Annotated in this window: 51 protein-coding genes (1 of these 51 cut by a window edge); 25 read left to right on the forward strand and 26 right to left on the reverse strand. The window is 60.5% G+C overall.

Features of this window, described 5'->3' with window-relative positions:
- Nucleotides 1-414 precede the first annotated feature (414 nt).
- The 4 genes from ltrA to AC3IT6_RS02590 all read left to right on the forward strand — a co-directional run bounded on the left by ltrA (nt 415) and on the right by AC3IT6_RS02590 (nt 8964).
- Complete coding sequence (gene ltrA, locus AC3IT6_RS02575) at nt 415-1830, forward strand: group II intron reverse transcriptase/maturase (protein WP_489354187.1); 1416 nt, start codon at nt 415-417, stop codon at nt 1828-1830.
- Nucleotides 1831-2223: 393 nt separating this feature from the next.
- Nucleotides 2224-5499, forward strand: coding sequence for a transglutaminase family protein (locus tag AC3IT6_RS02580; RefSeq protein WP_489354188.1), 3276 nt, complete (start codon nt 2224-2226; stop codon nt 5497-5499).
- 88 nt (nt 5500-5587) lie between these two features.
- Nucleotides 5588-8074: a circularly permuted type 2 ATP-grasp protein gene (locus AC3IT6_RS02585; RefSeq protein WP_489354189.1), complete on the forward strand. Its 2487-nt coding sequence runs from the start codon at nt 5588-5590 to the stop codon at nt 8072-8074.
- The gene (locus AC3IT6_RS02590; protein WP_489354190.1) at nt 8074-8964 is read left to right on the forward strand and encodes a transglutaminase family protein; all 891 of its coding nucleotides are present in this window, start codon (nt 8074-8076) and stop codon (nt 8962-8964) included. Before AC3IT6_RS02585 ends, AC3IT6_RS02590 begins: the two co-directional genes overlap by 1 nt.
- 213 nt (nt 8965-9177) lie before the next feature.
- On the opposite strand, the gene AC3IT6_RS02595 is transcribed toward AC3IT6_RS02590, so the two are convergent.
- Nucleotides 9178-9357, reverse strand: a complete 180-nt coding sequence (locus AC3IT6_RS02595; RefSeq protein WP_007973286.1) for a hypothetical protein — start codon at nt 9355-9357, stop codon at nt 9178-9180.
- A gap of 68 nt (nt 9358-9425) precedes the next feature.
- A complete protein-coding gene (locus AC3IT6_RS02600) occupies nt 9426-10013 on the reverse strand; it encodes a cytokinin riboside 5'-monophosphate phosphoribohydrolase (RefSeq protein ID WP_057397746.1) in 588 nt (195 codons plus the stop codon).
- 344 nt (nt 10014-10357) lie between these two features.
- On the opposite strand from AC3IT6_RS02600, the gene azu reads away from it, so the two are divergent.
- The gene (azu, locus tag AC3IT6_RS02605; protein WP_015093240.1) at nt 10358-10804 is read left to right on the forward strand and encodes an azurin; all 447 of its coding nucleotides are present in this window, start codon (nt 10358-10360) and stop codon (nt 10802-10804) included.
- A gap of 200 nt (nt 10805-11004) precedes the next feature.
- Here the strand turns inward: azu and nadE are convergent, their stop codons facing one another.
- The 3 genes from nadE to AC3IT6_RS02620 form a co-directional block, all read right to left on the reverse strand.
- A complete protein-coding gene (nadE, locus tag AC3IT6_RS02610) occupies nt 11005-11832 on the reverse strand; it encodes an NAD(+) synthase (RefSeq protein WP_489354191.1) in 828 nt (275 codons plus the stop codon).
- Between the two features lie 4 nt (nt 11833-11836).
- Nucleotides 11837-13063: a nicotinate phosphoribosyltransferase gene (pncB, locus tag AC3IT6_RS02615; protein ID WP_489354192.1), complete on the reverse strand. Its 1227-nt coding sequence runs from the start codon at nt 13061-13063 to the stop codon at nt 11837-11839.
- 105 nt (nt 13064-13168) lie between these two features.
- A complete protein-coding gene (locus tag AC3IT6_RS02620; RefSeq protein ID WP_489354193.1) occupies nt 13169-14080 on the reverse strand; it encodes a LysR family transcriptional regulator in 912 nt (303 codons plus the stop codon).
- Nucleotides 14081-14254: 174 nt separating this feature from the next.
- Here AC3IT6_RS02620 and amaB point away from each other — a divergent pair, with 174 nt between their 5' ends.
- From amaB to AC3IT6_RS02670, 10 genes are all read left to right on the forward strand, one after another.
- Complete coding sequence (gene amaB / locus AC3IT6_RS02625; RefSeq protein WP_489354194.1) at nt 14255-15745, forward strand: L-piperidine-6-carboxylate dehydrogenase; 1491 nt, start codon at nt 14255-14257, stop codon at nt 15743-15745.
- Between the two features lie 156 nt (nt 15746-15901).
- Nucleotides 15902-17185, forward strand: coding sequence for an L-pipecolate oxidase (gene amaA, locus AC3IT6_RS02630; RefSeq protein WP_489354195.1), 1284 nt, complete (start codon nt 15902-15904; stop codon nt 17183-17185).
- 363 nt (nt 17186-17548) lie between these two features.
- Nucleotides 17549-18682, forward strand: coding sequence for an ABC transporter substrate-binding protein (locus AC3IT6_RS02635; protein WP_053153757.1), 1134 nt, complete (start codon nt 17549-17551; stop codon nt 18680-18682).
- A 239-nt stretch (nt 18683-18921) separates the two neighbouring features.
- Entirely contained in the window at nt 18922-19836 is a 915-nt protein-coding gene (locus AC3IT6_RS02640) for an ABC transporter permease subunit (protein ID WP_008048116.1), read from the forward strand.
- Between the two features lie 3 nt (nt 19837-19839).
- Nucleotides 19840-21123 carry a high-affinity branched-chain amino acid ABC transporter permease LivM gene (livM, locus tag AC3IT6_RS02645; RefSeq protein ID WP_458370582.1) on the forward strand — a complete coding sequence of 428 codons (1284 nt, stop codon included), beginning with the start codon at nt 19840-19842 and terminating at the stop codon, nt 21121-21123.
- A complete protein-coding gene (locus AC3IT6_RS02650) occupies nt 21120-21992 on the forward strand; it encodes an ABC transporter ATP-binding protein (RefSeq protein ID WP_095945441.1) in 873 nt (290 codons plus the stop codon). Before livM ends, AC3IT6_RS02650 begins: the two co-directional genes overlap by 4 nt.
- The gene (locus AC3IT6_RS02655) at nt 21989-22705 is read left to right on the forward strand and encodes an ABC transporter ATP-binding protein (RefSeq protein ID WP_007979701.1); all 717 of its coding nucleotides are present in this window, start codon (nt 21989-21991) and stop codon (nt 22703-22705) included. The genes AC3IT6_RS02650 and AC3IT6_RS02655 overlap by 4 nt, the downstream gene beginning before the upstream one ends.
- Before the next feature lie 297 nt (nt 22706-23002).
- Nucleotides 23003-23251 (forward strand): hypothetical protein, encoded by a 249-nt coding sequence (locus AC3IT6_RS02660; protein ID WP_489354196.1) that lies wholly within the window; start codon nt 23003-23005, stop codon nt 23249-23251.
- Nucleotides 23252-23548: 297 nt separating this feature from the next.
- A complete protein-coding gene (locus AC3IT6_RS02665; RefSeq protein ID WP_056725413.1) occupies nt 23549-24310 on the forward strand; it encodes an SDR family oxidoreductase in 762 nt (253 codons plus the stop codon).
- A 199-nt stretch (nt 24311-24509) separates the two neighbouring features.
- Nucleotides 24510-25415, forward strand: a complete 906-nt coding sequence (locus tag AC3IT6_RS02670; RefSeq protein ID WP_489354197.1) for a cation diffusion facilitator family transporter — start codon at nt 24510-24512, stop codon at nt 25413-25415.
- Between the two features lie 7 nt (nt 25416-25422).
- On the opposite strand, the gene AC3IT6_RS02675 is transcribed toward AC3IT6_RS02670, so the two are convergent.
- From AC3IT6_RS02675 to AC3IT6_RS02705, 7 genes are all read right to left on the reverse strand, one after another.
- A complete protein-coding gene (locus AC3IT6_RS02675) occupies nt 25423-26562 on the reverse strand; it encodes an AGE family epimerase/isomerase (RefSeq protein WP_489354198.1) in 1140 nt (379 codons plus the stop codon).
- Between the two features lie 201 nt (nt 26563-26763).
- Complete coding sequence (locus AC3IT6_RS02680) at nt 26764-27336, reverse strand: HupE/UreJ family protein (protein ID WP_489354199.1); 573 nt, start codon at nt 27334-27336, stop codon at nt 26764-26766.
- Nucleotides 27337-27365: 29 nt separating this feature from the next.
- Nucleotides 27366-27980: an urease accessory protein UreG gene (gene ureG / locus AC3IT6_RS02685; RefSeq protein ID WP_090452850.1), complete on the reverse strand. Its 615-nt coding sequence runs from the start codon at nt 27978-27980 to the stop codon at nt 27366-27368.
- Nucleotides 27981-28003: 23 nt separating this feature from the next.
- Nucleotides 28004-28678: an urease accessory protein UreF gene (locus AC3IT6_RS02690; protein ID WP_489354200.1), complete on the reverse strand. Its 675-nt coding sequence runs from the start codon at nt 28676-28678 to the stop codon at nt 28004-28006.
- Nucleotides 28675-29175, reverse strand: coding sequence for an urease accessory protein UreE (gene ureE / locus AC3IT6_RS02695; RefSeq protein ID WP_489354201.1), 501 nt, complete (start codon nt 29173-29175; stop codon nt 28675-28677). Before ureE ends, AC3IT6_RS02690 begins: the two co-directional genes overlap by 4 nt.
- A 303-nt stretch (nt 29176-29478) precedes the next feature.
- Nucleotides 29479-30111 (reverse strand): TetR family transcriptional regulator, encoded by a 633-nt coding sequence (locus AC3IT6_RS02700; protein WP_223447649.1) that lies wholly within the window; start codon nt 30109-30111, stop codon nt 29479-29481.
- A 173-nt stretch (nt 30112-30284) separates the two neighbouring features.
- On the reverse strand, nt 30285-30755 hold the full coding sequence (locus AC3IT6_RS02705; RefSeq protein ID WP_489354202.1) for a hypothetical protein: 471 nt from the start codon (nt 30753-30755) through the stop codon (nt 30285-30287).
- A 387-nt stretch (nt 30756-31142) separates the two neighbouring features.
- Here AC3IT6_RS02705 and AC3IT6_RS02710 point away from each other — a divergent pair, with 387 nt between their 5' ends.
- Complete coding sequence (locus AC3IT6_RS02710; RefSeq protein WP_489354203.1) at nt 31143-33218, forward strand: AsmA family protein; 2076 nt, start codon at nt 31143-31145, stop codon at nt 33216-33218.
- A 136-nt stretch (nt 33219-33354) separates the two neighbouring features.
- On the opposite strand, the gene AC3IT6_RS02715 is transcribed toward AC3IT6_RS02710, so the two are convergent.
- Nucleotides 33355-34269, reverse strand: a complete 915-nt coding sequence (locus tag AC3IT6_RS02715) for a LysR substrate-binding domain-containing protein (protein WP_489354204.1) — start codon at nt 34267-34269, stop codon at nt 33355-33357.
- Between the two features lie 110 nt (nt 34270-34379).
- On the opposite strand from AC3IT6_RS02715, the gene AC3IT6_RS02720 reads away from it, so the two are divergent.
- The 3 genes from AC3IT6_RS02720 (at nt 34380) to AC3IT6_RS02730 (ending at nt 36322) form a co-directional block, all read left to right on the forward strand.
- A complete protein-coding gene (locus AC3IT6_RS02720) occupies nt 34380-35018 on the forward strand; it encodes an FMN-dependent NADH-azoreductase (RefSeq protein WP_489354205.1) in 639 nt (212 codons plus the stop codon).
- Nucleotides 35019-35324, forward strand: coding sequence for a DMT family transporter (locus AC3IT6_RS02725; RefSeq protein WP_353741994.1), 306 nt, complete (start codon nt 35019-35021; stop codon nt 35322-35324).
- Nucleotides 35325-35431: 107 nt separating this feature from the next.
- Complete coding sequence (locus AC3IT6_RS02730) at nt 35432-36322, forward strand: lipase family alpha/beta hydrolase (protein ID WP_489354206.1); 891 nt, start codon at nt 35432-35434, stop codon at nt 36320-36322.
- Nucleotides 36323-36411: 89 nt separating this feature from the next.
- Here the strand turns inward: AC3IT6_RS02730 and AC3IT6_RS02735 are convergent, their stop codons facing one another.
- Nucleotides 36412-37299, reverse strand: coding sequence for a DMT family transporter (locus AC3IT6_RS02735; protein WP_489354207.1), 888 nt, complete (start codon nt 37297-37299; stop codon nt 36412-36414).
- Between the two features lie 97 nt (nt 37300-37396).
- Between AC3IT6_RS02735 and AC3IT6_RS02740 the strand changes: the two genes are divergently transcribed.
- The 3 genes from AC3IT6_RS02740 to AC3IT6_RS02750 all read left to right on the forward strand — a co-directional run bounded on the left by AC3IT6_RS02740 (nt 37397) and on the right by AC3IT6_RS02750 (nt 39852).
- A complete protein-coding gene (locus AC3IT6_RS02740; protein ID WP_489354208.1) occupies nt 37397-38191 on the forward strand; it encodes an AraC family transcriptional regulator in 795 nt (264 codons plus the stop codon).
- A gap of 64 nt (nt 38192-38255) precedes the next feature.
- Entirely contained in the window at nt 38256-38564 is a 309-nt protein-coding gene (locus AC3IT6_RS02745) for a PsiF family protein (RefSeq protein ID WP_489354209.1), read from the forward strand.
- A 274-nt stretch (nt 38565-38838) separates the two neighbouring features.
- Nucleotides 38839-39852 (forward strand): AI-2E family transporter, encoded by a 1014-nt coding sequence (locus AC3IT6_RS02750; RefSeq protein WP_150727843.1) that lies wholly within the window; start codon nt 38839-38841, stop codon nt 39850-39852.
- Nucleotides 39853-39977: 125 nt separating this feature from the next.
- On the opposite strand, the gene AC3IT6_RS02755 is transcribed toward AC3IT6_RS02750, so the two are convergent.
- A complete protein-coding gene (locus AC3IT6_RS02755; protein WP_489354210.1) occupies nt 39978-41252 on the reverse strand; it encodes an Hsp70 family protein in 1275 nt (424 codons plus the stop codon).
- Between the two features lie 296 nt (nt 41253-41548).
- Between AC3IT6_RS02755 and AC3IT6_RS02760 the strand changes: the two genes are divergently transcribed.
- On the forward strand, nt 41549-42496 hold the full coding sequence (locus AC3IT6_RS02760; RefSeq protein ID WP_489354211.1) for a DnaJ C-terminal domain-containing protein: 948 nt from the start codon (nt 41549-41551) through the stop codon (nt 42494-42496).
- Between the two features lie 27 nt (nt 42497-42523).
- The gene (locus AC3IT6_RS02765) at nt 42524-42829 is read left to right on the forward strand and encodes a chaperone modulator CbpM (RefSeq protein WP_095944237.1); all 306 of its coding nucleotides are present in this window, start codon (nt 42524-42526) and stop codon (nt 42827-42829) included.
- 124 nt (nt 42830-42953) lie between these two features.
- Here the strand turns inward: AC3IT6_RS02765 and AC3IT6_RS02770 are convergent, their stop codons facing one another.
- Nucleotides 42954-44081 carry a sensor histidine kinase gene (locus AC3IT6_RS02770; protein ID WP_489354212.1) on the reverse strand — a complete coding sequence of 376 codons (1128 nt, stop codon included), beginning with the start codon at nt 44079-44081 and terminating at the stop codon, nt 42954-42956.
- A gap of 246 nt (nt 44082-44327) precedes the next feature.
- Between AC3IT6_RS02770 and AC3IT6_RS02775 the strand changes: the two genes are divergently transcribed.
- Nucleotides 44328-49592 carry a dermonecrotic toxin domain-containing protein gene (locus AC3IT6_RS02775; protein ID WP_489354213.1) on the forward strand — a complete coding sequence of 1755 codons (5265 nt, stop codon included), beginning with the start codon at nt 44328-44330 and terminating at the stop codon, nt 49590-49592.
- A 60-nt stretch (nt 49593-49652) separates the two neighbouring features.
- Here AC3IT6_RS02775 and ureC read toward each other — a convergent pair whose 3' ends face one another.
- The 10 genes from ureC to urtB form a co-directional block, all read right to left on the reverse strand.
- Entirely contained in the window at nt 49653-51353 is a 1701-nt protein-coding gene (gene ureC / locus AC3IT6_RS02780; protein ID WP_489354214.1) for an urease subunit alpha, read from the reverse strand.
- Nucleotides 51354-51494: 141 nt separating this feature from the next.
- Complete coding sequence (locus AC3IT6_RS02785; RefSeq protein ID WP_489354215.1) at nt 51495-51800, reverse strand: urease subunit beta; 306 nt, start codon at nt 51798-51800, stop codon at nt 51495-51497.
- Nucleotides 51800-52333 (reverse strand): GNAT family N-acetyltransferase, encoded by a 534-nt coding sequence (locus AC3IT6_RS02790; protein WP_489354216.1) that lies wholly within the window; start codon nt 52331-52333, stop codon nt 51800-51802. The genes AC3IT6_RS02785 and AC3IT6_RS02790 overlap by 1 nt, the downstream gene beginning before the upstream one ends.
- A 6-nt stretch (nt 52334-52339) precedes the next feature.
- Complete coding sequence (locus tag AC3IT6_RS02795; protein ID WP_223447676.1) at nt 52340-52873, reverse strand: GNAT family N-acetyltransferase; 534 nt, start codon at nt 52871-52873, stop codon at nt 52340-52342.
- A 9-nt stretch (nt 52874-52882) separates the two neighbouring features.
- Nucleotides 52883-53185 (reverse strand): urease subunit gamma, encoded by a 303-nt coding sequence (locus AC3IT6_RS02800; RefSeq protein WP_223447678.1) that lies wholly within the window; start codon nt 53183-53185, stop codon nt 52883-52885.
- 171 nt (nt 53186-53356) lie between these two features.
- Nucleotides 53357-54196, reverse strand: a complete 840-nt coding sequence (locus tag AC3IT6_RS02805; RefSeq protein WP_489354217.1) for an urease accessory protein UreD — start codon at nt 54194-54196, stop codon at nt 53357-53359.
- 241 nt (nt 54197-54437) lie between these two features.
- Entirely contained in the window at nt 54438-55136 is a 699-nt protein-coding gene (gene urtE, locus AC3IT6_RS02810; protein WP_489354218.1) for an urea ABC transporter ATP-binding subunit UrtE, read from the reverse strand.
- 132 nt (nt 55137-55268) lie between these two features.
- Nucleotides 55269-56138 (reverse strand): urea ABC transporter ATP-binding protein UrtD, encoded by an 870-nt coding sequence (gene urtD, locus AC3IT6_RS02815; RefSeq protein WP_223447682.1) that lies wholly within the window; start codon nt 56136-56138, stop codon nt 55269-55271.
- Nucleotides 56135-57214: an urea ABC transporter permease subunit UrtC gene (urtC, locus tag AC3IT6_RS02820; protein WP_489354219.1), complete on the reverse strand. Its 1080-nt coding sequence runs from the start codon at nt 57212-57214 to the stop codon at nt 56135-56137. The genes urtD and urtC overlap by 4 nt, the downstream gene beginning before the upstream one ends.
- On the reverse strand, nt 57214-57671 hold the 3' end of the coding sequence (gene urtB / locus AC3IT6_RS02825) for an urea ABC transporter permease subunit UrtB (RefSeq protein ID WP_489354220.1). 1045 nt of this gene lie beyond the right edge of the window; only the last 458 of its 1503 coding nucleotides appear in the window; the start codon falls outside the window, past its right edge; the stop codon is at nt 57214-57216. The genes urtC and urtB overlap by 1 nt, the downstream gene beginning before the upstream one ends.

The raw sequence follows: 57671 nt of genomic DNA on the forward strand, positions 1-57671 counted from the left end.
GGCGCGTTGCGCGCAAGCGCAACCAGCTTGGCTGTGGTGGCCTCGCTGGTGACTTGGAGGTGAAAGTCCTCTACACACCCGGCAAGGGGAAGTGTTAGCCAGAGGCAAGGGTGTCGCGGGCGACTGCGAATCTGAAGGAAGCCCGAGGCAAAATGCTGGCCTGACGAACAGGAAGCGGATAGAGGCGGCGCAGCGGGGTGAGATGGCAATGCTCATCAAAGCCCAGTACTTGCACGGAACGCTGTGACGTAGATCCGACAGGCATAAGCAGGAAGGTCGCGCGAATTACCCTGGGAGATCTGCACGTTTGCCACTGTGCTACCGAGTGTCGTAAGGCTTCGGGACGAGCGTGCAGAAGTCAGCCGAGGCCGTAGTAAGTGGCGAATAACCCCGTCACCGAGGGCTGAACAGGTTGTGCCGCCAGTAGGCGTTAGAGTCTCGTTGAATGCTGAAACGCAGAATGTTCTCCAAGAGAAAACTGTTCCCCCGAGTCCCGGACGGTACCCGAGGATGACGGCTGACAGGGCGCAAGCATCGACGGCGTCTGTGACGTGGACGAACGCGGAGCCGGATACGCTGATGGAGCGGGTGCTTGCACCGGCCAACCTCAAGCGTGCGTATCAACGCGTGGTCAGCAACAAGGGCGCACAGGGTGCCGATGGCATGACGGTCGACCAGTTGGCGGACTACGTGAAGCAGTATTGGCCGATCCTCAAGGCTCGGTTGCTGGCCGGCGAGTACCACCCGCAAGGTGTACGCGCCGTCGAAATCCCCAAACTCAAAGGCGGAACGCGGCAACTGGGTATTCCCAATGTCGTGGATCGCCTGATCCAACAGGCTTTGCTGCAACAGCTCACGCTGATCTTCGATCCTTTGTTCTCGGATTACAGCTACGGCTTTCGTCCGGGCAGAAGCGCTCATCAAGCCATCGAAACCGCCCGCGCCCACGTAACAGCGGGACATCGCTGGTGCGTGGAACTTGATCTGGAGAAGTTCTTCGATCGAGTGAACCACGACGTGCTGATGGCTTACATGGCGCGTCAAATCGAAGACAAGCGAGTGCTCACACTGATCCGCCGTTACCTCGAAGCGGGAACGATGTCGGGCGGACTCGTCAGCCAACGACAGGAGGGTACGCCGCAAGGCGGCCCGCTTTCGCCGCTGCTGTCGAATATCTTGCTCAACGAACTTGACCGAGAGTTGGAACAGCGGGGCCATCGATTTGTACGCTATGCCGACGATGCGAACATCTATGTGCGTAGTCGTCGTGCCGGTGAGCGAGTGATGGCTAATGTTGAGCGCTTCTTGAATCAGCGTCTGAAACTGACGCTGAACCGGGAAAAGAGCCGAGTGGCACGGCCTTGGGCCTGCGACTATCTAGGTTACGGGATGAGCTGGCATCGACAGCCGAGGTTGAAAGTGGCGACGATGAGTCTGGGTCGCTTGCGCGACCGTCTCAGAGACCTGCTGCGCGGAGCACGGAGTTGCAAAATGGCAACGGTCATTGAACGCATAAACCCGGTGCTGCGTGGCTGGGCAGGTTACTTCAAGCTCAGTCAGAGCAAGCGTTCACTTGAGGATCTGGATGGTTGGGTGCGTCGTAAACTTCGCTGTGCCATCTGGCGCCAATGGAAGCAGCCCTTTACCAGGGCGCGCAATCTGATGCGTCTGGGGCTGAGCGAGGCGCGCGCCTGTAAGTCAGCGTCCAAAGGGCTGGGCCCATGGTGGAACTCTGGAGGATCACATATGAATCAGGCACTCCCGAAGAAGCTATGGGACAGCCTTGGGCTGATCTCAATATTGGATACGATAAACGGCTTAGTCGCATGACTTGAACCGCCGTATACGGAACCGTACGTACGGTGGTGTGAGAGGACGGCGGCTGTGAAGCCGCCTCCTACTCGATTCAGGGTTTAACCATTTGTGCTGGAGCTACTGGCCTCTTCGCGGGCAAGCCCGCTCCCACAGTGTTTTGAGGTGAATCACAAATTGTGTGAACACCAAAGATCTCTGTGGGAGCGGGCTTGCCCGCGAAGAGGCCGGAACTACCAACCAATTTTTGGTTGGTCGCCACATTTACGTGCACCTACGCCAAACCATTTTCCTGCATCGCCCGATTTTGGTGCTGTACTGCCTCAGGCAATCAAAGAAAGCGCCAGCACTGCTGGATGGCATAAGTCTTGCGCGCTTTCCCATACGCTTAAGGCTCGCAGGAGGCACGCCGTGTCGATTCATGTCGCATTGCACCACATCACACATTACCGCTATGACCGCGCTGTCGAGCTCGGCCCGCAGATCGTTCGCCTGCGTCCCGCAGCCCACAGCCGTACGCGGATTCTGTCCTATGCGCTGAAAGTCTCCCCCGAACAGCACTTCATCAACTGGCAGCAGGACCCTCAGGGCAATTACCTGGCGCGGCTGGTGTTCCCGGAAAAAACCGAGGAATTGCGAATCGAAGTCGATCTGCTGGCAGAAATGGCGATCTTCAATCCGTTCGACTTCTTCCTCGAACCCTACGCGGAAAAAATCCCCTTCGCCTATGCCGCGGATGAGCGCAAGGAGCTGGCGCCGTACCTGGAAACCCTGCCCCTGACGCCGAAGTTCAAGGCCTATCTGGACGCTATCGACCGCACACCGTTGCCCGCCGTGGACTTTCTCGTCGCGCTCAACCAGCGTTTGAGCGAAGACATCGACTACCTGATCCGCATGGAGCCCGGCGTACAAACACCTGAGCACACCCTCGACCAGGCCTCCGGTTCGTGCCGCGACTCCGCTTGGTTGCTGGTGCAACTGCTGCGCAACCTGGGGCTGGCGGCGCGTTTTGTGTCGGGCTACCTGATCCAGCTGACCGCCGACGTCAAAAGTCTCGACGGTCCGTCCGGTACCGAGGTGGATTTCACCGACCTGCATGCCTGGTGCGAGGTGTACCTGCCCGGCGCAGGCTGGATCGGCCTGGATGCGACCTCCGGACTGTTTGCCGGTGAAGGACACATTCCGTTGGCCTGTAGTCCCGATCCGTCCTCTGCGGCGCCGATCAGTGGCTTGGTTGAACCCTGCGAGTGCGAGTTCAGCCACGAAATGTCCGTGGAGCGGATTTGGGAGGCGCCACGGGTCACCAAGCCCTACACCGACGAACAGTGGCTGGCGATCCAGGCCCTGGGCCGGCAGATCGATGCCGACTTGCTGGAGGGCGATGTGCGCTTGACCATGGGTGGCGAGCCGACCTTTGTGTCCATCGATGACCCGGACGGCGCCGAGTGGAATACCGCGGCACTGGGGCCGGATAAACGACGGTTGTCCGCCGAACTGTTCCAGCGCATGCGCAAGCACTACGCGCCCCAGGGGCTGGTGCATTTCGGGCAGGGCAAGTGGTACCCCGGCGAGCAACTGCCGCGCTGGTCGCTCAATTGCTACTGGCGCCGTGACGGCGTGCCGATCTGGCACAACAGCGCGCTGATCGCCGACGAGCAGGAAGACTATGACGCCGACGGTGCGCTGGCCGGGCGTTTTCTGGCGAGTGTCGCCGAACGCCTGAAGATTCCGACACGCTTTGTGTTTGCGGCCTACGAAGACAATTTCTATTACCTCTGGCGCGAAGGGATGCTGCCGCAAAACGTCAGCGCCGAAGACTCGCGTCTGGAAGAGCCTTTGGAGCGTGAGCGTCTGCGCAAGGTCTTCAGTCAAGGCCTGGACAAGGTCATCGGCCAGGTCCTGCCGCTGGCGCGCACCGCCAAGGGTGATCAGTGGCAGAGCGGGCGCTGGTATCTGCGCGATGAGCACTGCCGCCTGGTGCCGGGAGACTCGCCGCTGGGTTATCGCTTGCCGCTGGGTTCGCAGCCTTGGGTGAAAGCGGCGGAATATCCGTTCATTCATCCGCAAGACCCGAATCAGGATTTCCCGCCGCTGCCCGACACCACGCAACTGCAAAGCCAAAGCGAGGCTGCCGAGGTACAAGAGCGCGCACCGAAGATCGACGAATCCGCCGACTGGCTGACCCGTACCGCCTTCTGTGCCGAAGCCCGGGAAGGCCGGTTGTACCTGTTCATGCCGCCGCTGGAGCGGGCCGAGGATTACCTCGAACTGGTCGCTGCCATCGAAGCCACCGCTGAAGAGTTGATGTGCCCGGTGTTGCTGGAGGGCTATGAGCCGCCGAGCGATCCACGCCTGAGCAACTTCCGTATCACCCCGGATCCCGGGGTGATTGAGGTCAACGTACAGCCGTCCGCGACCTGGGATGAATTGGTCGAGCGCACCGAATTCCTCTACGAAGAAGCGCGCCAGACCCGGCTGACCACCGAAAAATTCATGATCGACGGCCGGCATACCGGCACGGGCGGCGGTAACCATTTCGTGCTGGGTGGCGCGACACCGGGGGACTCGCCGTTTCTGCGTCGCCCGGATCTGCTGCGCAGCCTGATCAGCTACTGGCACAACCATCCGTCGCTGTCCTACCTGTTTTCCGGATTGTTCATCGGCCCGACGTCCCAAGCGCCCCGTGTCGATGAAGCACGCAACGATGCCTTGTACGAACTGGAAATCGCTTTCGCGCAGATGCCTGAACCGGGTGAGGAATGTCCGCCATGGCTGGTGGATCGACTGCTGCGCAATCTGCTGATCGATGTGACCGGCAACACCCACCGCGCCGAGTTCTGCATCGACAAGCTCTATTCGCCGGACGGTGCCACCGGGCGCCTCGGATTGCTGGAGCTGCGTGCATTCGAGATGCCGCCCCATGCGCGCATGAGCCTGGCGCAACAGCTGTTGCTGCGGGCGCTGGTCGCGCGGTTCTGGCGCGAGCCCTATGCACCGCCGAAACTGGCGCGCTGGGGCACGGAGCTGCACGATCGTTTCCTGTTGCCGCACTTTATCGAGCAAGACTTCGCCGATGTCATCGTCGACCTCAACGCCGCCGGTTATCCGGTGCGGGCCGAATGGTTCGCCGCGCATCTGGAGTTCCGTTTCCCCAAGGTTGGCGACTACGCCGTCAGTGGCATTGCGCTGGAGTTGCGCCAGGCGCTCGAGCCCTGGCACGTGCTGGGCGAAGAGGGCGCCATGGGCGGTACGGTGCGTTACGTGGATTCGTCGCTGGAGCGTTTGCAGGTCAAGCTCAGTGGCTTGCCACCACAGCGTTATCTGCTGACCTGCAACGGCATTCCGGTGCCATTGCAGCCCACCGGGCGTGTAGGTGAATTCGTCGCGGGCGTGAGATTTCGTGCCTGGCAACCGGCCAATTGTCTGCAACCGACCATCCCGGTCCACGCGCCGCTGGTGTTCGACCTGCTCGACACCTGGATGCAGCGTTCGCTGGGCGGTTGCCAGTATCACGTCGCCCATCCGGGCGGGCGCAACTACGACAGCTTGCCGGTGAACGCCAATGAAGCGGAGAGCCGGCGAATGGCGCGCTTCTTCCGCATCGGACACACGCCAGGGAAACTTCCTGTACCCAATCTGGAAATCAGCGACGAGCTGCCGATGACACTCGATTTGCGACGTTTCTAAACCGTCCGCGACGCTCGGATTTTTCGTATATCCGGGCGTCACGAGCCTGCGTTAGTCTGACCCTTCATTGCTGTCTGCCGAGTTTTCCATGCCTGACCTGCTAGACCGCTACCCGCTGACGGCGGGCACCTATCACGAACTGCTCGACGACGGTGGCGCCGTGCGCCCGCACTGGCGCCGGCTGTTCGAACAGTTGCAACGCAGCACGCCGGCACAACTGGTGCAGCGTCAGGCCCTGCTGACCCGGCAGATTCAGGAAAACGGCGTTACCTATAACGTCTATGCCGATCCCAAGGGCGCGGACCGGCCGTGGGAGCTGGACCTGCTGCCCCATGTCATCGCGGCTGATGAGTGGCAACAATTGTCGGCCGGCATCGCTCAGCGGGCGCGATTGCTCAATGCCGTGTTGGCTGACCTTTACGGTCCGCAACGGCTGATTGCCGAAGGTCTGCTGCCCGCCGAACTGGTGTTCGGTCACAACAACTTCCTTTGGCCCTGTCAGGGCATCAGCCCGCCTGACGGAGCCTTTCTGCATCTGTATGCCGTGGATCTGGCACGCACACCCGATGGCCGCTGGTGGGTGACGGCGGATCGCACCCAGGCTCCGTCGGGTGCCGGGTATGCGCTGGAAAACCGCACGATTGTGTCCCGGGCCTTTCCCGAGTTGTACCGCGATCTGAAAGTGCAGCACCTGGCCGGGTTCTTCCGCACCTTGCAGGAAACCCTGGCCCGTCAGGCCCCGAGTGACGGTGATGCGCCGTTGGTGGTGCTGTTGACACCGGGGCGTTTCAACGAAAGCTATTTTGAACATCTGTATCTCGCTCGCCAGCTCGGTTATCCGCTGGTGGAGGGCGGCGACCTGACAGTGCGCGACGCCACGGTTTACTTGAAAACCCTGAGTGGTCTGCGTCGGGTCCACGCGATCATGCGTCGGCTCGACGATGATTTCTGCGACCCGCTGGAGCTGCGTACTGACTCAGCCCTCGGCGTACCGGGCCTGCTGGAAGCCGTGCGGCAAGGGCGGGTGCTGGTGACCAACGCCCTCGGCAGCGGTGTGCTGGAATCGCCGGGCTTGTTGGGTTTTCTGCCGAGGATCAATCAATTCCTGTTTGGCGAAGAGCTGATCCTGCCGTCCATCGCGACTTGGTGGTGTGGCGAAGCGCCGGTTTTGGCCCAGGCCCTGGAGAAACTGCCGGAATTGCTGATCAAACCGGCGTTTCCGTCCCAGAGCTTTGCACCGGTATTTGGCCGCGATTTGAGTGAAAAACAGCGCCAGGAACTCGCCGAGCGCATGCAGGCACGGCCATACGCCTATGTCGCGCAAGAACTCGCGCAATTGTCCCAGGCGCCGATCTGGCAAGCCGAAGATGGTCAACTGCAACCCCGTGCGATCGGCATGCGCGTGTATGCGGTGGCCAGTCGTGAGGGTTACCGGGTCTTGCCTGGCGGCTTGACCCGGGTCGCCGCCCAAGCCGATGCCGAAGTGGTGTCGATGCAGCGCGGCGGCGCCAGCAAGGACACCTGGGTGCTGGGCGAGCGTGCGCCCAGCGGCGAACAATGGAAGGCCCAGCGCAACATAGGTGTGCATGACCTGGTGCGGCGCGATCCGTACCTGCCGTCGCGGGTGGTGGAAAACCTGTTCTGGTTCGGTCGTTACTGCGAACGTTGCGATGACAGTGCCCGTTTGCTGCGCATCATGCTGGCGCGCTATGTCGACGGCGACGACCCGCAAGCCCTGCAGGCCGCGGTGGACCTCGGTGAACGGCTGATGCTGCTGCCCGAGGAGGGCGAGTTGCCGGAGCGCCTGTTGGCGGCGTTGCTCGGCGATGACTGGCCGTTCAGTCTGCGTTCCAACCTGCAACGCTTGCAGTGGGCCGCTTCGCAGGTGCGCGGCAAGCTCTCGCGGGAAAACTGGCAGGCGCTGGTGGAGTTGCAGCGCGAAGCCATGGAGCTGGAAACCGAAGAGCCGGATTTCGGCGAGTTGCTGGATTTCCTCAACCGTCTGGTGATGTCCCTGGCGGCGTTGTCCGGCTTTGCCCTGGACGACATGACCCGGGACGAAGGCTGGCGTTTCCTGATGATTGGCCGGCGGATCGAGCGCCTGCAATTTCTCAGCGGCAGCCTGGCGGCGTTCCTGCGCGGCGCTGGGGCTTTCGACCAGGCCGGGCTGGAATGGCTGCTGGAACTGGGCAACAGCAGCATCACCTACCGTTCTCGATACCTGGCGGTGGCGCAGCTGATCCCGGTGCTCGACCTGCTATTGCTCGACGAGCAGAACCCTCACGCAGTGTTGTTCCAGTTGAAACTGGTGACCCGCACCCTCAAACGCCTCAACGATGACTTTGGCGTGCCGCGCGAAGCAGCGCTGCCACAATTGGTCGAGCGTCTGGCGCGATTCGATCTGGGCTGCCTGGAAAACCCGCTGTTCGGCGACGCGAGTGTTCGCGCCGCCATCGAGGGGCTGGCCGCGCTGCTGCAAGAGATCGCCGACGCCAGCGGGCAAGTTTCCGATCGCCTGGCGCTACGGCATTTCGCCCATGTCGACGATGTCAGCCAGCGCACGGTGTCCGTCTGATGAGTGCTCATTACCAGATTTTCCACGATACCCATTATCACTACGACAGCCCGGTGTCCCTGGCCCAGCAACTGGCGCATTTGTGGCCACGGCCTTGTGCCTGGCAGCGCTGCACCGACCGGCAATTGCAGATCAGCCCCGAGCCGACCTCGCGTCGCGATGAACTGGATGTATTCGGCAATCCGCTGACCCGGCTGGCGTTCGAGCGTCCCCACGATGAATTGCTGGTCAACGCCAGCCTGACCATTGAAGTGCTGCCCCGACCTGCGTTGGAATTCAATCTGTCACCAGCGTGGGAACAGACCCGTAGCGCGCTGACCTACAGCAGCCAACCGCTGTCGCCCGAGCTACTCGAAGCCTGCCGATACCGGTTTGAATCGCCGTATGTGCATTTGAAGAAAAACTTCGTCGAGTTCTCGCAAAGCTGTTTTCCGCCCGGTCGAGCGTTGTTGCTCGGCGTGCAGGCGCTGATGGAGAAAATCTTCAGCGAGTTCACCTTCGATGCCGAAGCGACCCAGGTGGCGACGCCGCTGGTGGAGGTGCTGGAGCGCCGACGCGGAGTCTGCCAGGACTTTGCCCACCTGATGCTCGCCTGCGTACGTTCCAGAGGGTTGGCGGCGCGGTACATCAGCGGCTACCTGCTGACCCAGCCACCGCCGGGTCAGCCACGGCTGATCGGCGCTGATGCGTCCCACGCCTGGGTCTCGGTGTTTTGCCCGGTGCTGGGGTGGGTGGATTTCGATCCGACCAACAATGTGCAACCGGCACTGGAGCACATCACCCTGGCCTGGGGCCGGGATTTTTCCGATGTGTCGCCGTTGCGGGGGGTGATTCTGGGCGGAGGCAATCACGACCCGGAAGTTCGGGTAACGGTGATGCCACTGGAGTAATGAAGATCAAATGTGGGAGCGGGCTTGCTCGCGAAGACGGAGTGTCAGGAACATCATTTTTGGATGTGAAACCGCTTTCGCGAGCAAGCCCGCTCCCACAGGGAATTACGGTGTTTTGGAGTCATTCGATTGGCCTGTGAGGGTCGGCAGCAAAGCTGCCAACCCTGGACACAGATCCTGTGGGCCTGATCAGATCAACCGGCCCGGAGGTTCTCAGGCGTCGGGCGCCGAGTCTTTCGGTGCATCAACATCGTCTTCTGCCGCCACTTCACCCTCAGGGTTCAGTGCCGCTTCTTCAGCTGTAGCTTTCTTGCGCTGAAGCTTTTCCTCTTTCTTCTGCTCCTTGGCCAAGTCTCTCTGACGTTTGGCGAAGGAATAATTAGGTTTGGCCATGGGCGATCCTCTGGGGTCGAAGGTGAGGTTGAGCGGCGCATATTCTGCCCTGTATCGGTGCCAAGCCGTTAGCTGGGTTTTTGCTCGGCCCATTTTGGCGCTATGGACGGTTGCCAGGCATCCAGAGCATCGAGCAGGGTTTGCGGCGATTCGCTCACTTGCAGCATGTCACGGTGCTGCCCGCGAACGAAGCCTTCGCCGACGATATGATCGAGAAAAGACGTCAATTTGCTGTAGAAACCGTTCACTTCCAGCAAACCCAGCGGTTTGCCGTGGTAGCCGAGCTGGCCCCAGGTCCAGACTTCGAACAGTTCTTCGAGGGTGCCAAGGCCGCCGGGCAGCGCGATAAAGGCATCGCTGAGTTCGGCCATCCGCGCCTTGCGCGCGTGCATGCCATCGACGACTTCCAGGCGAGTCAGGCCGCTGTGGCCGATTTCCTTGTCCTTGAGGCTTTGCGGGATGATACCGATCACTTCACCGCCGGCCGCCAGGGCCGCATCGGCGACGATGCCCATCAGGCCCACGGCGCCACCGCCATACACCAGGGTCAGCTTGCGCTCGGCCAACGCGCGGCCAAGGGCCACGGCTGCTTCGCGGTAAGCGGGGTTGGTGCCGGTGCTGGCACCACAAAATACACAAACGGATGTTAAAGACATGCCTTGCTCCATGGTCGATCAGGACCACAGAGTAAAGGCAGGCGCACGGCACTCCAAGGGCTAGACTTGTTGTTCCGGGGTTTCGTACGTACCGCTGGCGCCGCAAGCGTAGGCGGCCAGCAAACTGCACAACAGGCTGTTGATCGACATGACAGACGTTCCATTTGAAGGGGGACGGCCTGATGATAGGCCCGGGCCAGACACTTGGCCGGTAGATAATTTGCATCGGCGTCATAGCCCGAAAGTTGTATACAATTTTTGATTCAAGTCATATGAACTTGCGAAGTTTTCAGGCAGTCTTCTGTTCATTCGCGATTTCGTTAACCCTGCCTTGGAGATTCACCATGTTTGCCAAACTTGTTGCGGTATCCCTGTTGACACTGGCCAGCAGCCAATTGATGGCTGCAGAGTGCAAAGTCACCGTCGACTCCACCGACCAGATGTCTTTCGACACGAAGGCCATTGAAATCGACAAGAGCTGCAAGACGTTTACCGTGGAACTCAAGCACTCCGGCAGTTTGCCGAAGAACGTCATGGGCCATAACTGGGTGCTGAGTAAAGAAGCCGACATGCAGCCGATCGCTACCGACGGCCTGAGCGCCGGCATCGACAAGAACTACCTGAAAGAAGGCGATGCCCGCGTGATCGCCCACACCAAGATCATCGGCGCCAAGGAAACCGACTCGGTGACCTTCGATGTGTCCAAGCTCGCGGCCGGTGAAAAGTACGGTTTCTTCTGCTCGTTCCCGGGCCACATCTCGATGATGAAAGGCACCGTGACCCTGAAGTAATCAGGCGCACCGCGTCATCGTTCTTCGCGAGCAAGCCCGCTCCCACAAGGTTCTATGTCGGACACAATTTTTGTGAACACCTGAAACCCTGTGGGAGCGGGCTTGCCCGCGAAGAGGCCAGAAGTATCGACGCATATTTGGCCAAAGAAAAAGCCCGCTGAAGCTCAACACTTCAGCGGGCTTTTTCATTCAATCACCAATCACGGTGCAAACGGCATTACCCGCTTGTGATGGGTCTTGTTGTAGGTATCAACAATGATCTTGAACGCCTCTTCACGCACCGGGTCGCCGTGCAGGAAGGCATCGATCTCGGCGTAGGTCACGCCGTGGGACGCTTCGTCCGGCTTGCCCGGCGACAGGTCTTCGAGGTCGGCGGTCGGGACTTTCTCCACCAGCGACTCCGGCGCGCCGAAGCTGCGGGCGATGGCGCGGACCTGGTTTTTCACCAGGCCACTCAGTGGCGCCAGGTCGCAGGCGCCGTCACCGAACTTGGTGAAGAAACCCATCACCGCTTCCGCCGCGTGATCGGTGCCGATCACCAGGCCATGGGTCGCGCCGGCGATAGTGTACTGGGCGACCATGCGCATGCGCGCCTTGGTGTTGCCGAGCACGAAATCCACCGACACCGCATGTTTGCCTTCGAAAGCCGCCACTTCATTGGCCAGGGCTTTGACCGCCGGGCCGATGTTCACGGTGTGGCGCTCGTCCGGCTTGATGAAGTCCACCGAAGCCTGGGCGTCGTGCTCATCGAACTGGGTTTCGTAGGGCAGGCGCACGGCGATGAATTTGTAGGCGGCATCACCGCTGCGCTGGCGCAGTTCACGGACGGCCCGTTGGGCCAGCAGGCCGGCGGTCAGGGAGTCGACACCGCCACTGATGCCCAGTACCAGGGTCTTGAGCCCGGAGTTGACGAGGCAGTCCTGAATGAAGGTCGCCCGCCGGGCGACTTCGGCCTCAAGGGCGGCTTCGTCGGCGAATGGCGGCTGGACCTTGAGCTGTTCAGCAATCTCACGCTGTACGGCTTGCATGAATTCACTCCTTGCTTGATGTACTTGAAAGGGTGGCAGGAACCTGGAAAACGTGTCGCAAGTAAGCGACGAAATTCGGGTCTTTGCAGTGCGTCTTGCCTGGCTCGTCGGAGATCTTCGCCACCGGCTGGCCGTTGCAGGCGGCCATTTTAAGCACGATGCTCATCGGTTCGACACCCGGAATATCACAGGTCAGGTTGGTGCCGATGCCGAAGCTGACATTGATCCGACCGCGCAGCGCCCGGAATATTTCCAGGCACTTGGGCAATGTCAGGCTGTCGGAGAAGGTCAGTGTCTTGCTCATCGGGTCGATGCCGAGCTTGTGATAGTGGGCGATGGCTTTTTCCGCCCACAGCACCGGATCGCCTGAATCGTGGCGCAAACCGTCGAAAAGCTTGGCGAAAAACAGATCGAAATCGCCGAGGAAGGCATCCATGGTGATGCAGTCGGTCAGGGCAATCCCCAGCAGGCCACGGTATTCGCGGACCCAGCAATCGAGTGCGGCGATCTGGCTGTCGATCAGCCGCGGGCCGAGTTGCTGGTGCGCCATGATCCATTCGTGGGCCATGGTGCCCAGGGGTTTCATGTCCAGTTCCCGGGACAGGTGTACGTTGCTGGTGCCGACGAAGCGTCCGGGGAAGTCGTGCTTGAGCACATTCACCACTTCTTCCTGCACCCGATACGAGAAGCGACGGCGCGTGCCGAAATCGGCCACCTGCAATTCGGACAATTCATCACTGCTGGCGTTGGCGCTCAGCCAGTCGAACTTGCGGTAGAGCTGCTCACGGGCCTGCTCCAGAACGACTTCGCGGTAGCGATAGCGATTGCGCACCTCGCTGACCAGGGCCAGAAGCGGTACTTCGAACAGGATCACATGCAGCCAGGGGCCCCGCAGGCGGATAAACAGTTCACCGTTTTCGAGGCCGGTGTGGATGTAGCGCAGGTTAAAGCGGAACAAACCGAGAAAACGCAGGAAGTCCGGCTTCAGGAAGCTGATGCGTTCCAGAAAGCTCAACTGGTCGGCACTCAGGCTCAGTTCGGCCAGGCGCTCGATCTGGAAACGGATTTCCGCCAGGTACGGGCGCAAGTCCTCGCTGTTACGGCAACGAAACTCCCATTCGACTTCGACGTTCGGGTAGTTGTGCAGCACCGCCTGCATCATCGTCAGTTTGTAGAAGTCGGTGTCGAGCAGGTTCTGCACGATGCGATCGGCAAACACACTCTCGCTCATAACGGGGGTTCTCCACATTGAATAGAGCTAGTGGCGCATAACGGTGATGGGGATTGCCAGCAATTTTTTAGCCAGCAGCAGAACCTTGTGGGATTGTGCAGGGGCTTAATGTTGCACCGCCTCCGGGCTATCGATCTGCTCCAGCATCCACTTCACAAAGTCCCGCACCTTGGGCACTTCCGCCGAGTGTTCCGGGTAAGCAAGGTAATAGGCGTCGGTGCTGGGCATTGCATGCTGCCAGGGAATGACCAGCTTGCCGTCAGTCAGTTCCTCTTCCACCAGAAAGCGTGGCAGCAACGCCACGCCGCAACCGACCTGGGCGGCGCGGATGCACATATAAAAGGTTTCGAAGCGCGGGCCGTGGTAGCTGTGTTCGGTGTGGTAGCCCTGATGGTCGAACCAGTCATGCCAGGCCTGGGGGCGGGAAGCGTTTTGCAGCAAGACTAGGTCAGTCAGTTGCGTCGGATCGGTAAACGGTGTGTCCGGCAGGCTGCCCGGGGCGCACACTGGCACCAGCTCTTCGCCGAACAGCTTCAGGCATTCGGAGCCGGGCCGCGAGCCCTGGCCGAAGTAGAACGCCAGGTCGCTGCGACCTTGCAGCAGATCGTCGGCCTCCTGTTCGCTGCACAGGTCCAAGTGGATCGACGGGTGCCGCAGGCGCCAGCCTTTCAGGCGCGGCACCAGCCAGCGCGCACCGAAAGTCGGAGGCGTCGAGACGCGCAGGACTTCTGTTTCGCCACCGTAGGAACGCAGGTAATGGGTCGACATCTCGACCTGCGTGAGGATTTTTCGCACTTCAACCAGGTACAGGTCGCCGGCCGGCGTCATCTGCAGCCGGCGGCGCACCCGGCGAAACAGCAGGTGTTGCAACAGCTCTTCGAGTTGCGCAACCTGTTTGCTCACGGCGCTCTGGGTCAGGTTCAACTCTTCGGCGGCCCGGGTGAAGCTCAAGTGCCGGGTGACGGCCTCGAAGCACTGCAACGCAGCGATCGATGGCAAGTAGCGTTTATTCAGCATGGGCGGTCCTTGGTTCTTGTTTCTTATTGCCAGCAATGCACAGCATGAATAAACGGAATGATATCTCTCTTAATGGTCGTTTGTTGAGTAACCTCCGGGCAGCTAAAACTACAGGTCTGATCAGCCGTGAATTTCCGGCTGCACGTGTTCTGTCTTTTGCTTGAGGAGTGACCCATGGTTGCCGCATTGCTTGATCGTCTAGGTGTGAACCCGGCCCTGTACCAGAACGGCAAAGTGCCGGTGCATTCGCCGATCGATGGCAGCAGGATCGCCGCCGTGAACTGGGAAGGCGCTGCTGAAGTCGAGCAGCACATCAGTCGCGCAGATCATGCGTTCGAACTGTGGCGCAAGGTTCCGGCGCCGCGCCGTGGCGAGCTGGTGCGACAACTGGGCGATATCCTGCGTGAATACAAGGCTGACCTCGGCGAGCTGGTGTCCTGGGAAGCCGGCAAGATCACCCAGGAAGGCCTGGGTGAAGTTCAGGAAATGATCGACATCTGCGACTTCGCCGTCGGCCTGTCCCGTCAGCTGTACGGTTTGACCATCGCCTCCGAGCGTCCTGGCCATCACATGCGTGAAACCTGGCACCCGCTGGGCGTCGTCGGCGTGATCAGTGCGTTCAACTTCCCGGTCGCGGTCTGGGCCTGGAACGCCACCCTGGCGCTGGTCTGCGGCAACCCGGTGATCTGGAAGCCGTCGGAAAAGACCCCGCTGACCGCACTGGCTTGCCAGGCGCTGTTCGATCGTGTGCTGAAGAACTTCAGCGATGCGCCACCGCATCTGAGCCAGGTGATTATTGGCGGTCGCGATGCCGGCGAAGCCTTGGTCGATGATCCGCGTGTCGCGCTGGTCAGCGCTACCGGCAGCACCCGCATGGGCCGTGAAGTGGCGCCGAAAATCGCCGCCCGCTTCGCCCGCAGCATCCTGGAGCTGGGGGGCAACAACGCAATGATCCTCGGCCCAAGCGCCGACCTGGACATGGCCGTTCGCGCCATTCTGTTCAGCGCCGTCGGCACCGCCGGCCAGCGTTGCACCACTTTGCGCCGCCTGATCGCCCATGAATCGGTGAAAGAAGAAATCGTCACCCGCCTGAAAGCCGCGTACTCGAAAGTGCGTATCGGCCATCCGCTGGAAGGCAACCTGATCGGCCCGCTGATCGACAAGCAAAGCTTCGACAACATGCAGGACTCGCTGGAACAGGCCTTGAGCGAAGGCGGCCGGGTGTTTGGCGGTGAGCGTCAGTTGCAAGACAAGTTCCCGAATGCCTACTACGTGTCGCCGGCCATCGTCGAAATGCCGGAGCAGAGCGATGTGGTCTGCCACGAAACCTTCGCCCCGATCCTGTACGTGGTCGGTTACAGCGATTTCCAGGAAGCCCTGCGCCTGAACAACGCCGTGCCGCAAGGCCTGTCCTCGTGCATCTTCACCACCGACGTGCGTGAAGCCGAGCAGTTCATGTCGGCGGTGGGCAGCGACTGCGGCATTGCCAACGTCAACATCGGCCCGAGCGGCGCGGAAATCGGTGGCGCGTTTGGTGGCGAGAAAGAAACCGGCGGCGGTCGCGAGTCCGGCTCCGATGCGTGGCGCGGCTACATGCGCCGCCAGACCAACACCGTGAACTATTCGCTGGAGTTGCCGTTGGCGCAGGGTATTACGTTTGACTGAGTCTTGAGTCAAACAAGATCCCCTGTGGGAGCGGGCTTGCTCGCGAATGCAATCTGTCAGCCGACATTAATGGTGACTGACATACCGCTTTCGCGAGCAAGCCCGCTCCCACACTGATTTGTGTGGGTGGTTAGGTTTCATTTTCGGAGTCTGGCAATGCCGTTACGCGAAGAGTGTCTGTGGGAAAAACTGACGCCGCAGAGGCCGGACAATTCGGCCCTCAAGGGTGAGGTCTCGGTGGATGTCTGCGTCATCGGCGCCGGGTTTACCGGTTTGTCGGCGGCGGTGCATCTGCTGGAGCAAGGCAAGACCGTTTGTGTGCTGGAGGCTCACCGCGCCGGCCATGGTGGTTCGGGGCGCAACGTCGGGCTGGTCAATGCCGGGATGTGGATTCCCCCGGACGAGATCGAAGCCGGGTTCGGCGAGGCGGTCGGCAGCCAGCTCAACCGCATGCTGGGGGCGGCGCCATCGCTGGTGTTCAGCCTTGTGGACAAGTACAACATCGATTGCCAGTTGCGCCGCGAAGGCACGCTGCACATGGCGCACAACGCCCGCGGTGAAGCCGATCTGCGCAGTCGTGAAGAACAATGGAAACGTCGCGGTGCGCCGGTAGAGCTGCTCACCGGGCAAGCTTGTGAACAAGCCACCGGCACAAAAAAAATCGCCGCCGCGCTGCTCGATCGCCGCGCTGGCACGCTCAACCCGATGGCCTATACCACGGGGTTGGCCAAAGCGGCCATCGGCCTGGGTGGTCAATTATTCGATCACTCCCCGGTCACCCGACTTGAGCGTCAGGGCCAACGCTGGTCCGTGCAAACCGCCCAGGGCTCGGTCATGGCCGAGAAGGTGGTGATTGCCTCCAATGCCTACACCGAAGGCGACTGGACGGAACTGCGGCGCAATTTCTTCCCGGGTTATTACTATCAGGTGGCTTCGGTGCCGCTGACCGAAGAAGCCGCCCGGCAAATTCTGCCCGGTGGCCAAGGGTCCTGGGACACCCGGCAGGTGCTCAGTAGTATTCGTCGGGATAAAGACGGTCGCCTGCTGCTTGGCAGTCTGGGTAATGGCAATCAGAAACCGGCCTGGTTTCTCAAAGCCTGGGCCGACCGGGTGCAGCAACATTACTTCCCTTACCTGAAACCGGTGGAATGGGAGTGCACCTGGACCGGTTGCATCGCCTTTACCCCCGATCATTTGATGCGTCTATTCGAACCGGCGGCCGGTTTAGTGGCAGTCACCGGTTACAACGGCCGGGGCGTGACCACGGGAACGGTGGTCGGCAAGGCCTTTGCCGATTACCTGTGTAACGGAAATCCTCAAGCGCTACCGATTCCCTTTGCTCCCATGCAGCCACTGACCGGGGTGGGGTTGCGCAGCTGTCTGTATGAGGCGGGATTCTCGCTGTATCACGCAGGCCAGTGCCTGCGGATCGTGATCTGAAGGTTGATTTTTGCAGTGGGAAGCGGCGCTTTTTCGATCTGCAGCTAGCCTGTAGTGGTGCGGGTTGTAGCAGTCCCGCACCAGCAGTGTGCACTTCGGTGACGCACGTTGTTACAGGCTGGTTGCACGTCGTTTAAAGCTGCGGTTGCAATGATGGCGCAGGCGGGTTGCGCCTCAAAAAAATAATGGTTTCACCTTCCGCGGTTTAGACGGTTGCACGCCCAATGAAAATGGGACCGAAACAGTCGAAATAACAAGACAGCAGCGACTTTTTTCAGAATAAAAAACCGATGGCACGGCCCTTGCTCAGAGCATTCAGTGAAGTCGCAGTGCCAATTAAAAAAAACCATGGAGCACCACCTCATGTCCCAGACGTTTTACAAGAAAGGCTTTCTGGCCCTCGCAGTGGCAACTGCGCTGGGTGTTTCTGCGTTTGCTCAGGCTGACATCAAGATCGGCGTAGCGGGACCAATGACGGGCGCCAACGCGGCATTTGGCGAGCAGTACATGAAGGGTGCACAGGCAGCGGCCGATGCGGTCAACGCGGCGGGCGGGGTTAACGGGGAGAAAATCGTACTGGTCAAGGGCGATGACGCCTGCGAACCGAAACAGGCTGTGACGGTCGCCAAAGACCTGACCAACCAGAAAGTCGCCGGCGTGGTCGGTCACTTCTGCTCCTCGTCGACCATCCCGGCCTCCGAGATCTACGACGAAGCAGGCATCATTGCAATCACTCCAGGCTCCACCAACCCGGCTGTGACCGAGCGTGGCCTGAGCGCCATGTTCCGTATGTGCGGGCGTGACGACCAGCAAGGCATCGTGGCCGGCGACTACATCGTCGACGTGCTCAAGGGCAAGAAGGTTGTCGTGCTGCACGACAAGGACACCTACGGCCAGGGCCTGGCGGATGCCACCAAGGCTCAACTGGTCAAGCGCGGCGTAACGCCTGTGCTGTATGAAGGCCTGACCCGTGGCGAGAAAGACTTCAGCACCATCGTCACCAAGATCCGCGGCGCCGGCGCTGACGTCGTCTACTTTGGTGGTCTGCACCCGGAAGCCGGTCCTCTGGTGCGTCAACTGCGTGAACAAGGCCTGAAAGACGTCAAGTTCATGTCCGATGACGGCATCGTGACCGACGAACTGGTGACCACCGCTGGCGGTCCGCAATTCGTTGACGGCGTGCTGATGACCTTCGGTGCCGACCCACGCATGCTGCCAGACAGCAAGACCGTGGTAGACGCCTTCCGCAAGGCCGGTACCGAGCCTGAAGGCTACACCCTGTACGCCTACGCTTCGGTCCAGACCCTGGCAGCAGCCTTCAACGGCGCCAAGTCCAACAAGGGCGAAGAAGCGGCTGCATGGCTGAAGAAGAACCCGGTCAAGACCGTCATGGGCGAGAAGACCTGGGACAGCAAGGGCGACCTGAAAATCTCCGACTACGTGGTTTACCAGTGGGACAAGGATGGCAAGTACCACCAGCTGGAAAAACAGAAGTAAGGGCTGACTCAATCGGGTGAACCCCACGGGCCCCCTGTGGGAGCGAGGTTGCTCGCGATGACGGACTGGCAGGCGACAACTTTGTTGAATGTTCAACCGCTATCGCAGGCAAGCCAGCTCCCACAGGGGCCGTGGTGGCCTGCCTGATCGTGTCTGACATTGCTCCGACGTATATCTGTATTTTCCTTAGAAGAACCGCGCAGCCACATGTGCAGGTTCTCATTGCGTGAGATTGCGTTATGGATGGTATTTTCCTGCAGCAACTGGTCAACGGCCTGACCCTCGGGTCGGTCTATGGCCTGATCGCCATCGGCTACACAATGGTCTATGGCATCATCGGCATGATCAACTTCGCCCACGGCGAGGTTTACATGATTTCCGCTTACCTCGCGGCAATCAGTCTGGCTCTGCTGGCTTACTTCGGTATCGAATCCTTCCCGCTGCTGATGCTTGGCACACTGATCTTCACCATCGTCGTCACGGCGGTGTATGGCTGGGTCATCGAGCGCGTCGCCTACAAGCCCCTGCGCAACTCCACCCGACTCGCACCGTTGATCAGTGCGATCGGCATCTCCCTGATCCTGCAAAACTACGCACAGATCTCCCAGGGCGCGAAGCAACAAGGTGTTCCGACTTTGCTCTCGGGTGCCTGGCGCGTTGATATCGGTACCGGTTTCGTTCAGTTGACCTACACCAAGGTCTTCATTCTGGTCGCCGCGTTCGTCGGGATGGCTGCGCTGACCTACATCATCAAGTACACCAAGCTCGGCCGCATGTGCCGTGCAACCCAGCAAGACCGCAAGATGGCTTCGATCCTGGGGATCAACACCGATCGGGTGATTTCCTACGTATTCATCATCGGTGCTGCGATGGCGGCCCTGGCCGGCGTGCTGATCACCATGAACTACGGCACATTCGACTTCTATGCCGGCTTCATCATCGGGATCAAGGCGTTCACCGCCGCGGTACTTGGCGGGATTGGCTCACTGCCCGGCGCGATGCTCGGCGGAATCATTCTCGGGATTTCCGAGTCGCTGTTTTCCGGTCTGGTGAACTCGGACTACAAAGACGTTTTCAGCTTCTCGTTGCTGGTCCTCGTTCTGGTCTTTCGGCCTCAAGGCCTGCTCGGCCGTCCTCTTGTGTCGAAGGTGTAAGCGATGTCTTCAACCACTAAAAAAACCATTGATATCAAAAAAAGTCTGGTTGACGCGATTCTTGCCGGCCTCATTGCCCTGATCGTGTTCGGGCCGATTGTCGGCGTCGTTCTCGATGGCTATGGCTTCAACCTGGAAACCACCCGGGTGGCGTGGATCGTGGCGATCGTCATGGCCGGACGCTTTGCCCTGAGCATGTTCCTGCAGACATCCAAGGGCCTGAGAATCCTCGAAGGCTTTGAAACGACAGGCTCCGGGGTGCATGTACTGGCACCGGACTACAAGTCGCGGCTGCGCTGGATCATCCCGCTGATGATCGTCATCGCCGTGGTGCTGCCGTTTTTCTCCAACTCCTACCTGCTGGGCGTGGTCATTCTCGGGCTGATCTACGTGCTGCTGGGGCTGGGGCTGAACATCGTGGTCGGCCTGGCCGGCCTGCTCGACCTCGGTTACGTGGCGTTCTACGCCATCGGTGCCTACGGCCTGGCGCTCGGTTATCAATACCTTGGGCTGGGCTTCTGGACGGTGTTGCCGCTGGCGGCGATTACCGCCGGCCTTGCCGGTTGCATCCTCGGCTTCCCGGTGTTGCGCCTGCATGGCGACTACCTGGCGATCGTGACCCTGGGTTTCGGTGAAATCATCCGTCTGATCCTCAACAACTGGTTGTCGCTGACTGGCGGCCCGAACGGCATGGCAGCGCCGTTGCCAACCTTCTTCGGCATCGAGTTCGGAAAAAGGGCGAAAGAGGGCGGAGTGCCGTTCCATGAATTCTTCGGCATCGCCTACAACCCTGACGTGAAGTACTACTTCATCTACGTCGTGTTGTTCCTGGTGGTCCTGGCCGTGCTGCACATCAAGCATCGCCTGACCCGCATGCCGGTCGGCCGCGCCTGGGAAGCCCTGCGCGAAGACGAAATCGCCTGCCGCTCCATGGGCTTGAACCACGTACTGGTCAAGCTCTCGGCGTTCACCATCGGTGCCTCGACGGCCGGTCTGGCCGGGGTGTTTTTCGCCACCTACCAGGGCTTCGTCAACCCGACCTCGTTCACCTTCTTCGAATCGGCGCTGATCCTCGCCATCGTGGTACTGGGGGGCATGGGTTCGACCATAGGCGTCGTAATTGCAGCCTTCGTGCTGACCGTCGCCCCGGAACTGCTGCGTGGCTTCGCCGAATACCGCGTGCTGCTGTTCGGCATCCTGATGGTGTTGATGATGATCTGGCGCCCGCGCGGCCTGATTCGGATCAGCCGTACCGGTGTGACCCCGCGTAAAGGAGTAGCGCCATGAGCGAAGTCGTACTCAGTGTAGAAAAGCTGATGATGCACTTCGGCGGCATCAAGGCGTTGAGCGATGTCAGCCTGAAAGTGCACCGCAACTCGATCTTCGCCCTGATCGGTCCTAACGGCGCCGGCAAAACCACGGTGTTCAACTGCCTGACCGGGTTCTACAAAGCCTCCGGCGGCAAGATCGAACTCAACATCCGTGGGCAACAGACCAACGTCATCAAGTTGCTGGGTGAGTCGTTCAAGCCAACGGATTTCGTTTCGCCGAAATCCTTCGCCAGTCGGCTGTTCTACAAGGCGTTCGGCGGCACCCACCTGGTGAATCGTGCAGGCCTGGCGCGGACCTTCCAGAACATTCGCCTGTTCAAGGAAATGTCGGTGCTGGAAAACCTGCTGGTGGCCCAGCACATGTGGGTCAACCGCAGCATGCTTGCCGGCATCCTCAATACCAAGGGCTATCGCAAGGCCGAGAGCGATGCACTGGACCACGCGTTCTACTGGCTGGAAGTGGTGGACCTGGTGGACTGCGCCAACCGCCTGGCCGGTGAACTGTCCTACGGCCAGCAGCGCCGCCTGGAAATCGCCCGCGCCATGTGCACCCGTCCGCAGATCATCTGCCTCGACGAACCGGCCGCCGGCCTCAACCCTCAGGAAACCGAAGCGCTGAGCGCGATGATCCGGCTGCTGCGCGACGAGCACGATCTGACCGTGGTGCTGATCGAACACGACATGGGCATGGTTATGAGTATCTCCGACCACATCGTGGTGCTGGACCACGGCATCGTCATCGCCGAGGGTGGTCCCGACGACATCCGCAACGACCCGAAAGTGATTGCCGCGTATCTGGGCGCCGAAGAAGAGGAGGTGGTATGAGTAAACCCATCCTCGAACTCAAGGATCTGGACGTGTTTTACGGCCCGATCCAGGCCCTTAAAGGCGTCTCGCTGCACATTAACGAAGGGGAAACCGTCAGCCTGATCGGCTCCAACGGTGCCGGCAAGTCGACCCTGCTGATGTCGATTTTCGGCCAGCCAAGGGCGGCGGACGGGCAGATCCTTTATCAGGGCGTGGACATTACCCACAAGTCGTCCCACTACATCGCCTCCAACGGCATCGCGCAATCGCCGGAAGGGCGGCGGGTGTTCCCCGACATGACCGTCGAGGAGAACCTGCTGATGGGCACCATCCCTATCGGTGACAAGTACGCCAAGGAGGACATGCAGCGCATGTTCGAGCTGTTCCCGCGGCTCGAAGAGCGGCGTACCCAACGGGCGATGACCATGTCCGGCGGCGAGCAGCAAATGCTCGCCATCGCCCGGGCCCTGATGAGCCGGCCCAAGTTGTTGCTGCTCGATGAACCGAGCCTGGGCCTGGCGCCGATCGTGGTGAAGCAGATCTTTGCCACTCTGCGTGAACTGGCCAAGACCGGCATGACCATCTTCCTGGTGGAGCAGAACGCCAACCACGCCCTGCGGTTGTCGGACCGGGCGTATGTGATGGTCAACGGTGAAATCCGCATGACCGGCACCGGCAAGGAGTTGTTGGTCAACGAGGATGTGCGTAACGCCTATCTCGGCGGGCACTGAGTCTGCTTTGTTATGCACAAGCCCCGGCGCGCAATCGTCGGGGCTTTTTTACATCTCCAATCCACCGCAAATCCCCTGTGGGAGCGGGCTTGCTCGCGAATGCGGCGTCAAATTCAACATCATCAGGACAGATCCACCGCTTTCGCGAGCAAGCCCGCTCCCACAGGGGGGGCTCGATGCGCTTTAAAGAAATTGTGGAAAACAATATTCCCAAGCTCGCAAAGCGCGACATAAAGCCGCTGCAAATAGTTGTTTTGTCACGGTTTTGACTTGTCCCCGTTTGCTGTGGAACCGGCTGTGAATAACGTGGGAGTAGCTGACTGGAGGCCTTTTAAACCGTGGCTTGCAGAGGTGTGGTTGTTTTTTGATCAGGTGTTTTTGCGCAGCTTGCAGGTCGCTTTGTCAACCTTTTTGTTCGGGGCGCAAGTGCGTGAAATCGGCGTGGACAAGCCTGTGGATAAGTCTGTGATTAAACTCTGGAAAGACTCGGCTGAAGGCCGTGGTTACTGGCTTGGCGCCATCGTCGGTTTGACCCGTCAGTCATGAAAATGGCCAAGGGCTACACGGCAGGCGGTTGAGGGTCAAGCAAAAAAGTTTCAAAACCCCGCGCAAAGCCTTGTGGATAGCGGCTTGCAGCTTTTCCACTTGCCCCCAGAGACTGTGGACCGGCCTGTGGATAACGTGCGCGCACATGGCTGTAGGCCACGCTGGTCAAGGGCTTGCCGGGATTGAGCGTTTTTTGAACAGTTTGAACGGTGGTTGCCGCTGTGAACAAGGCCGGGCATGCTGCCTGCTGATTTTCTATTCCAATGGCTGGCGATCAGCCGAAGCAAGGAGAACACGATGTCCAACACCCTGTTTATTACCGGCGCGACCTCCGGTTTTGGTGAAGCCTGCGCCCGTCGTTTCGCCGAGGCCGGCTGGAAACTGGTGCTGACTGGCCGTCGTGAGGAGCGCCTCAATGCGTTGTGCGCCGAGCTGTCGAAGCAGACCGAAGTCCATGGCCTGGTGCTCGATGTGCGTGATCGCAAGGCCATGGAGGAGGCGATTGCCAATCTGCCGCCATCCTTTGCCAAACTGCGCGGGTTGATCAACAACGCCGGGCTGGCCCTGGGGGTTGATCCGGCGCCCAAGTGCGACCTGGACGACTGGGACACCATGGTCGATACCAACGTCAAGGGCCTGATGTACAGCACCCGTCTGCTGTTGCCGCGCCTGATCGCCCACGGTCGTGGTGCCGGTATCGTCAACCTGGGGTCCATCGCCGGCAACTACCCGTACCCGGGCAGCCACGTGTATGGCGCGACCAAGGCGTTCGTCAAACAGTTCTCCGTGAACCTGCGCTGCGACCTGCAAGGCACGGGCGTACGGGTCAGCAACATCGAGCCGGGCCTGTGCGAGAGCGAGTTCTCGCTGGTGCGTTTTGCCGGTGACCAGGAGCGCTACAACGCCACTTACGCCGGCGCCGAGCCGATTCAGCCGCAGGACATCGCCGAGACCATCTTCTGGGTGCTCAATGCGCCGGCGCATATCAATATCAACAGCCTGGAGCTGATGCCGGTCAGCCAGACCTGGGCCGGGTTTGCTATCGAGCGTAAGTCTTAAGACCGCGTAACGGCCATTCGCGGGCAAGCCCGCTCCCACAGAATTTTGTGTCGTCCACACAACTTGTGTGCACCTTGACCCACTGTGGGAGCGGGCTTGCTCGCGAAGGGGTCGGAACTGGCAGTGCAAGACATCAGCTAGACTCCTCACCCAATAACTCCGCCACACCCGGCGGTCTAGAGGTTTTAGAGGAGATCAAGTGAGTAATCGAGGCGAGCAGTCGCTGCTCAAACAATCGACCTTCCTGATGCTCGCCGTGACATTCGCCGGGATCATCACCGGTTTTGTTTCGGGCGCCCAATCCATCCTGTTCGATGGCTTCTTTTCGTTAATCGCGGCCTTCATCAAGGTCCTGATGCTGATCACCGCCAGGCTGATCGCCAAGGAAAGCAACCAGCGCTTCCAGTTCGGCTCCTGGCACCTGGAGCCCATGGTGCTGGTGATCGAAGGCTGTTTCATATTTCTGGTGGCCGTTTATGCGTTTCTCAACGGCGTGTTCGGCATCATCAATGGAGGCCGCGAGGTCGAGCTCGGGCTGGTGATCCTCTACGCGGCGGTGTTCACCGTCGTTGAGCTCATTTACTTCTTCTACGTCCGCCATCGCAATCGCACACTCAAGTCATCGCTGATCCAGTTCGACAACATCAGTTGGCTGGTGGACGCGATGCTGTCGGCGGGGCTGCTGGTGAGTTTCCTGATCGCGCTGCTGCTCAAGACTCAGGGTTACGACAAGTGGGCGGTGTATGTCGACCCGATGATCCTGATCCTGCTGGCCTTGGGCATGCTGCCCCCGGCGTTCAAAATCCTCAGCCCGGCACTGCGCGATGTATTGGGGATCGTTCCGGATCAATTGGACGACAAGGTGCGTCAGGTGATGGAGGTGGCGAAGGTCGAGCATGGTTTCGACGATTACGTTTCCTACGTGCAGAAACACGGCAGGGCCTGTTTTATCGAGATTCACATCGTATTGCCGAAGGATTACTGGCTGGACGGTGTGGGGCAACTGGACAGTTTGCGCGAGGAGATTTCCGCGAAGCTCGGTAAGCCGGATGCAGCGCGATGGCTGACCATCAGCTTTACCGGGGATCGCAAGTGGACTGAGTGATTGGAGTTCACCTTGTGGCGAGATATTGCGCCAACCCGCGATAACAGGTTGCCAGGTGATAAGGCGTGGTCGACGGCATGTCGCGCCGGCTGACTTCACCGTGCTCGTCACGGCACTCAAACCAACCTCCCTCGTGTAGCGAGCGTTGCTGCAACGCCTGCAATTGGCGCAGCACGACGGCCTCGCTGTCCCGCCGCAGCGTCAATGCGCGCAGGTACTCGGCCTGGGCCCAGATACGCTGCGTGGCGTCCCGGACGCCGTGATCCGCTGCGAAGTCGAGCATTGCCCGCACGGCGCCAGTCTGCTGATCGACGCCCACTTGCTCGGTAAAGGCGAAGGCCCGCTCCAGATCGGCATGCAGCGTCGAATCGCGCAACAGCGCCGAGGATTCCAGCAGGAAATACCACTCGAACTGGTGCCCCGGTTCAAACCAGTTATCCACAGATCCCAGCGGCTTTTCCATCAACACGCCGTGCTGCGGATCGATAAAGCGCGCGTGCATGGCTGTGCATAACTCGACGAGCGCCTGTTGCACGTCGAGGTCTTCACGCACCGACAGGGTGGCAAGGAATGCTTCGGCCAGGTGCATCAGCGGATTTTGCAAAGGGCCGCTGTCCAGCGATGCCCAGTCGCGCTCGAGCGTGGCTTCGTACAGACCGTCGTCCGTGGCGAAACGCTGGGCAATCACTTCCAGCGAGGCATTGAGCACCGACTCCACCAGCGGCTCGCGGACCTTGTTCCAGTAATGGGCGCAGGCGAACAGGATGAAGGCGTGGGTGTAGAGGTCCTTGCGCTGATCCAGCGGCGCACCTTGCGCATCGACGCTGTAGAACCAGCCGCCGTGCTCGGCATCGTGGAAGTGCCGCTGCAAGGAGCGGAACAACGCGGCGGCACGCTCTTCGGCGCCCGGCACCTGACCGATCAGGCTGGCAAACAGATACAACTGCCGCGCACAGGCCATGGCCCGGTAGCGTTGCGGTGGCAGCGGTTGGTGTCCGGCATCCAGCGCCTCATAGGGCAACGCCATGTCGGCGTTCCAGCCCGGCCCTTGCCAGAGCGGCACGATGACGTTCAGGAAGTGCTGTTGCACCGAGGCAAACAGGGCGGTCAGTTCAGGCTGGGAGGCGGAGCGGGAAACAGGCGGCATTGGCTGGCGTCGTCACGGCAGGGGCGATTGCGCGACATGTTAGCAGAGAGGTCGGCCTGAGCGATGCGGTGTCTGTCAGGTCGCCTTCGCGAGCAAGCCCGCTCCCACAGGAACCCGCGGTGTACATGCGATCGTAACCACACTACAAAAACCTGTGGGAGCGGGCTTGCCCGCGAAGAGGCCAATTCAGGCGCTAGAGAATCAACCCGCCAGTAACCACACTCCGGTCGCCGCCGAAGCCGCGCCCGCCAGTCGCACCAGCGGCGCTGCCGCTTGCGGCAACACCCGCACCAGCGCATAACCCGCCGCGTGCAACACCGCCGTCGCTGCGACAAAGCCTGTGGCGTAGGTCCAGGGACTCGACATGTCCGGCAGTTCCAGCCCATGTGCGACACCATGGAACAGCGCAAACAACGCCGTCGCACCCACCGCCATCATCAACGGTGGACGCACTGCCAAGGCAACCGCCAGCCCCAAGGCCAACACGGAAGCGGCAATCGCGCTCTCCAGTGCAGGCAGGTTCAATCCTTCAAAGCCCAACAGCCCGCCAATCAACATGGTGCCGACAAAGGCGCACGGCAGCGCCCAACGCGCAGCGCCTTGCTGCTGTGCCGCCCACAAACCGACCGCCAGCATCGCCAGCAAGTGATCGAGGCCGCCAAGCGGATGGCTGATACCGGCGATCAAGCCGTTGTCGCCATGCCCCGGATGGGCGAAGGCGAGGGTCGGGGCCAGCAGCAGGGCCAGGGCGCCGAGAATGCGTTTGAGTGTCATGGATAAGCTTCCTTGTTGATAAGTCGTGATCAGGCCGCGGTCAGCAAACCCTGGCGTTCGATGAAGGCGATGATCTCTTCCAGACCCAGGCCGGTTTTCTGATTGCTGAACACGAACGGCTTGCCGTTGCGCATGCGCTGGGTGTCGCTGTTCATCATCTCCAGCGAGGCACCGACCAGCGGCGCGAGGTCGATCTTGTTGATCACCAACAGGTCGGATTTACAGATCCCCGGCCCACCCTTGCGCGGCAGCTTGTCGCCGGCCGAGACGTCGATCACGTAGATCGTCAGGTCGGACAGTTCCGGGCTGAAGGTCGCCGAGAGGTTGTCGCCACCGGACTCCACGAGAATCAGGTCCAGCCCCGGAAAACGGCGATTGAGTTGATCCACGGCTTCAAGGTTGATCGAGGCGTCTTCGCGGATGGCCGTGTGCGGGCAGCCGCCGGTTTCCACGCCAATGATGCGTTCCGGCGCCAGGGCTTCGTTGCGCACCAGAAAGTCGGCGTCTTCGCGGGTGTAGATGTCGTTGGTCACCACGGCCAGGTTGTAGCGCTCGCGCAGGGCCAGGCACAGGGCCAGGGTCAGGGCGGTTTTGCCGGAGCCGACCGGGCCGCCGATGCCGACGCGCAGGGGTTGTGCGTTCATGTGATTCTCCAAAATAAAAGGCCCTAGGAACGGAACAGACGGCTGTACTGGCGCTCGTGGGCCATACACGCCAGGGACAGGCCGAAAGCGGCGCTGCCGTAATGATCGGGATCGATTCGGGTGGCGTTCTGTTGAGCTTGTTGAAGCAGCGGCAGCAGTTCGCTGGTCAGGCGTTGGGCAGCTTGCTGACCGAGGGGCAGGGTCTTCATCAGCACTGCCAACTGGTTTTCCAACCAGCTCCAGAGCCACGCGGCCAGGGCGTCCTGCGGGCTGATGTGCCAGGCGCGCGCGGCCAAGGCCCAACCCAGGGCCAGATGTGGCTCGCTGCGTTGTTCGAGGAAGGCACGGGCCGGCGCATCGAGTTCCGGCAAGCCATTGAGCAATTGCTGCAACGAGTAGCCCATCTGCCGGCTCTCCTGATGCAGTTCGCGGGTTTCGCGACTGGCGCGATGCTCATCGCAGCTCTGCAGCAATTCGTCCCAGTTTTCCTCGCTGGCGGCCACGCAATGGGCGAGCAACAGCGGCGCTTCGAAGCGTGCCAGATTCAAAAGCAACTGATCGCTGATCCAGCGCCGGGCGCTGTCGGGGTCGTGAACCCGACCGTTATCCACAGCCATTTCCAGCCCTTGGGAGTAGCTGTAGCCGCCAATCGGCAATTGCGGACTGGCCAGGCGCAACAGCGCCCAGGCCGGGTTCATGTGCGTACGCCGAACTGGTGCAGTTTCGGCGCGTAGTTGAAGTCTTCATCACCGTGGCGCGAGTGGTGATGGCCACCGCCGTAGGCGCCATGTTCCGGCTGGAACGGTGCTTCGATGTTCTCGGCATGGGCGCCGAGTTGTTCGAGCATGGCCTTGAGCACGTAATCGTCGAGCAGGCGCAACCAGCCGTTGCCGACTTGCAGGGCGACATGGCGGTTGCCCAGGTGATAGGCCGCGCGGGTCAGTTCAAAAGCATTGGCGCAAGTGACGTGCAGCAATTGTTCGGGGCGGGCGCAAACGCGGACGATTCGCCCGTCTTCGGCTTGCAGGCATTCGCCGTCATGCAACGGCGACTGGCCGCGCTGCAAAAACAACCCGACGTCTTCGCCTTCGGCACTGAAACAGCGCAAACGGCTTTTGCTGCGGGCTTCGAACGTCAGGTGCAGTTCGGCGGCCCAAACGGGTTGAGGGTCGATTCTGCGATGAATCACCAGCATCGGAAGGCTTCCAGCAATGGACAATGCTCAGGCTAGTGCAAGGGGCTTGCCAATCGACATGATGCGTAGGAAATGGCTGAAGGAGACGTGGGATTGGTATCGATGGAGTGAGTTTTTTGGTTGAAGTTGGTGCGTTGTTTTTGATTTGCGCACCAAGTTGAATCGGCGCGGTTCAATGTGGGAGCGGGCTTGCTCGCGAAAGCGGAGTGTCTGTCACATGAATGCTGAATGTGCCGGCGCCTTCGCGAGCAAGTCGAATCGTCGCACCGCCGCTCCCACAGGGATATGGGCTTGCTCAGGAGGTTACTCGGTGCTGCCAAGCCCTTGCCAATGCTTGAGGCCGATAAAGATAAACCGCAGTTGCTGGGTGATTTTCGCCTGGGGCGTCAGGTGCTCAGGCAAGGCGTCGGCTGGTGGGTCAATGATGTCTGGCAGGGTGGCGAACACGCTTTTGACGATCAGGTCCGCCATGACGCTCAGGCTGGCGATGTTCAGATGCTGCAGTTTCGGCATCAGTGACAAATCCGCGGCCAGGTCCGAGCTGATGTCTTCACGCAAACGGCCGATGGCTTGGCGCACCGGCAGCGAACCGCCGTATTGCTCGCGGGCGAGAAACAGGAACTGCGAACGGTTGGCGCTGACCACGTCGAGAAAGATCCGTACCGAGGCATCGATGATGCCGCCCATCACGAATTCGTTGTGTCGTACCAGGCGAATGGTTTCGCGGAATGTCTGGCCGACTTCGCTGACCAGCACCAGGCCCAACTCATCCATGTCGGCAAAATGGCGGTAGAAACCAGTCGGTACGATCCCGGCGGTTTTCGCGACTTCGCGCAGGCTCAGGCTGCCGAATCCTCGGCCGCCATCCATCAGGCGCCGGGCAGCGTCCATCAGGGCGTTACGGGTTTGTTGTTTCTGTTCGGCGCGGGGCAGCATCGCAAGGGCGTTTTCTGGACTGGGACGCGGCGCACTCTAGCAAATCGGCTTTGCCGGCGTCGAACGACTGTGGGGGGATCAAGCGGGGGAAGTGCGGCATCTATCAAGTGGACCGCTGAAAAGTCAAAAGCCCAATCCGGTGATTGGGCTTTTTTTCAAGGCAGCCATGAGGCTTAGCTCAGGTCGCTGTTGCGTTCGATTACACGGTCACCACCGCCTTCAGCGAGGGTTTGACCTTGTGGAGTGCGATCCGAACCGTCGGCGGCAAGGGTCTGGCCTTGTGGAGTACGGTCGGAACCATCAGCAGCCAGGGTCTGGCCTTGTGGAGTACGGTCGGAACCATCAGCAGCCAGGGTTTGGCCTTGTGGAGTACGATCCGAACCATCTGCGGCGAGGGTCTGGCCTTGTGGGGTGCGGTCCGAGCCATCCTGAGTGATCAGGCCTTTTTCTTTCAGGCGATCATTACCACCTTCGGCAAGGGTCTGGCCTTGTGGGGTACGGTCGGAGCCATCGGCGGCGATGGTCTGGCTGAACACCGAGTGGTTCTGTTTCACTTGTGGAGTGGCCTGGTCAGCCGCTGGCAGGGCAAAAGCAGTACTGGCCAGCATCGAGAGTGTAAGGCTAAGCAGTAGTTGGCGTTTCATGATTGTTTTGCTCCGTGGGGGTGCGAATAAGTGGGTACGAGAGCAATGCTACTCTCGATAAGTCGATATGAAAGTTCATAAACGCAATGGTAATAATCAACGGAATTGATTGTTTGCTGCGGAAGCTCTAGATCGGGCGTTTCCGGCGAGCAACCTTGCACTGAAGTGGGTATTTTCGACCCGCCTTTGACGTGCAAAAGTGCAGGTCCGGTAACGCCGGCAGACTGGCTGGTCAGTATTGGACTGGGCGGATTCGGCGAAATCGGTCTATCGATTAAACCTGCCGGTTTTTTATCAGTCGTAGATTTCATGGCGGGTCGCTTGCGGCTCACCGTTTCACATGTGCGTCGCAGTCGGGGCGCTCAGTCGTATCAGGAGCCCTGTGCAATGACGCGCACTCAAAAAACGTTGGTCTGGACCCTTTCCACTTTTCTTACCTTGTTGATGGTGCTGGTGCTGATCATCGTGTTCTTCGACTGGAACCGGATCAAACCGCCGCTCAACGCCAAAGTTTCCGAAGAGCTGCACCGCGCTTTCGCCATCAACGGCAATCTGTCGGTGGTCTGGCAGCCTGAGCCCGATGAAAGCGGCTGGCGCGCCTGGCTGCCGTGGCCCCACGTGGTGGCCGAAGACTTGAGCCTGGGCAATCCCGACTGGTCGAAACAACCGCAGATGGTCACCCTCAAGCGGGTGGAACTGCGTATTTCACCCCTGGCATTGCTGGCGCAGCGGGTGGTGATCCCGCGTATCGATCTCACCGAGCCCAATGCCCAACTGCAACGCCTGGCTGACGGGCGCGCCAACTGGGAGTTCAAATTCGATCCTAAGGACCCGAACGCCGAGCCTTCGAGCTGGGTGGTGGATATCGGCGCGATCGGCTTTGATAAGGGCCGCGTCACCCTCGACGACCAGAACCTGAAGACTCAACTCGACGTGCTGATCGATCCATTGGGCAAACCGGTTCCTTTCAGCGATATCGTCGGCGACAAAGCGGCGAAAGCCGCGCAGGAAAAGGGCTCTTCCCCCCAGGATTATGCGTTCGCGCTCAAGGTCAACGGCCAGTACCAAGGCCAGAAACTCGCGGGCCAGGGCAAGATTGGCGGGCTGTTGGCGCTGCAGGATGCGGCACGGCCGTTTCCGCTCCAGGCACAGGTGAAAATTGCCGATACAAGCGTTGAACTGGCCGGCACCCTGACCGATCCGCTGAATCTCGGCGCCTTGGACCTGCGCCTGAAATTGGCCGGCACCAGCCTGGGCAATCTCTACCCGCTGACCGGCGTGATCCTGCCGGACACGCCACCCTATGCCACCGACGGCCACCTGGTCGCGAAGTTGCACGAGGCGGATGGCGCGGTGTTCCGCTATGAAGAGTTCAACGGCAAGATCGGCGAAAGCGACATCCACGGCAATCTGACTTACGTGGCCAGCCAGCCACGGCCAAAACTCAGCGGCTCGCTGTTGTCCAATCAATTGCTGTTCGCTGACCTGGCACCGCTGATTGGTGCCGACTCCAACGCCGAACAGAAGGCCCGGGGCGGTGACAGCAAACAACCGGCGGACAAAGTGCTGCCGGTCGAAGAGTTCAAGACCGATCGCTGGCGCGATATGGACGCCGATGTCGAGTTCACCGGCAAGCGCATCGTGCACAGCGAAAAACTGCCGTTCAACGACCTCTATACCCATCTGGTGCTCACCGATGGCGTGCTCAGCCTCGAGCCGCTGCGTTTCGGCGTGGCCGGCGGCAAGCTGGATGCGCAGATTCGCCTGAACGGCCACACCGATCCACTGGAGGGCCATGCCAGACTCACTGCGCGAGGCTTCAAGCTCAAGCAGTTGTTCCCCGGCTTTGAACCGATGAAAACCAGTTTCGGCGAACTCAATGGCGATGCTGATATCAGCGGGCGCGGCAATTCGGTGGCCAAACTGCTGGGCAGCGCCAATGGCAATCTGAAAATGCTGATCAACGATGGCGCCATCAGTCGCGAATTGATGGAACTGGCAGGCCTGAACGTCGGCAACTACGTGGTTGGCAAGATCTTTGGCGACAAGGAAGTGAAGATCAACTGCGCCGCCGCCGACTTCGGCATCCAGTCCGGCCTGGCGAGTACCCGCCTGTTTGTGTTCGACACCGAGAACGCCATTGTTTACATCGATGGCACGGCGAACATGGCGACCGAGCAACTGGACCTGACCATCACCCCGGAATCCAAGGGCTGGCGCCTGATTTCATTGCGCTCGCCGCTGTATGTGCGCGGCAAGTTCATCAAGCCCGATGCCGGGGTCAAGGCCGTGCCGTTGATGTTGCGCGGAGCCGGGATGGTGGCGCTGGGCGTGATCGCCGCACCGGCGGCAGGGTTGCTGGCGCTGGTGGCGCCAAGCGGCGGCGAGACGAACCAGTGCGCGCCGTTGCTGGAACAGATGAAAGCGGGCAAGGCGCCTGTCACCGTCAAGTCAGCCAAGTAATCGGGCGTCTATACGGGCCCCATCGTCGGAGCGCCGCCCGGAGCAGGCTCGCTCCCACATTGGTCCTGCGTTTACAGATCATTGTGGGAGCGAGCTTGCTCGCGATGGCGGTTTTGCAGGCACTACATTTAGTTGCTTATGCCACAGCATGTCCCGACACCAACGCCTCTTCACGCAGCCATGCAAAAAACGCCCGAACCGGTGGATGACGTTCGCGTCCCGGCACGCACAGTGCGCTGTAGCCGGCGCCATCGACCTGGATTTCCCCCCGGTACGGCAACAACAGACCACTGGCCACGCTTTCCGACACCAGGATATTGCTTGCCAACACCAGACCTTGCCCGGCAATTGCCGCTTGCAGGGCGTAATGCTCTTCGTCGTATTCGCGCACCGCTGGCCGGTCGCTCAGCCAGGTTTCGCCGGATTGCGCGCACCAGGCCTCCCAGCCGTGGGCATAGAGTTTGGAGTTGTGCCAACGCACGCTGATCAGGGTGGGGGTGCGACTCGACGCCAGGGTCACTTGTTCGGGCGAACCGTAGACGCCGAAGGATTCGTCGAACAGGCACAACCCGTACAGGTTGGGGTAATCGTCGAGGCTGTAGCGCAGCACCAGATCGACACTGGCGTCCTGATGCAGATCGATGACTTCGCAGTGGGTATCGAGGCGCACGTTGATGTTCGGGTGGCGGGCGTAGAAGCGTCCCAGCCGTGGCACCAGCCACAGCGCGGCGAAGGCAGCGGTGGTGGAGACCGTCAGGTTGGCGCCGCTGCGTTGCGGGCGCAGGGTATCGACGCTTTGCGCGACGTCCAGAAAAGCCCCGTGCAGGCTCTGGAACAGCCGTTCGCCGCATTCGGTCAGGCGCACCCGGCGTGGCAGGCGCTCGAACAATGGCACGCCAAGCCAACTTTCCAGGGAGCGGATCTGGTGGGACACCGCCGTCGGGGTGACAGACAGTTCTTCGGCGGCAGCCTTGAAGCTCAACAGGCGTGAGGCGGATTCAAAGGCCCGCAGGGCGGTCAAGGGCAACGAGGCAAACATTGAACACTCCATGGATGAAATAGATTCATCCAGACTGATTTCTACTCATTTGAATGAGAGCAGCTGTGAGCTTCAAGCTGCAAGCCACAAGTGGTTTTAGTTTAGTCCTTGAGGAGATTCAGATGAGTAGAATTCTTGCTGTTCATGCCAGTCCCCGTGGTGATCGCTCGCACTCGCGCCGCTTGGCCGAAGTGTTTCTGTCGGCCTGGCAGGCCCGTCATCCACACTCACAGTTGACCCGGCGCGAAGTCGGTCGGGCGCTGATTCCGCCGGTCAACGAGGCATTCGTGGCCGCCGCGTTTTACCCCGAGCCCGACGCTCGGCCACTGTCGATGCAGGCCGACCTGGCGCTCAGCGACGAACTGGTCGGCGAACTGCTTGGCCATGATGTGTTGCTGATTTCCACGCCGATGCACAACTTCAGCGTACCCAGCGGCCTCAAGGCCTGGATCGATCAGATCGTGCGAGTAGGGTTGACCTTCGATCACACCCTGGACAATGGCGTGGCCCAGTACCAACCCTTGGTGCAGGGCAAAAAAGCCCTGATCATCACCAGCCGTGGCGGCTTCGGTTTTGGCCCGGGAGGCGAGCTGGAAGCCATGAACCATGCCGATACGCTACTGCGCACGGTGCTCGGATTCATCGGTATCACGGACGTCACCGTGGTGGCTGCCGAGGGCGAAGAATCTGCCGAGCGCAGCTTTGATATCTCTGCCGCCGAGGCTGAGCAGCGCTTGTTGGCGCTGGCCGGGGAGTTCTAGGTGGCCTGGCTGTTTCTGCTGGTCGCCGCCGGGTTCGAAGTCACCTTCGCCATGGGCATGAAGTACGCCGAGGGCTTCACCCGGCTCTGGCCTTCGCTGGTCACCGTGGTGGCCGCTGTGGGCGGGATCTACTTCCTGACCCTGGCCATGCGCGAGTTGCCGGTGAGCATCGCGTACCCGATCTGGACCGCCATCGGCTCGCTGGGCACGGTGTTTCTCGGTTTCGCGCTGCTGGGTGAAAGCCTGACCGTGATCAAGCTGGTCTCGGTCGGGCTGATCGTGGCAGGTGTGGCGGGGTTGAAGTAGGGCGGATGACATAGACTTGTCGTCGAGTTGTCATCTTCGCTGGTGATGCTTGGCGGATGTCTTGCATCCCGCCTTGCGTCACCGCCCGACCACAAGGATGTCCGCCCATGTCGCAAGGTTCTGCCCCGCGCTACCCGCTGGTGTTGGTCCCGGGAATGCTCGGATTCATCCGTTTGGTGCTTTATCCGTACTGGTACGGGATCGTCGAGGCGTTGCGCCGGGGTGGTGCGGTGGTGTTTGCCGTGCAGGTCTCGCCGCTCAATTCGAACGAAGTGCGCGGCGAGCAATTGCTGGTGCGTATCGACGAAATCCTGCGGGAAACCGGGGCCGCCAGGGTCAACCTGATCGGCCATAGCCAGGGTTCGCTGACCGCCCGTTATGCAGCGGCCAAACGCCCGGACCTGGTGGCATCGGTGACCTCGGTGGCGGGGCCGAACCACGGCTCGGAACTCGCCGATTACCTGCACGAGCATTATCCCCATGACAGCGTACGTGGTCGTCTGCTGAGCTTTTTGCTGCGGATGGTCGGGGTGCTGATGGGGTGGCTGGATACCGGATACCGCGGGCCGAAGTTGCCGGTGGATATCCATGCGTCCCATCACTCCCTCACCAGCGCTGGTGTGGCGCTGTTCAACCAGCGTTATCCACAGGGCTTGCCTGAAACCTGGGGTGGTCACGGGCCGGAGGAGGTCAATGGCGTGCGCTATTACTCCTGGTCCGGCACCTTGCAACCGGGCAAAACGGATCGAGGGCGCAATCTGCTGGACGGTACCAACCGCAGCTGTCGGCTGTTCGCTAAAGCCTTCGTCCGCGAAGCCGGGCATTGCGATGGTTTGGTCGGGCGCTACAGCTCGCACCTGGGCACGGTGATTGGTGACGAATATCCGCTGGATCACTTCGATATCGTCAACCAGTCGCTGGGGCTGGTGGGCAAGGGGGCCGAGCCGATCCGGTTGTTTGTCGAGCATGCGGCGCGGTTGGCGGCGGCAGGCGTCTAGACCGCGTTATCGTTCTTCGCGAGCAAGCCCGCTCCCACAGGTGAATGCATTCCAAATGTGGGAGCGGGCTTGCTCGCGAAGGCGTCAGATCAGGCAACACTGACCTTGCGACCCAACACCGTCGTCCAGCGCTCGGAAACAATCACCCCACCCAACGTCAGCACCCCGCCCACCAGGTGATACAGCGCCAGTTGCTCATGCAGCACCACCGCCGCAATCAATGCGGTAATCAACGGCAGCAAATTGAAAAACTGCGTGGTCCGGCTCGGCCCCAAACGCACCACGGCCTGCATCCACGCCAGCGGCGCGACCATCGAAGCCAACAGGCAGGCGTACAGCACCAGTGGAATGTTCTGCAGGGTCGGGCCGACTTTCGGTGAGGCGAGGAACAACGGAAACAGCACCACCACGGCCACCAGCACCTGCAGATACAGGAGCACCAGCGGCGGCAGTTTCAGTTGCCATTTTTTCAACAGGGTGCTGTAGACCGCGTAGGCCAGGGTGGCGATCAGCATCATCGCGTCGCCCAGGTTGACCCCGTGTTCGAGCAATGCGCCAAGGCTGCCGGACGACACCACCACCAGGACACCGGCGAATGACAGCACCGCACCGGCCAAGGCACCCATGGTCAGGCGCTGGCCGAGGCTGATGATCGCCATGGCGAGCGACATCAGAGGCATCAGCGACAGGATGATGCCCATGTTGGTGGCCGAGGTCAGGCTCGCGGCGAAGTACGCCAGGCTTTGATAAACGGCCATGCCCAGTACACCGAGGACAAAGATCTTGCCCAGTTTCGGGCGGATCAGCGGCCAATGGGCGAGCACCGGTTTGAGCATGAAGGGCGTGAACAGCAATCCGGCCAGCAGCCAGCGGTAGAAACCGATCTCGGCAGGGTAAATCGCCCCGGCCGACATTTTGGTGATCACGGTATTGCCGGCCCAGATAAAAATGGCCAGCAGGGGATAAGCGTATTGCATCGGGAAAAACCAGAACGTTAATGAAGGGCAATTATCCGCTTGTCTGGATGCAAGCCTATACTTCGATCCAGACAACCGGCCCCTGATGACGGACAGCATGAGCAGTAAACACATCGACCTGCTGGATTTCAGCGAACTGCCGTCGGCGGTGTACTTCCGCTACGCCGATTTCGACGCCCACGAATATGCCGCGCCCCATCGACATCCCTGGGGGACGCTGGAATACGCCGCCCACGGCGTGCTGCACATGGACGTTGAGGGCAGCCGCTTCATGTCGCCGCCGCAATACGCGGTGTGGGTGCCGCCGCAGATCGAGCACAGTTTCTACAGCCACCAACCGGTCAACTACCGCGCGGTGTGCCTGGCACCCAAGGTCTGCGCTGATCTGCCGCCGCGAGCCTGCACCCTGGCCATCAGCGACATTCTCAAGGCAATCCTCAAGGACTTCGCCGCCCGGGACGTGAAAATCCCCGAACAGGCCGCCGATCAGCGTCTGGCCCATGTATTGGTGGACCAGTTGCAACGGGCGCCGGTGCACGAGTGCTACCTGCCCTATGCCAGCAGCCCCGGATTGCTCGGGATTCTCGAAGCGTTGCAGGCCGAGCCTGGGGATAACCGGCCCCTGTCGGAATGGGCTGCACGCATCCATGTCAGTGAGCGCACCCTGGCGCGGCAGTTCGTGCGGGAACTGGGCATGAGTTTCGGTGAGTGGCGCCAGCGCCTGCGTTTTCTGGCGGCGATCGAAGCGCTGGATAGCCCGCGCAGCATTCAAGAGATTGCCTTCGACATGGGCTACAGCACCGGCTCGGCGTTTATCGCGATGTTCCAGCGCCAGGCCGGGTGTACGCCGGAGCAGTATCGGCGCAGCCATCTGGAGAACAGGAAGGTGTAACAGGGGTTGTCTACACTCCAGTACAAGGCCGCGCCCCTTGGTGTGGCGACCAGGAGAAAACTCCATGAAGATGATGCGTGTCCCTTTGTTGATGATCGGTTTGCTGCTCTGTTCCCAAGGCTTTGCTGCCACAGCCCAACAGGAAAAGATGACTACCTGCAATGCCGACGCTACGGCTAAAAGTCTCAAGGGCGACGAGCGCAAAGCCTTCATGAGCACCTGCCTGAAGGCTACTCCGGCGACAAACGATGCCGATAAGGCCTTGACCCCACAGCAAGAGAAAATGAAAACCTGCAACGCCGACGCCGCCACCAAAGCCCTCAAGGGTGATGAGCGCAAGGCGTTCATGAGTGATTGCCTGAAGAAGAAATGATTCACAGGGATCAACTCAGTCGAGTGTGGGAGCGGGCTTGCTCGCGAAAGCGGTACCTCAAACAGCATTGAAGTTGACTGACACGACGCCTTCGCGAGCAAGCCCGCTCCCACATTTGATTGATGGCGATTTTCAGATATGTGTACGACGACCCGCGATGGGGCCCGCACTCAAGCTGCCACCCCACTAAGGTCGCCCCACACAATCTCTAGTGCTCGCACCGGATCGCTGGCAGACTGCCAATCCTTTCTACGCCGTTCGTTTTTGAGGCTGTATGCCAACGTTTTCTCAGCGTCAAGTCTTGCTGGTCATCAGCTGGGTCATCATTTTTGGCGGGCTGCTGCTGGTCCTGCCGCTGCGATTGCTGCCCAGCCTGCTCGCCGGATTGCTGGTGTTCGAACTGGTCAACATGCTCACCCCGCAACTGCAACGGCTGATCGAAGGCCGGCGCGCGCGCTGGCTGGCGGTGGCGTTGCTGGGGACTCTGATTGTCAGCGTACTGTCGCTGATCTTTGCCGGTGCCTTCAGCTTCCTGCTGCACGAGGCGGAAAACCCCGGTGCTTCCCTCGACAAGTTCATGGGGGTGGTCGACCGCGCACGCGGGCAATTGCCACCGTTCATCGACGCCTACCTGCCGGCCAGTGCTGCGGAGTTCCGCGTGGCGATTGGCGAGTGGGTCAGCAAACACCTCAGTGATTTGCAACTGGTGGGCAAGGACGCGGCGCACATGTTCGTGACCTTGCTGATCGGCATGGTGCTGGGGGCGATCATTGCCTTGCAGCGTGTGCCGGACCTGACCAAGCGCAAACCGCTGGCTGCGGCGCTGTTCGAACGCCTGAGCCTGCTGGTCCAGGCGTTTCGCAACATCGTGTTCGCCCAGATCAAGATTTCCCTGCTCAACACTGTCTTCACCGGGATTTTCCTGGCGGTGGTGCTGCCGATGTTCGGTATCAAGCTGCCGTTGACCAAAACCCTGATCGTGCTGACGTTCCTGCTCGGCCTGTTGCCAGTGATCGGCAACCTGATGTCGAACACCCTGATCACCATTGTCGGTTTGTCGTTGTCGATCTGGGTCGCTGTGGCGGCGCTGGGTTACCTGATTGTTATCCACAAGCTCGAATACTTCCTCAACGCGCGCATCGTCGGCGGGCAGATCAGTGCCAAGTCGTGGGAGTTGCTGCTGGCGATGCTGGTGTTCGAGGCCGCGTTCGGCCTGCCGGGGGTGGTGGCGGGGCCGATTTACTATGCGTACCTGAAGAGCGAGTTGAAGCAGGTGGGGATGGTTTGATCTGCTGGATCTTTGTTGCCTGAGCTGGCCCCTTCGCGAGCAAGCCCGCTCCCACATTAGTCCTGCGAATCCAGGTCCTTTGTGGGAGCGGGCTTGCTCGCGAAGGGCGCACCAAAGATTTTGGATCAGTCCATCGAGCCGTAGCGCTTTGCAGCCTCGATCGCCAGACCGCTACCGATACTGCCAAAAATATTCCCTTCCACATGCCGCGCATTCGGCAACATCGCCGAAACACTGTTGCGCAGCGCCGGAATCCCGCTCGAACCACCGGTGAAGAACACCGTATCGACCTGATCGACCCGCACGTCGGCATCTGCCAGCAGTTGGGTGACGCTGTTGCGCACGCGCTCAAGCAGGTTGTCGATGGCCGACTCGAACAGAGCGCGGCTCAGCTCCACACTCAAACCGGCTTCGATGCGGTCCAGCGGCACGTGGCGACTCTCGGCGTGGGTCAGCTGGATCTTGGTTTCTTCCACTTCCATGGCCAGCCAGTGCCCGGCGCGCTGTTCGATCAGCTTGAACAGGCGGTCGATACCACCGGTGTCTTCGATGTCGTAGCGCATGCTGCCCAGGGCCAGTTGAGATTTCTGCGAGTACACCGAGTTGATGGTGTGCCAGGTCGCCAGGTTCATGTGGTGACTGGTCGGCATGTAGGCGCCGCTCTTCATGCGGCTGCCGTAGCCAAACAGCGGCATCAGGCCTTGCAGGCTGAGCTGTTTGTCAAAGTCGGTTCCGCCGATGTGCACACCGCCGGTGGCGAGGATGTCCTCGTGACGGTTATCCACACCCCGACGCTCCGGCGACAGGCGCACCAGCGAGAAGTCGGAGGTACCACCGCCGATGTCGACGATCAGTACCAGCTCTTCTTTCTCGATGGTCGACTCGTAGTCGAACGCAGCGGCAATCGGCTCGTACTGGAACGAGACTTCCTTGAAGCCGATCTTGCGTGCCACGTCGACCAGGGTGTCTTCGGCTTCTTTGTCGGCCATCGGGTCATCGTCGACAAAAAACACCGGACGACCCAGCACCACTTCTTCGAATTCCCGACCGGCGGCCGCTTCGGCGCGGCTCTTGAGCTGGCCGATGAACAGCCCGAGCAGGTCCTTGAACGGCATCGCCGTGCCCAGGACGCTGGTGTCGTGCTTGATCAGCCTGGAACCCAGCAGGCTCTTGAGCGAGCGCATCAGACGGCCTTCGTAGCCTTCCAGGTACTCGTGCAGCGCCAGCCGGCCGTACACCGGGCGGCGTTCTTCGATATTGAAGAAGACCACCGACGGCAGGGTGATCTTGTCGTCCTCCAGCGCGATCAGCGTTTCCACGCCGGGGCGCAGCCAGCCGACAGTGGAGTTGGACGTGCCGAAGTCGATACCCAAGGCACGGGCTGGAGATGCGTTGTTCATGTCTTTCAGGTTCCGGTTAAAAAACGGCCGCGCAGTGTATGCCAGTGCGCGCCAGATTCGAAGGCCGGTTATCTGCTAAATCTCGCCTGATGATCCTTGAAAGACGACCGTTTACCCCCAAACTACCCTGCATCAACCGGACAGCCGCGGGAGTGCTCGCAAGAAGCCCCGCCGGCTGCCGATAAACTTCTGCCGCGCCGCCCGGTCACAAACTTGAGATCGGTCAGACCAATGGCTGCAAACAAGCGCATGCTGTGGCCCGTGGCGCGATTTGATAACGGATGGTGATTCCCGCGATGGACTTCAAAGACTATTACAAGATTCTCGGTGTGGAACCGACCGCAGACGACAAGGCGATCAAGGCCGCCTATCGCAAGCTTGCGCGTAAATACCACCCCGACGTCAGCAAGGAAAAGGATGCAGAGTCCCGGTTCAAGGACGCCTCGGAAGCTTATGAAGCGCTGAAAAGCGCCGACAAGCGCGCCGAATACGATGACTTGCGCCGCTATGGCCAGCACGGCCAACCGTTCCAGGGACCACCAGGCTGGCAAAGCCGTGGCGGTTTCGGTGGCGGTGGCCAGGATACGGGCGACTTTTCGGACTTCTTCAGTTCGATCTTCGGCAACCGTGGGCCTGGTTTCAGTGGTGGTGGACAATCGCGTCGCAGTACCGGACGTCGAGGGCAGGACGTGGAAATGGAGCTTGGGGTTTTTCTCGAAGAAACACTGTCGACCGAATCGAAGAAGGTCACCTTTCAGGTACCGCAGTACAACGCGGCTGGCCAGCATGTGAGCAACACCAGCAAAAGCCTGAACGTGAAGATTCCGGCCGGTGTGAGCGATGGCGAGCGCATTCGCCTCAAGGGGCAGGGCGCTCCGGGTGTCGGTGGCGGCGCCAATGGCGACCTGTACCTGACGATCCGTTTTGCACCGCACCCGAAATTCGACGTCGAAGGCGAGAACCTGATCATCACCTTGCCACTGGCACCGTGGGAGCTGGCGCTGGGTGCCGAAGTCGCCGTGCCGACCCTGACCGGCAAGATCAACCTCAAGGTCCCGGCCGGCAGCCAGAACGGCCAGCGCATGCGTGCCAAGGGCCATGGCCTGATAAACAAGGCCGGTGAGCGTGGTTACCTGTTCGTGCAGTTGAAGGCCGTGATGCCGAAGAAATCCGACGATGACATCAAGGCCCTGTGGCAGGAGCTGGCGAAAAAAGCCGCGTTCGACCCGCGAGAGCATTTTTGATCCCTTAGAACCAAGGAGTCACTGACTATGAGCAGTCCCCTGAACGTTCAACTGGACATGGCAGAGTTCTGTGAGGCGACCGAGTTGTCGGACGTCTACGTGATCGAAATCGTCGAGCACGGCATCCTCGAACCTCAGGGCGCTCAGCCCAAGGACTGGGTTTTCAACGACTACGAGCTGACCCTGGCCAAGCGCGCCGCCAAGCTGCGGCGCGACCTTGACCTGGAATGGGAAGGCGTCGCCCTGGCGCTGGACCTGCTCGAAGAAGTCCAGCAACTGCGGGCCGAGAACCGGATGCTCAAGCAGCGATTGGGGCGGTTGGTGGTGGAGTAGGCGTTCAGATGCCTGTGTGTTGTCTGTTCGGGTGCCATCGCGAGCAGGCTCGCTTCCACAGTTGACCGAGTACCCCTGTGGGAGCGAGCTTGCTCGCGATGAACGATAACTCGGTCCCAAAGCCTTACACCTTCCTCGGCAACACCACGGTAAACAGAGTGCCGCCAGTCTCATTGGAACTAACCTCGATCGTCCCCTCATGGGCGTCGACCACTTCCTTGACGATAAACAACCCCAACCCAAGGCTGGTAGTAGGCTCGCCGAGTTCTTCGCTGGCACTGCGCACCAGCGGATCGAAAATCGTCGGGATCGCATCGTCGGGGATCGGGGCTCCGTCGTTGTGCACCGTCAGGCGGACGCTGTCGGCCTCGCCCTCGAGGCACAGCGTCACTTCGTGTTTGCTTGAGCCATGCTGCAAGGCATTGCCGATCAGGTTTTGCAGCATCTGATCGAGCCGGCGCAGGTCCCAGATGCCGCGGGTGTCACCCTGTACATCCAGGGTCGGATTGCATTCCGGTTGACTGGCACAGGCCCGGGCAATCGCTTCACGCGCCGCTTCGGCCAGGTCCATGGGCGCCGGCTCGATCGGCAGGCGCTTGCCCAGGCGGCTGCGCACCAGTTCCAGCAAGTCCCCGACCATCACCGCCAGGTGCCCGGTACTGCGCAGGATATTGACCGCGCACTTGAGCGCATCTCCTTCGAGCGCGGCTTTGCGTAGCAGTAGTTCGGTGGACATGCTCACCGCCTGCAGGGGCGCGCGCAGGTCATGGCCGAGGATCGCCAGGAAAATGTCCCGGGAGCGATTGACCTGCTCGGCATAAGTGGCCGTGGACTCGGCAAGGGCTTCATCGATGGCTTCGTTGAAACGGATCATGTCCTGGAAGTAGGCCAGGTCAGGCGATTGCAGGCTGTTGACCCAAAGGCGAATGACACAGGCGCGCAAGTGACGGAATTCACTGGTCATCTGCACCAGATCAAAACCCAATGTATGACGCAGTTCGCCGTGGCTGGCGCCAGCCTCGTCGAGGCTGGGGGTTTTCTCCGGTCCTTCGCCACGCGCCTTGGCCGCTTGTTCGGCAGGAGTCTGGGGTTTGCACATGTCCCGGGCCGCGGCAAGCAGGATCGACCGGGCATGGTCGCGCAAGGCGACGCGGTCCATGTTTTCGGCGGCTGGGGTGATGGTTTTGGCGAACAGTTCCCACTCATCGACGATGCGATCAGCGTGTAACACGATGAACTCGGAAAGACGCATGGCAGTTACCTGAGCATGAACCGGGGCAGCGAGTCGAATAGTAGTCCCTTTGCCGGAAAAAACACGACCGCTCATGCCGAGGCACAGGCGGACATGCCGATGGCGGTAGATATATGTTTTCGGCTCCCTGATTTTCGATCCCACGGAGCCATTTCAGGGGGGTGGCCAAGCAGCTATTTGGACTTTTGTTTCAGGTGCAGGTGAATAAGCTGGTGGTTCTTTTCCTGTCATCAAGGTGATTCAAAAGTGTCTGATTTGCATGGAAGCAACTCACAGAAAATACCGGACGGAGTGTCCATCGATAGTTACGGGATACATTACCGTCGTGCAAACGACGTGATCCCCGGTGCCATCAAGAATGCGCCGTTGGCGAGATTGAAGACCCTGCTGGCGCTCAAGCCGCAAATGCCCGAGTGGTATAGCGGTGCGCGGGAAATCGACCGTCAATACCTCAAACAGTTGATGGATGAGCGCTGGCGTTTGCAAGACGTAATGGACAAGACCCAGGGCGACTTGAAGCACGACATCAATGCCTTCGCCGAACCGTTGCTCAAAAAGGCATTGCAGTCAAAATTCAATACGGTCGAGGACTTCAACGAGCTCAGCGTACAGCTCGAGGTGCCTGGCACGATCATCTTCGGCATCGACACCGGCGCCAGTCGTGTCCGCCAATCCACATTGCTGGAAGCAGCACTGCACAACTTCGAAGAGTCCGAGGCCACCGAAGGTGCGTTGCGCAACAGTTCCGGTATTTACCGTAGGGACAGTCGGGGCAGTCTCAGCCTTGAACCGGCCATCACCCTCCCGGCGTTTGCAACCTTGTGCCGAAGCCTGGACATCGGCGGGCAATACCAACGACACATCAAGTCCGTCCTGTTGCCCGATACCCCACAGGCACAGCGAACCTTGCAACAGGGTTCGGTAGCCAGTGAAAAGGCGGCCTTTCATGTGGCCGCACTGATCGCCCGATTGAAGGGTGATATCAGTGACCATGCTTTCGGAAAATTGAACCAGGTGCGTGAGGGCCGGGCAAACATCACGCTGTACGACCAGCCGTTGCATTGTCATCGGTTGTCGCTGATGGGCTTTCGAATGACAGGCATCGTGTTGTTCAGCGCACTCAGTGAGCCATCGCAAGTAAAGCGCGAAGTTGAAGCGTTGACGCCGGCCCTGTTGAGATTCTGGATAGACTGGTCGCGCCGCATCCCTGTACTGCCGGGCCAGGAATATGATCGATTCAAACTGCTGCAAGCCTTCTTTGCCAATGGACCGCAGGGTCTGAGCGATGAGCTGTTGCGCCGCGAGGATATTTATCAACAGAGTCGTGTGACCGGCCCGTTGATCGCCTATGTCCCGGATGATACGGAGCATCCCCTCAAGGAGTATCCGTCGCTGACCGCGTTCATGAAGGAGTTGCTGGGTCAGTTGAGAAATACGGATTACCAGGCATTTTTCAGCCGCTTTGTGGCGCAGAAGGACAAAGGACAGTTTTTCGCCAGGGTCAACGAACGTCTCAAGACCTTCACCTGGCATGAGCGCGAGCCGCTCGACATGGGCCCGTGGTGGCGTGAAACCGCGATTGAAAACCCCGATGCAGAGCCCATCACCAACCAGATGACGGGTGATCTGTGGGTGGCGCTGTTTCTGCAGCGCCGCGACAAGGCGATCGCCGATGCGAGGCTCATCGCAGTGCCGACCGACGATGAGGATGCCAACGCACGCTTCAAGCGCCTGACCAGTTACCTGTCGATCGGCTGGAACCTGTTCAATTTCGCCGCAATGCTGGTGCCCGGCCTGGGTGAAGCCATGCTCGGCATCATGGTCGCGCAGATGCTCGCCGAAGTGGCCGAAGGCGTCGAGGACTGGAGCAAGGGTGACAAGGATCAAGCCTCTGCGTACTTCAACGGGGTCTTGATCAACTTCGCGCAATTGGCGCTCATGGGCGCCGGACATGTACTGCCCGGCACCGGTGTCACGCCAATCAAGGTGTCGCCGTTTGTCGAGGGTCTCAAACCCGTGGAGGTCGGCGGCAGGGAGCGTTTGTGGAATCCTGACCTCGGTCCCTATGAACAATCGATCGCGTTGACCGATGGGGCGAAGGCCGGTGACACAGGACTGTACCGTCAGCAGGATCAGGACCTGCTGCGGCTCGATGACAAATGCTACGCAGTCAGGCAAGACCCGGACACCGGTCGACACCGGTCGACACCGGCTTCAACACCCGACTCGCGCCGATGCCTATCAGCCGCTGCTGGAGCACAACGGTGCCGGCAGTTGGAAGACGGAAAATGGGACAAGGGGCAAATACTCAGGCGTCTGGGCGCTTCGGTGGACGGACTTTCCGATGAAACCCTGGAGCAGATTCTGACCGCCAGTGGCGTGCACGAAAATGTGCTGCGCCGGCTTCACGTCGAACAGCAGACCCCTCCCGCTCTGTTGGCCGATACTCTCAAGCGCTTCAAGGCCCATGCCGATGCGCAAGCCTGCGCAGAGCAGATTCTGGCCAACCGGATCGGCGAGGAATGGGCCGATTACGCCGTGCGATCCATGACCGAAATGGGCGGCTGGCCTGGCGACAAGGCCATTGAAGTCTTCCAGGGGCCGGGACTGACGGGGGCGTCGATCAAGAACGGCTATGCAGAGGCGTCACCGGCCAATACGTTGCAGATGACCAGGTCTGACCTGCTGGTGGGGGCGCTGCCCGAGCGCGTGGTGGGGTTCCTTGACGAACAGGCGCTTCGCGAACTGCTCGACGAATGGTTATCCGGTGACGCGCAGAAGCGTACCGAAGCATTGCGCGAGCAATGGGCGGCACAGGTGGGCCGGCGCAAGCGGCAGTTGTTTGACCTCCTGTACAGTCGTCGGACCCGTTCGGACGATCCTTTGGTGAATCTGCTCAGGGAGGATTTTTCAGAGATCTCGATCAGCCAGGCGCAAGAACTGCTGGGTGAAGCGCACCCCTCGGACGTGCAACACCTGACCGAAAAAAAACGCGTACCTTTGCGCCTGGCGGAACACGCCCGCAAGGCCGCCGAGCAATTGCGGATGACACGGGCCTATGAAGGCCTTTACCTCGACGCCTTGCACAGTGCTGACACCGCACGCCTGGAGTTGCACTCCCTGGCGGCCCTGCCGGGCTGGCCGGCGGATTTGCGTCTGGAGGTTCGTGAGTATTCATTCGGGGGAGCGTTGACCGACAGTCTGGGCCCCATCGACGCGCCGATCCGCAAAGTGCTGATCCTGGATGAGGATGGCAAATACCAGGCTCGGGACGACCGCGATCAACACCTGCACGGCGCGGACAATATGTATGCCGCGGTGCTGCATGCGTTGCCGGATTCGCAACGAACAGCCCTGGGCTTCGGCATCAATGAGGCTGCGCGGCTGGAGCAAGCGATAAAGGCACGTCCCCTGGACCATCTGGAGTTTGAGCCGATTCTGCGGGACAACCCGACTTACAAGCCGACCTACGATCCGACCGGCATGCGCTTGCGCGGCGGCATGCGTGGCTATGCCCGGCAAGCACCGCATGGCATGGGACTGCGACGACGGGCCCAGGCACTGTATCCGGATTTCACCTCGGAGGAGATCGAGACGTTGCTGACGCAGTTCAGCCAGGGCGAAGGTACGGAGCATGAGCGACTGGCCCTGCTCGAGGTCGAGTTCGACCAGTTGAACCGCACCCTGCAACGCTGGATGAACTCGCCGACGCAGTCCTATCGTTTTACCCCGGCGGGCGTGGCGGAGTGGCATGCGCGAAACAATATCTACAAAGCGCTCAGGCAATGCTGGCAGCGCACAGGACCTGAGGGCATCGAGGCCTCTGGCGTATTGCGGCCACAGGCGTTGAATCTGGACAACATTCCCAAGCTGAGCCAACTACTGGAAACCCTGCCGAAGCTGGAGGCCAATTTTGATCACGTCACCAGCCTGAGCCTGCGCGGTGGGCAGTTGCGTTCCGGGCACCTGTCGTTCCTCGACTCGTTCCATCAGGTGCGCTACCTCAATCTGCAAGACAATCTGCTGACGGCGCTTCCGCAGGCAATGAAGGACATGCGTCATCTCACTCACCTGTTTCTTGACGGCAATAACATTGAACTGGATGTAGTGGCGGTCGATCGCCTGAAGAATCTGACGCGCATGATGTTCCTGCACTTGCGCGGCAACCCGCTGAAGCTCATTCCGAACATCAGCCGAATGCCGCATTTGCAGGTGCTGTTGCTGGACGAAACGGGACTGGAAAGCTGGCCTGTCGGGCTGTTTTCGCAATCGCGGCCGCGCAGTATCTATCTTGATCTGAGAGATAACCCGATCAGCCGGATACCCGAGGTCGCGCCCGGTTCATTTCGCGCAGAGCTATTGGCGCGCACCGTGATCAGTCGGTCGTCGGGCTGGATCTCGCCGGAGAATCTCGAGATCCTCAAGTCTTACATCGAGTCGGTCGGCATGGACCCGGAGCGTCCTTATCCGCCCCGTGGCGTAATCGATAGCGCGGACTGGGCGTCGGGCATGACCGAGCGGCAATGGCATAGAAAACAGGAAGTCTGGAACGTGGTCGAGGATGAATTCGATTCAGTGCCGTTCTTCGATGAAATCCGCAGGCTCACCCAATCCGCTGACTTCAAGGCCGGCGAGACCTATCAGACAGAACTGACGGCCAAGGTCTGGCGCATGCTCGAAGCCATGGCCCGTGACAGTGAACTGCGGATCAAGCTGTTCAATGAGGCGGCAACACCCACCGAATGCGTGGATGGCGGTACGCAACTGTTCAATGCCATGGGCGTGCAGGTGATGGTTCATGAAGCTTACGCCCTGGAGCGTGCCGACTTGATCGAAACACAGTTGCTGGAATTGGCCTTGGGCAAGTCCCGGCTCGATGAACTCGGCGCCATTGCCCGTCAACGGGTGTCTGCGCGGTTGGCGAAGGGAGAGCGGTTCCGCCGCTACGACGCCGATGGCGAAGTGACCGGCACTATCGATGAAGTGGAAGTGCACCTGGCCTACATGACTGATCTGGCCGAGCGCCTGGATCTGCCGTGGCAGGCGCGGGGCATGCAGTTTCGCAGCATCGCCGAGGTCAGCAAAGAGATGATTGAGGCAGCGTTCCAGCGGATCAAGGCGCTGGAGGAAGGGGATCTGCTGATCGACCGGATCTTCGAGCAACCGCTCTGGAAAACCTGGCTGGAGTCGACTTACCGCGAGGAATTGAATGGCTTGAAACGCCGGATCGACGCCACCATTGATTTGCAGGATGTGTTGCAGCGCAGGGCCGAAGGTACGCGGCTCACCACCGAGGAAAAGACTGCGGTGGAGGCGGAAATCAAGGGGCTGTGCAGTGAGTTAGGCAAAAGTGAAACTGATTTTGCCGATGGCAGGCTGATGACTGACGAGGAATATGTTCAAGCCTTGGATGACATCGATTTGCAGATTACGCAGTTGCTGAAAAAACTGACACGGGAAGCGATGATTCGGGCCAAGCTGGATCGGCTGCGGATTGAATCCGTACAGTAACCACGAAAAAACGAAGGCCTCGACACCGGGTGTGCGAGGCCTTTGCTCGTGGTTGCCGGTTCAGAACAGGAAGTAACGCTGGGCCATCGGCAAGGTTTGCGCCGGCTCACACCACAGCAGCACACCGTCGGCCTTGACCTGGTAGGTCTGCGGATCTACGTCTATGTCCGGCAGGTAGTCGTTGTGAATCAGGTCGGTTTTCTGCACGTCGCGGCAGCCTTTGACCACGGCGATTTTCTTCTTCAAGCCCAGGGCTTCGGGCAAGCCTGCATCCTGTGCGGCCTGGCTGATGAAGGTCATGCTGGTGGCGTGCAGCGAGCCGCCGAAGCTGGCGAACATCGGGCGGTAATGCACCGGTTGTGGCGTCGGGATCGAGGCATTGGCGTCGCCCATCAGGCTGGCCGCAATGGCACCGCCCTTGAGAATCAGCGTCGGCTTCACGCCAAAAAACGCCGGGCGCCAGAGCACCAGATCCGCCCATTTGCCCACTTCGACCGAACCCACTTCATGGCTGATGCCGTGGGTGATCGCCGGGTTGATGGTGTACTTGGCGATGTAGCGTTTGGCGCGGAAGTTGTCGTTGCCTTGACCATCGCCGGGCAGCGGCCCGCGTTGTTTTTTCATCTTGTCGGCGGTCTGCCAGGTGCGGGTGATGACTTCGCCGACCCGCCCCATGGCCTGACTGTCTGAGCTGATCATCGAGAACGCACCGAGGTCGTGGAGGATGTCTTCGGCGGCAATCGTCTCGCGTCGGATGCGGCTTTCGGCGAAGGCCACATCCTCGGCGATGCTCGGGTCGAGGTGGTGGCAGACCATCAGCATGTCGAGGTGCTCATCAATGGTGTTGCGGGTGAACGGCCGGGTCGGGTTGGTGGAGCTGGGCAGCACGTTGGCAAAACCGCAGGCCTTGATGATGTCCGGCGCATGACCGCCACCGGCACCTTCGGTGTGATAGGTGTGAATGGTGCGGCCCTTGAAGGCGGCGAGGGTGGTCTCGACGAAACCGGATTCGTTGAGGGTGTCGGTGTGGATCGCCACCTGCACATCGAACCGGTCGGCCACGTTCAGGCAGTTGTCGATACTCGCCGGCGTGGTGCCCCAGTCCTCATGCAACTTGAGGCCGATGGCACCGGCCTTGACTTGTTCGATCAATGGCTCCGGCAGGCTGGCGTTACCCTTGCCGGTCAGTCCGATGTTCATCGGGAACGCGTCCGCGGCCTGGAGCATGCGCGCCAGGTGCCACGGCCCAGAGGTGCATGTGGTCGCATTGGTACCGGTGGCCGGTCCGGTGCCGCCACCGATCATGGTGGTGACGCCGCTCATCAATGCCTCTTCGATCTGCTGCGGGCAGATGAAGTGGATGTGGGTGTCGATGCCGCCGGCGGTGAGGATCATGCCTTCGCCAGCGATGACTTCGGTGCTGGCGCCAATGGCGATGTTGACGTTGGGCTGGATGTCCGGATTGCCGGCCTTGCCGATCGCCGCGATGCGCCCGTCCTTGAGACCGACGTCGGCCTTGACGATGCCCCAGTGGTCGATGATCAGCGCGTTGGTGATCAGGGTGTCGACCACCTCGGCAGCCAATAATTGGCTCTGACCCTGGCCGTCACGGATGACTTTGCCGCCCCCGAATTTCACTTCTTCGCCGTAGGTGGTGAAGTCCTGTTCCACTTCGATCCACAACTCGGTATCGGCCAGGCGCACCTTGTCACCGACAGTGGGACCGAACATGTCGGCGTAGGCTTGACGGGAAATCTTCATTCGTTCGCCTTGAGATTCAATTGAATTTGAGACTGTTCGCTTCGCTCACAGATTCGCGAGCAAGCCCGCTCCCACATTCGATCGCGTTCCCCTGTGGGAGCGGGCTTGCTCGCGAAGGCGTCAGTGGGGACATCGCATTACTTAGAGGTCACCCATGATCCGCCCGGCAAATCCAAACACCCGACGATGCCCCGCCAAATCCACCAACTCTACCTCGCGACTCTGCCCCGGTTCGAAGCGCACGGCGGTGCCGGCAGGAATATTCAAGCGCATGCCGCGGCTGGCGGCGCGGTCGAACGTCAGGGCGTCGTTGGTTTCGAAAAAGTGGTAGTGCGAGCCGACCTGGATCGGCCGATCTCCACTGTTGGCCACTTTCAGGCTGATCATGCGCCGGCCGGCGTTGAGTTCGATCTCGCCGGGCTGGATCTGGTATTCACCGGGAATCATCAATGGGCTCCTTGGAGAATCTTGTAGTACAGGGCGGTCGGCTTGTAGCGGCCGCTCGGGTCGCAGGCGTAGTCGGGGATTTCACCGGCGCGGGTATAACCCAGTGATTGGTAGAAGTCTTCGGCGGGCGAACCGGCCTCGGTGTCGAGGTAAAGCATGCCGCGCTTGTGCTGCAGGGCGGCCGCCTCCAGCGCGCTCATCAGTTGCTGGCCCAGCCCGCGACGCCGCGCATGTTCGCGCACCAGCAACTTCTGCACTTCGGCACGGTTCAGGCCGTTGGCTTTCTGGCACAGACCCAGCTGTACGCTGGCCTGCACCTGCTCGTCCTTGACCACCACCCACAGCAACACATTGCCCTTGATCAGGTTGTCCTGGACCTCGTCGAACCAGGCGTGGGCCTGGGTGGTATCGAGGTTAGCCATGAAGCCGACACTGGCGCCATAGCCGACGGCATCGAGCAGCAGGTCGATCAGGCCCTGGCGATAATGCGCAAAGCTTTCAACGTTGACGCGTCGCAGTTGGGCGGGGTTCATGGGCGATCACTCCTTGTTGGTGGCGGGTGGTTGCGCGCCAGGATTGAGGGTCAATTGCATGAAAGTCAGGTCCAGCCAGCGGCCGAATTTGGTGCCGACCTGAGGCATTTGCCCGGTGGTGATAAAGCCGATGCGCTCATGCAAGCGAATGGAGGCGGCGTTACCGCTTTCGATGGCGGCGACCATCACGTGCTTGCCGCAGCCTTTGGCGCATTCAATCAGCGCTTCCATCAGTTGCGGGCCGAGGCCGTTGCCGCGCTGGTCGCTGCGCACATAGACCGAGTGCTCGACGGTGTGGCGGAAACCGTCGAAGGGTCGCCAGTCGCCGAACGAGGCGTACCCGAGCACCATATTATCGGCATCGACAATCACCAGGATTGGATAAGCCTGGGCTTGCCGGGCGTTGAACCAGGCCTGGCGGTTGCCGAGGTCGACCGCCTGCTCGTTCCAGATCGCCGTGGTGTTGAGCACCGCGTCGTTGTAGATGTCGCGGATGGCTGGCAGGTCGGCATGCACGGCATCGCGGATGTGGTAAGTCATGGCGCGGCCTCAGGCGATGGGTTGGTGGACGGTGACCAGTTTGGTGCCGTCGGGGAAGGTGGCCTCGACCTGGATTTCCGGGATCATTTCCGGGATGCCTTGCATCACTTGTTCGCGGGTCAGCAGGGTAGTGCCCAGGTGCATCAGATCGGCCACGGTCTGGCCGTCGCGGGCGCCTTCAAGCAGCGCGGCGGAGATGTAGGCCATGGCCTCCGGGTAATTGAGTTTCACGCCGCGAGCCAAACGCCGCTCGGCCACCAGGCCGGCGGTGAAGATCAGCAGCTTGTCTTTTTCGCGTGGGGTCAGGTCCATTGTTGCAATCCGTATTCGGCAGTTAAAAGGTCATTCAATCTGAGAACACAATCCCTGTGGGAGCGGGCTTGCTCGCGAAAGCGGACTTTCATTCAACACTTATGTCTTCTGACACGCCGCTTTCGTCGGAACGCCGCCCGGAGCAAGCCCGCTCCCACATTGAATCGCATTTCAAGTGTTCCAAATTCGTGGTGGCATGGCTTCGCGTCCCAGTAGCGTCGGACGCAATAAGCGCCACAAATCAATCAACCATCCCCGCGCCAACAACGCTTCACTGGCCAGGCACCGTGCAACCAGCAACCCCGGCAGTTGGGTCAGATCCCCGCGCACGTCGTTAGGCAGTGAGCGGCAGGTTTCCAGCAAGTCGCTATCGATTTCCCCGGTCACCAGCAATGTAGCAAACACCGGCTGCCCATCCAGTCCGATGGGCGAGTCCAGCAAACCGTCTGCCCCGACAATGCGCTGGCGTTCATGCCAGAGCAATTGGCCGTCGCGGCGGATATCCAGCTGCGCCTGGAAGTGCCCAAGATCGAAGCGCTCGCCACTGGCCGGACGGCCCAGGGCCACGACGTCCCAGTAGAACAGCCGCGCATCGTCTTCAAGGTCGATGCAAGTGCTGAGCTCAGCCTGCGCAGCGCTGAAAATGATCGTCTCCTGGGGCAGCCATTCCAGCGTCGCACCGGCCGCCACCTTCAACTTCAGCTGCTGATAGGCGGGGTCGGCGGCGCGATACCACTTGGCCGCGCCGGGGCTGGTGATTTGTGCCCAGGCATCGCGCTCGACGCTGGCCGAGATGTCCAGCCGATCACCGCCGGCAATTCCGCCTGGTGGGTGGACGATGATGTGCTGGCAGACTTCTGGCCCTTCGGCATACAGGTGTTTCTGCACGCGCAACGGACCTTTGTGTCGACGCTGGACCGGGCGAGTGTTGTTGTCGAATCGGGCGTAGCCAAGCTCCAGTTCGGCGTGCCAACTGGGGGTAAACAAGGCGCCAGATGCGGGAAGAGTCATAGTCAGTGCTTATCGTGAGGTCGTCATGATGGTTGCAAAGGCTGTGCCGCAAGAATTCGCAGGAAGGAGGCGTCTATTGATTGTGCTGATGCACCAACGCAGGGCCAATCATGAAATATCGCGCAATAAATTGGTGCGCCTCATCGATGACGAACCGGGTCGACCGGACTTCTCGGTCCGATCACGGCTGATTGGTTTCCTGCCAATCGCTCCCCTCAAGGCCTCACGGAGAGTGATCGACTCAGATCGTGACCAGTCCGCGCACCCCTTCGGCTTCCATGTTCTCGCCGCGCCCCTGTTGCACGATGTCGCCCCGGGACATCACCAGGTATTGGTCCGCCAGTTCGGCGGCGAAATCGTAGAACTGCTCGACCAGTAGAATGGCCATGTCGCCCCGGGCTGCGAGTTTTTTGATCACGGCACCGATCTCCTTGATCACCGACGGTTGGATGCCTTCGGTGGGTTCGTCGAGGATCAGCAGGCGAGGGCGGCTGGCCAACGCACGGCCGATGGCCAGTTGTTGTTGCTGGCCGCCGGACAGGTCACCGCCCCGGCGTTGCTTCATTTGCAGCAGCACCGGGAACAGCTCGTAGATGAACGCCGGCACTTCCTTCGCTTCGCTGCCGGGGAACCGCGACAGCCCCATCAGCAGGTTTTCTTCCACGGTGAGGCGGCCGAAGATCTCCCGGCCCTGCGGCACGTAGGCGATGCCGGCCTGCACGCGCTGGTGCGGCTTGAACGTGGTGATCGGCTTGCCTTCCCAGTTCACGGCGCCTTCCTTGGCTGGCAGCAAGCCCATCAGGCATTTGAGCAGGGTGGTCTTGCCCACGCCGTTTCGGCCGAGCAGGCAGGTGACTTCGCCGACCTTCACGTCAAACGTAAGGCCGCGCAGGATGTGGCTTCCGCCGTAGTACTGGTGCAGTTTTTCGACTTGCAACATTCTCAAATACTCCTCAAATCCCCTGTGGGAGCGGGCTTGCTCGCGAATGCGGACAGACATTCAACATTTGCATCGACTGGCACACCGCTTTCGCGAGCAAGCCCGCTCCCACATGGGTCGGTGTTCACATGTCTATCGACCGAGATAAACCTCGATCACCCGCTCGTTGTCCTGCACCTGCTCCAGCGACCCTTCTGCCAGCACGCTGCCCTGATGCAACACCGTGACGTGGTCGGCAATCGAGCCGACGAAGCCCATGTCGTGCTCCACCACCATCAGCGAATGCTTGCCAGCCAGGCTCTTGAACAGCTCGGCGGTGAATTCGGTTTCGGCGTCGGTCATGCCCGCCACCGGTTCATCGAGCAGCAGCAATTGCGGGTCCTGCATCAGCAACATGCCGATCTCCAGGAACTGCTTCTGACCGTGGGACAGCAACCCCGCGGGGCGATTGACCGATGAGGTCAGGCGAATGGTCTCCAGCACTTCGGCGATGCGGTCTTTCTGTTCGCCGCTCAAACGCGCCCGCAGGCTGGCCCACACCGACTTGTCGGTTTTCTGCGCCAGCTCAAGGTTCTCGAACACGCTCAAGGCTTCGAACACCGTCGGTTTCTGGAACTTGCGACCGATGCCGGCCTGGGCGATCTGCACTTCGCTCATTTGCGTCAGGTCCAGGGTTTCGCCGAACCAGGCCTTGCCGTGGCTGGGGCGGGTCTTGCCGGTGATCACGTCCATCAGCGTGGTCTTGCCTGCGCCGTTGGGGCCGATGATGCAGCGCAGCTCACCGACGCCGATGTACAGGTTCAGTTCGTTCAGCGCGCGGAAGCCGTCGAAGCTGACACTGATGTCTTCCAGGGTCAGGATGGTGCCGTGGCGCGTATTCAGGCCTGGCCCGACGCGTTGGCCAAGGCCGATGGCATCGCGGCTGCTGCCGGCGTCCTTGTTGGGCTCCACAGGAAAAAACGCTGGTTCGAGCATGAATTCAGCGGTTGCAGTGACTCTCATTGCTCACCTCTTTTCTTCAGCAGACCGATCACGCCTTTGGGCAAATACAGGGTCACGATGATGAACAGCGCGCCGAGGAAGAACAGCCAGTACTCGGGGAACGCCACGGTGAACCAGCTCTTCATGCCGTTGACCACGCCGGCGCCGAGCAGCGGACCGATCAAGGTCCCGCGCCCGCCCAGTGCCACCCAGACTGCCGCTTCGATGGAGTTGGTCGGCGACATTTCACTCGGGTTGATGATCCCCACTTGCGGCACGTACAACGCACCGGCCAGGCCGCACAACACCGCGCTCAACACCCACACGAACAACTTGAAACCGCGTGGATCGTAGCCGCAGAACATCAGGCGATTTTCCGCATCGCGCAGCGCGGTCAGTACCCGGCCGAACTTGCTCTGCGCCAGGCGCCAGCCGATGAACAGGCTCGCCACCAGCAACAGTACCGTGGCGAAAAACAGCACCGCACGGGTGCCCGGTTCGGTGATGCCAAAGCCAAGAATGGTGCGGAAGTTGGTGAAGCCGTTGTTGCCGCCGAAGCCGGTTTCGTTGCGGAAAAACAGCAGCATCCCGGCGAAGGTCAGGGCCTGGGTCATGATCGAGAAATACACGCCCTTGATCCGCGAACGGAAGGCGAAGAAGCCGAACACCAAGGCCAGCAAACCCGGCGCCAAAACCACCAGGCACAGGGTCCAGAGGAAGCTGCTGGTGCCGGTCCAGAACCACGGCATTTCGGTCCACGACAGGAAGGTCATGAACGCCGGCAAGCCATCGCCCGAGGCCTGGCGCATCAGGTACATGCCCATGGCATAGCCGCCGAGGGCGAAAAACAGACCGTGGCCGAGGGACAGCAGGCCGGCGTAACCCCACACCAGATCGAGCGCCAGTGCGACGATGGCGTAGCAAAGAATCTTGCCCACCAGCGTCAGTGTGTAGGCCGAAACGTGCAGCGTGCTGTCGGGCGATAACAGCGACAGCAGCGGTAACGCCAGCAGCACAACGAGGATCACTGCACCGATGGCAATCGAGACTTTAGGGCCGGCTTTTTGGGTCGCGGTAACGAGCAGGGGCTGGTTCATCAGTCGATCACCCGTCCTTTGAGTGCGAAGAGGCCTTGCGGACGCTTCTGGATGAACAGAATGATCAGCGCGAGGATGAGGATCTTGCCGAGCACGGCACCGATCTGCGGTTCGAGAATCTTGTTGGCGATCCCCAGGCCAAACGCCGCCAGCACGCTACCGGCCAACTGACCGACACCGCCGAGCACCACCACCAGGAACGAGTCGATGATGTAGCTCTGGCCGAGGTCCGGGCCGACGTTGCCGATCTGGCTCAGGGCCACGCCACCGAGGCCGGCGATGCCCGAGCCGAGGCCGAAGGCGAGCATGTCCACGCGCCCGGTCGGTACTCCGCAGCAGGCGGCCATGTTGCGGTTCTGGGTGACGGCGCGAACATTCAGACCAAGGCGAGTCTTGTTCAGCAGCAACCAGGTCAGCACCACCACAAACAGCGCGAAGGCAATGATCACGATGCGGT

The organism is Pseudomonas sp. KH_017, assembly GCF_057840285.1.

Coding starts and splice junctions, on each gene's coding strand:
- urtE (WP_489354218.1), bottom strand. CDS start 55,136: ATGTTGCAAGTCGAAAAACTGCACCAGTACTACGGCGGAAGCCACATC.
- AC3IT6_RS02655 (WP_007979701.1), top strand. CDS start 21,989: ATGAGTAAACCCATCCTCGAACTCAAGGATCTGGACGTGTTTTACGGC.
- AC3IT6_RS02650 (WP_095945441.1), top strand. CDS start 21,120: ATGAGCGAAGTCGTACTCAGTGTAGAAAAGCTGATGATGCACTTCGGC.
- AC3IT6_RS02595 (WP_007973286.1), bottom strand. CDS start 9,357: ATGGCCAAACCTAATTATTCCTTCGCCAAACGTCAGAGAGACTTGGCC.
- AC3IT6_RS02770 (WP_489354212.1), bottom strand. CDS start 44,081: ATGCGTCTTTCCGAGTTCATCGTGTTACACGCTGATCGCATCGTCGAT.
- AC3IT6_RS02590 (WP_489354190.1), top strand. CDS start 8,074: ATGAGTGCTCATTACCAGATTTTCCACGATACCCATTATCACTACGAC.
- AC3IT6_RS02665 (WP_056725413.1), top strand. CDS start 23,549: ATGTCCAACACCCTGTTTATTACCGGCGCGACCTCCGGTTTTGGTGAA.
- ureC (WP_489354214.1), bottom strand. CDS start 51,353: ATGAAGATTTCCCGTCAAGCCTACGCCGACATGTTCGGTCCCACTGTC.
- AC3IT6_RS02735 (WP_489354207.1), bottom strand. CDS start 37,299: ATGCAATACGCTTATCCCCTGCTGGCCATTTTTATCTGGGCCGGCAAT.
- AC3IT6_RS02750 (WP_150727843.1), top strand. CDS start 38,839: ATGCCAACGTTTTCTCAGCGTCAAGTCTTGCTGGTCATCAGCTGGGTC.
- nadE (WP_489354191.1), bottom strand. CDS start 11,832: ATGCAAGCCGTACAGCGTGAGATTGCTGAACAGCTCAAGGTCCAGCCG.
- AC3IT6_RS02690 (WP_489354200.1), bottom strand. CDS start 28,678: ATGAACCCGGCCTGGGCGCTGTTGCGCCTGGCCAGTCCGCAATTGCCG.
- AC3IT6_RS02730 (WP_489354206.1), top strand. CDS start 35,432: ATGTCGCAAGGTTCTGCCCCGCGCTACCCGCTGGTGTTGGTCCCGGGA.
- AC3IT6_RS02710 (WP_489354203.1), top strand. CDS start 31,143: ATGACGCGCACTCAAAAAACGTTGGTCTGGACCCTTTCCACTTTTCTT.
- AC3IT6_RS02715 (WP_489354204.1), bottom strand. CDS start 34,269: ATGGAGTGTTCAATGTTTGCCTCGTTGCCCTTGACCGCCCTGCGGGCC.
- livM (WP_458370582.1), top strand. CDS start 19,840: ATGTCTTCAACCACTAAAAAAACCATTGATATCAAAAAAAGTCTGGTT.
- AC3IT6_RS02675 (WP_489354198.1), bottom strand. CDS start 26,562: ATGCCGCCTGTTTCCCGCTCCGCCTCCCAGCCTGAACTGACCGCCCTG.
- AC3IT6_RS02760 (WP_489354211.1), top strand. CDS start 41,549: ATGGACTTCAAAGACTATTACAAGATTCTCGGTGTGGAACCGACCGCA.
- ureG (WP_090452850.1), bottom strand. CDS start 27,980: ATGAACGCACAACCCCTGCGCGTCGGCATCGGCGGCCCGGTCGGCTCC.
- AC3IT6_RS02740 (WP_489354208.1), top strand. CDS start 37,397: ATGAGCAGTAAACACATCGACCTGCTGGATTTCAGCGAACTGCCGTCG.
- AC3IT6_RS02745 (WP_489354209.1), top strand. CDS start 38,256: ATGAAGATGATGCGTGTCCCTTTGTTGATGATCGGTTTGCTGCTCTGT.
- AC3IT6_RS02700 (WP_223447649.1), bottom strand. CDS start 30,111: ATGCTGCCCCGCGCCGAACAGAAACAACAAACCCGTAACGCCCTGATG.
- AC3IT6_RS02620 (WP_489354193.1), bottom strand. CDS start 14,080: ATGCTGAATAAACGCTACTTGCCATCGATCGCTGCGTTGCAGTGCTTC.
- AC3IT6_RS02805 (WP_489354217.1), bottom strand. CDS start 54,196: ATGACTCTTCCCGCATCTGGCGCCTTGTTTACCCCCAGTTGGCACGCC.
- AC3IT6_RS02600 (WP_057397746.1), bottom strand. CDS start 10,013: ATGTCTTTAACATCCGTTTGTGTATTTTGTGGTGCCAGCACCGGCACC.
- azu (WP_015093240.1), top strand. CDS start 10,358: ATGTTTGCCAAACTTGTTGCGGTATCCCTGTTGACACTGGCCAGCAGC.
- AC3IT6_RS02635 (WP_053153757.1), top strand. CDS start 17,549: ATGTCCCAGACGTTTTACAAGAAAGGCTTTCTGGCCCTCGCAGTGGCA.
- AC3IT6_RS02765 (WP_095944237.1), top strand. CDS start 42,524: ATGAGCAGTCCCCTGAACGTTCAACTGGACATGGCAGAGTTCTGTGAG.
- AC3IT6_RS02705 (WP_489354202.1), bottom strand. CDS start 30,755: ATGAAACGCCAACTACTGCTTAGCCTTACACTCTCGATGCTGGCCAGT.
- amaB (WP_489354194.1), top strand. CDS start 14,255: ATGGTTGCCGCATTGCTTGATCGTCTAGGTGTGAACCCGGCCCTGTAC.
- AC3IT6_RS02800 (WP_223447678.1), bottom strand. CDS start 53,185: ATGGACCTGACCCCACGCGAAAAAGACAAGCTGCTGATCTTCACCGCC.
- amaA (WP_489354195.1), top strand. CDS start 15,902: ATGCCGTTACGCGAAGAGTGTCTGTGGGAAAAACTGACGCCGCAGAGG.
- AC3IT6_RS02720 (WP_489354205.1), top strand. CDS start 34,380: ATGAGTAGAATTCTTGCTGTTCATGCCAGTCCCCGTGGTGATCGCTCG.
- AC3IT6_RS02790 (WP_489354216.1), bottom strand. CDS start 52,333: ATGAACCCCGCCCAACTGCGACGCGTCAACGTTGAAAGCTTTGCGCAT.
- AC3IT6_RS02755 (WP_489354210.1), bottom strand. CDS start 41,252: ATGAACAACGCATCTCCAGCCCGTGCCTTGGGTATCGACTTCGGCACG.
- urtC (WP_489354219.1), bottom strand. CDS start 57,214: ATGAACCAGCCCCTGCTCGTTACCGCGACCCAAAAAGCCGGCCCTAAA.
- AC3IT6_RS02585 (WP_489354189.1), top strand. CDS start 5,588: ATGCCTGACCTGCTAGACCGCTACCCGCTGACGGCGGGCACCTATCAC.
- ureE (WP_489354201.1), bottom strand. CDS start 29,175: ATGCTGGTGATTCATCGCAGAATCGACCCTCAACCCGTTTGGGCCGCC.
- pncB (WP_489354192.1), bottom strand. CDS start 13,063: ATGAGCGAGAGTGTGTTTGCCGATCGCATCGTGCAGAACCTGCTCGAC.
- urtD (WP_223447682.1), bottom strand. CDS start 56,138: ATGAGAGTCACTGCAACCGCTGAATTCATGCTCGAACCAGCGTTTTTT.
- AC3IT6_RS02680 (WP_489354199.1), bottom strand. CDS start 27,336: ATGACACTCAAACGCATTCTCGGCGCCCTGGCCCTGCTGCTGGCCCCG.
- AC3IT6_RS02640 (WP_008048116.1), top strand. CDS start 18,922: ATGGATGGTATTTTCCTGCAGCAACTGGTCAACGGCCTGACCCTCGGG.
- AC3IT6_RS02785 (WP_489354215.1), bottom strand. CDS start 51,800: ATGATTCCCGGTGAATACCAGATCCAGCCCGGCGAGATCGAACTCAAC.
- AC3IT6_RS02795 (WP_223447676.1), bottom strand. CDS start 52,873: ATGACTTACCACATCCGCGATGCCGTGCATGCCGACCTGCCAGCCATC.